This is a genomic window from Flavihumibacter fluminis (genome assembly GCF_021491375.1).
GTDB lineage: Bacteria > Bacteroidota > Bacteroidia > Chitinophagales > Chitinophagaceae > Flavihumibacter > Flavihumibacter fluminis.
Map to the genome: position 1 here is coordinate 230,686 of NZ_JAKEVY010000003.1, position 57,671 is coordinate 288,356.

48 protein-coding genes and 1 tRNA gene (2 of these 49 only partly in view) are annotated in these 57,671 nt (G+C 43.1%); 27 read left to right on the forward strand and 22 right to left on the reverse strand.

Annotated elements, in window-relative coordinates; all coding sequences use genetic code 11:
- The 3 genes from L0U88_RS12225 to L0U88_RS12235 all read right to left on the reverse strand — a co-directional run.
- On the reverse strand, positions 1-92 hold the beginning of the coding sequence (locus tag L0U88_RS12225) for a nucleotidyl transferase AbiEii/AbiGii toxin family protein (RefSeq protein WP_234866346.1). 865 nt of this gene lie to the left of the window's left edge; the window shows 92 of its 957 coding nt (coding positions 1-92); it begins with the start codon at positions 90-92; the stop codon falls past the left edge of the window.
- Positions 82-672 carry a hypothetical protein gene (locus tag L0U88_RS12230; protein ID WP_234866347.1) on the reverse strand — a complete coding sequence of 197 codons (591 nt, stop codon included), beginning with the start codon at positions 670-672 and terminating at the stop codon, positions 82-84. Before L0U88_RS12230 ends, L0U88_RS12225 begins: the two co-directional genes overlap by 11 nt.
- 125 nt (positions 673-797) lie before the next feature.
- A complete protein-coding gene (locus L0U88_RS12235; protein WP_234866348.1) occupies positions 798-1,607 on the reverse strand; it encodes a HEPN domain-containing protein in 810 nt (269 codons plus the stop codon).
- Between the two features lie 128 nt (positions 1,608-1,735).
- On the opposite strand from L0U88_RS12235, the gene L0U88_RS12240 reads away from it, so the two are divergent.
- From L0U88_RS12240 to L0U88_RS12250, 3 genes are all read left to right on the forward strand, one after another.
- Positions 1,736-1,987 carry a helix-turn-helix domain-containing protein gene (locus L0U88_RS12240; protein ID WP_234866349.1) on the forward strand — a complete coding sequence of 84 codons (252 nt, stop codon included), beginning with the start codon at positions 1,736-1,738 and terminating at the stop codon, positions 1,985-1,987.
- Between the two features lie 97 nt (positions 1,988-2,084).
- Positions 2,085-4,313, forward strand: coding sequence for a type I restriction-modification system subunit M (locus tag L0U88_RS12245; RefSeq protein WP_234866350.1), 2,229 nt, complete (start codon positions 2,085-2,087; stop codon positions 4,311-4,313).
- Positions 4,310-7,162, forward strand: a complete 2,853-nt coding sequence (locus tag L0U88_RS12250; RefSeq protein ID WP_234866351.1) for a type I restriction endonuclease subunit R — start codon at positions 4,310-4,312, stop codon at positions 7,160-7,162. The genes L0U88_RS12245 and L0U88_RS12250 overlap by 4 nt, the downstream gene beginning before the upstream one ends.
- Here the strand turns inward: L0U88_RS12250 and L0U88_RS12255 are convergent.
- The 7 genes from L0U88_RS12255 to L0U88_RS12285 all read right to left on the reverse strand — a co-directional run bounded on the left by L0U88_RS12255 (position 7,159) and on the right by L0U88_RS12285 (position 14,767).
- Positions 7,159-8,391 carry a site-specific integrase gene (locus L0U88_RS12255; protein ID WP_234866352.1) on the reverse strand — a complete coding sequence of 411 codons (1,233 nt, stop codon included), beginning with the start codon at positions 8,389-8,391 and terminating at the stop codon, positions 7,159-7,161. The two genes, L0U88_RS12250 and L0U88_RS12255, sit on opposite strands and share 4 nt — an antisense overlap.
- 242 nt (positions 8,392-8,633) lie before the next feature.
- On the reverse strand, positions 8,634-9,176 hold the full coding sequence (locus L0U88_RS12260; RefSeq protein WP_234866353.1) for a hypothetical protein: 543 nt from the start codon (positions 9,174-9,176) through the stop codon (positions 8,634-8,636).
- A gap of 8 nt (positions 9,177-9,184) precedes the next feature.
- Positions 9,185-9,817, reverse strand: a complete 633-nt coding sequence (locus L0U88_RS12265) for a hypothetical protein (RefSeq protein WP_234866354.1) — start codon at positions 9,815-9,817, stop codon at positions 9,185-9,187.
- A gap of 48 nt (positions 9,818-9,865) precedes the next feature.
- The gene (locus tag L0U88_RS12270; protein ID WP_234866355.1) at positions 9,866-11,929 is read right to left on the reverse strand and encodes a hypothetical protein; all 2,064 of its coding nucleotides are present in this window, start codon (positions 11,927-11,929) and stop codon (positions 9,866-9,868) included.
- Between the two features lie 394 nt (positions 11,930-12,323).
- Positions 12,324-13,145, reverse strand: coding sequence for a Fic family protein (locus L0U88_RS12275; protein WP_234866356.1), 822 nt, complete (start codon positions 13,143-13,145; stop codon positions 12,324-12,326).
- Positions 13,136-13,396: a DUF4172 domain-containing protein gene (locus L0U88_RS12280; protein ID WP_234866357.1), complete on the reverse strand. Its 261-nt coding sequence runs from the start codon at positions 13,394-13,396 to the stop codon at positions 13,136-13,138. Before L0U88_RS12280 ends, L0U88_RS12275 begins: the two co-directional genes overlap by 10 nt.
- A gap of 111 nt (positions 13,397-13,507) precedes the next feature.
- Complete coding sequence (locus tag L0U88_RS12285; protein WP_234866358.1) at positions 13,508-14,767, reverse strand: ATP-binding protein; 1,260 nt, start codon at positions 14,765-14,767, stop codon at positions 13,508-13,510.
- A 477-nt stretch (positions 14,768-15,244) separates the two neighbouring features.
- Between L0U88_RS12285 and L0U88_RS12290 the strand changes: the two genes are divergently transcribed.
- The 3 genes from L0U88_RS12290 to L0U88_RS12300 all read left to right on the forward strand — a co-directional run bounded on the left by L0U88_RS12290 (position 15,245) and on the right by L0U88_RS12300 (position 17,600).
- Positions 15,245-16,117, forward strand: a complete 873-nt coding sequence (locus L0U88_RS12290) for a fructosamine kinase family protein (protein ID WP_234866359.1) — start codon at positions 15,245-15,247, stop codon at positions 16,115-16,117.
- Between the two features lie 101 nt (positions 16,118-16,218).
- Positions 16,219-16,593: a hypothetical protein gene (locus tag L0U88_RS12295; RefSeq protein ID WP_234866360.1), complete on the forward strand. Its 375-nt coding sequence runs from the start codon at positions 16,219-16,221 to the stop codon at positions 16,591-16,593.
- Positions 16,590-17,600, forward strand: coding sequence for a type II toxin-antitoxin system antitoxin SocA domain-containing protein (locus L0U88_RS12300; RefSeq protein WP_234866361.1), 1,011 nt, complete (start codon positions 16,590-16,592; stop codon positions 17,598-17,600). Before L0U88_RS12295 ends, L0U88_RS12300 begins: the two co-directional genes overlap by 4 nt.
- 44 nt (positions 17,601-17,644) lie before the next feature.
- Here the strand turns inward: L0U88_RS12300 and L0U88_RS12305 are convergent, their stop codons facing one another.
- The 4 genes from L0U88_RS12305 to L0U88_RS12320 all read right to left on the reverse strand — a co-directional run bounded on the left by L0U88_RS12305 (position 17,645) and on the right by L0U88_RS12320 (position 19,757).
- Positions 17,645-18,742, reverse strand: coding sequence for a slipin family protein (locus L0U88_RS12305; protein ID WP_234866362.1), 1,098 nt, complete (start codon positions 18,740-18,742; stop codon positions 17,645-17,647).
- Positions 18,743-18,815: 73 nt separating this feature from the next.
- A complete protein-coding gene (locus L0U88_RS12310; protein WP_234866363.1) occupies positions 18,816-18,974 on the reverse strand; it encodes a hypothetical protein in 159 nt (52 codons plus the stop codon).
- Between the two features lie 77 nt (positions 18,975-19,051).
- A tRNA-OTHER gene (locus tag L0U88_RS12315) sits at positions 19,052-19,108 on the reverse strand.
- 169 nt (positions 19,109-19,277) lie between these two features.
- On the reverse strand, positions 19,278-19,757 hold the full coding sequence (locus tag L0U88_RS12320) for a ribonuclease H-like YkuK family protein (protein ID WP_234866364.1): 480 nt from the start codon (positions 19,755-19,757) through the stop codon (positions 19,278-19,280).
- 409 nt (positions 19,758-20,166) lie between these two features.
- Between L0U88_RS12320 and L0U88_RS12325 the strand changes: the two genes are divergently transcribed.
- From L0U88_RS12325 to L0U88_RS12355, 7 genes are all read left to right on the forward strand, one after another.
- Positions 20,167-20,910 carry a metallophosphoesterase family protein gene (locus L0U88_RS12325; RefSeq protein ID WP_234866365.1) on the forward strand — a complete coding sequence of 248 codons (744 nt, stop codon included), beginning with the start codon at positions 20,167-20,169 and terminating at the stop codon, positions 20,908-20,910.
- A 162-nt stretch (positions 20,911-21,072) separates the two neighbouring features.
- Positions 21,073-21,756, forward strand: coding sequence for a DUF2490 domain-containing protein (locus L0U88_RS12330; protein WP_234866366.1), 684 nt, complete (start codon positions 21,073-21,075; stop codon positions 21,754-21,756).
- A 29-nt stretch (positions 21,757-21,785) separates the two neighbouring features.
- On the forward strand, positions 21,786-22,829 hold the full coding sequence (locus L0U88_RS12335) for a P-loop NTPase family protein (RefSeq protein WP_234866367.1): 1,044 nt from the start codon (positions 21,786-21,788) through the stop codon (positions 22,827-22,829).
- Between the two features lie 12 nt (positions 22,830-22,841).
- Positions 22,842-23,828 (forward strand): ABC transporter transmembrane domain-containing protein, encoded by a 987-nt coding sequence (locus L0U88_RS12340; protein WP_234866368.1) that lies wholly within the window; start codon positions 22,842-22,844, stop codon positions 23,826-23,828.
- Positions 23,829-23,867: 39 nt separating this feature from the next.
- The gene (locus L0U88_RS12345; protein ID WP_234866369.1) at positions 23,868-26,303 is read left to right on the forward strand and encodes a TonB-dependent receptor; all 2,436 of its coding nucleotides are present in this window, start codon (positions 23,868-23,870) and stop codon (positions 26,301-26,303) included.
- 18 nt (positions 26,304-26,321) lie between these two features.
- Positions 26,322-27,284, forward strand: a complete 963-nt coding sequence (locus tag L0U88_RS12350; RefSeq protein WP_234866370.1) for an NAD(P)-dependent alcohol dehydrogenase — start codon at positions 26,322-26,324, stop codon at positions 27,282-27,284.
- A gap of 23 nt (positions 27,285-27,307) precedes the next feature.
- Positions 27,308-27,937, forward strand: a complete 630-nt coding sequence (locus tag L0U88_RS12355) for a Crp/Fnr family transcriptional regulator (protein ID WP_234866371.1) — start codon at positions 27,308-27,310, stop codon at positions 27,935-27,937.
- On the opposite strand, the gene L0U88_RS12360 is transcribed toward L0U88_RS12355, so the two are convergent.
- On the reverse strand, positions 27,934-30,093 hold the full coding sequence (locus L0U88_RS12360) for an outer membrane protein assembly factor BamB family protein (RefSeq protein ID WP_234866372.1): 2,160 nt from the start codon (positions 30,091-30,093) through the stop codon (positions 27,934-27,936). The two genes, L0U88_RS12355 and L0U88_RS12360, sit on opposite strands and share 4 nt — an antisense overlap.
- Positions 30,094-30,119: 26 nt before the next feature.
- Positions 30,120-32,420, reverse strand: a complete 2,301-nt coding sequence (gene recQ / locus L0U88_RS12365) for a DNA helicase RecQ (RefSeq protein WP_234866373.1) — start codon at positions 32,418-32,420, stop codon at positions 30,120-30,122.
- Positions 32,421-32,600: 180 nt separating this feature from the next.
- Between recQ and L0U88_RS12370 the strand changes: the two genes are divergently transcribed.
- The 12 genes from L0U88_RS12370 (at position 32,601) to L0U88_RS12425 (ending at position 46,752) form a co-directional block, all read left to right on the forward strand.
- Positions 32,601-33,569, forward strand: a complete 969-nt coding sequence (locus L0U88_RS12370) for a KpsF/GutQ family sugar-phosphate isomerase (RefSeq protein ID WP_234866374.1) — start codon at positions 32,601-32,603, stop codon at positions 33,567-33,569.
- A complete protein-coding gene (locus tag L0U88_RS12375; protein ID WP_234866375.1) occupies positions 33,569-34,651 on the forward strand; it encodes a mannose-1-phosphate guanylyltransferase in 1,083 nt (360 codons plus the stop codon). The genes L0U88_RS12370 and L0U88_RS12375 overlap by 1 nt, the downstream gene beginning before the upstream one ends.
- A gap of 108 nt (positions 34,652-34,759) precedes the next feature.
- The gene (locus tag L0U88_RS12380; RefSeq protein ID WP_234866376.1) at positions 34,760-35,146 is read left to right on the forward strand and encodes a RidA family protein; all 387 of its coding nucleotides are present in this window, start codon (positions 34,760-34,762) and stop codon (positions 35,144-35,146) included.
- A gap of 27 nt (positions 35,147-35,173) precedes the next feature.
- Positions 35,174-36,097: a helix-turn-helix domain-containing protein gene (locus tag L0U88_RS12385; protein WP_234866377.1), complete on the forward strand. Its 924-nt coding sequence runs from the start codon at positions 35,174-35,176 to the stop codon at positions 36,095-36,097.
- A gap of 173 nt (positions 36,098-36,270) precedes the next feature.
- Positions 36,271-37,389, forward strand: coding sequence for a methionine aminotransferase (locus L0U88_RS12390; RefSeq protein ID WP_234866378.1), 1,119 nt, complete (start codon positions 36,271-36,273; stop codon positions 37,387-37,389).
- A gap of 45 nt (positions 37,390-37,434) precedes the next feature.
- Positions 37,435-39,213, forward strand: a complete 1,779-nt coding sequence (locus L0U88_RS12395; RefSeq protein ID WP_234866379.1) for a chloride channel protein — start codon at positions 37,435-37,437, stop codon at positions 39,211-39,213.
- 81 nt (positions 39,214-39,294) lie between these two features.
- A complete protein-coding gene (locus L0U88_RS12400; protein WP_234866380.1) occupies positions 39,295-40,644 on the forward strand; it encodes a TIGR00341 family protein in 1,350 nt (449 codons plus the stop codon).
- Positions 40,645-40,737: 93 nt separating this feature from the next.
- Positions 40,738-41,427, forward strand: a complete 690-nt coding sequence (locus L0U88_RS12405; RefSeq protein WP_234866381.1) for a response regulator transcription factor — start codon at positions 40,738-40,740, stop codon at positions 41,425-41,427.
- Position 41,428: 1 nt separating this feature from the next.
- The gene (locus L0U88_RS12410) at positions 41,429-42,811 is read left to right on the forward strand and encodes a HAMP domain-containing sensor histidine kinase (RefSeq protein WP_234866382.1); all 1,383 of its coding nucleotides are present in this window, start codon (positions 41,429-41,431) and stop codon (positions 42,809-42,811) included.
- Positions 42,812-42,898: 87 nt separating this feature from the next.
- Positions 42,899-44,275 (forward strand): HAD-IB family phosphatase, encoded by a 1,377-nt coding sequence (locus L0U88_RS12415; protein WP_234866383.1) that lies wholly within the window; start codon positions 42,899-42,901, stop codon positions 44,273-44,275.
- A gap of 7 nt (positions 44,276-44,282) precedes the next feature.
- Positions 44,283-45,122 carry a universal stress protein gene (locus L0U88_RS12420; RefSeq protein WP_234866384.1) on the forward strand — a complete coding sequence of 280 codons (840 nt, stop codon included), beginning with the start codon at positions 44,283-44,285 and terminating at the stop codon, positions 45,120-45,122.
- 19 nt (positions 45,123-45,141) lie between these two features.
- On the forward strand, positions 45,142-46,752 hold the full coding sequence (locus tag L0U88_RS12425; protein ID WP_234866385.1) for a tetratricopeptide repeat protein: 1,611 nt from the start codon (positions 45,142-45,144) through the stop codon (positions 46,750-46,752).
- A gap of 74 nt (positions 46,753-46,826) precedes the next feature.
- Here L0U88_RS12425 and chrA read toward each other — a convergent pair whose 3' ends face one another.
- The 3 genes from chrA to L0U88_RS12440 are packed head-to-tail and all read right to left on the reverse strand — an operon-like array spanning position 46,827 to position 54,251.
- Positions 46,827-48,074: a chromate efflux transporter gene (chrA, locus tag L0U88_RS12430; protein ID WP_234866386.1), complete on the reverse strand. Its 1,248-nt coding sequence runs from the start codon at positions 48,072-48,074 to the stop codon at positions 46,827-46,829.
- Positions 48,075-48,088: 14 nt separating this feature from the next.
- Positions 48,089-50,995 carry a PD-(D/E)XK nuclease family protein gene (locus tag L0U88_RS12435; protein WP_234866387.1) on the reverse strand — a complete coding sequence of 969 codons (2,907 nt, stop codon included), beginning with the start codon at positions 50,993-50,995 and terminating at the stop codon, positions 48,089-48,091.
- A 16-nt stretch (positions 50,996-51,011) separates the two neighbouring features.
- Positions 51,012-54,251, reverse strand: coding sequence for a UvrD-helicase domain-containing protein (locus L0U88_RS12440; protein ID WP_234866388.1), 3,240 nt, complete (start codon positions 54,249-54,251; stop codon positions 51,012-51,014).
- 62 nt (positions 54,252-54,313) lie between these two features.
- Here L0U88_RS12440 and L0U88_RS12445 point away from each other — a divergent pair, with 62 nt between their 5' ends.
- Positions 54,314-55,681, forward strand: coding sequence for a deoxyguanosinetriphosphate triphosphohydrolase (locus tag L0U88_RS12445; protein ID WP_234866389.1), 1,368 nt, complete (start codon positions 54,314-54,316; stop codon positions 55,679-55,681).
- Between the two features lie 51 nt (positions 55,682-55,732).
- Here L0U88_RS12445 and L0U88_RS12450 read toward each other — a convergent pair whose 3' ends face one another.
- Genes L0U88_RS12450 through L0U88_RS12460 form a run of 3 tightly spaced genes read right to left on the reverse strand, consistent with a single transcriptional unit; the run spans position 55,733 to position 57,459 of the window.
- Positions 55,733-56,602, reverse strand: a complete 870-nt coding sequence (locus tag L0U88_RS12450; protein WP_234866390.1) for a serine hydrolase — start codon at positions 56,600-56,602, stop codon at positions 55,733-55,735.
- Positions 56,603-56,626: 24 nt separating this feature from the next.
- A complete protein-coding gene (nadD, locus tag L0U88_RS12455) occupies positions 56,627-57,196 on the reverse strand; it encodes a nicotinate (nicotinamide) nucleotide adenylyltransferase (protein WP_234866391.1) in 570 nt (189 codons plus the stop codon).
- Between the two features lie 8 nt (positions 57,197-57,204).
- A complete protein-coding gene (locus L0U88_RS12460) occupies positions 57,205-57,459 on the reverse strand; it encodes a FeoA family protein (RefSeq protein ID WP_234866392.1) in 255 nt (84 codons plus the stop codon).
- A gap of 25 nt (positions 57,460-57,484) precedes the next feature.
- Here L0U88_RS12460 and ybeY point away from each other — a divergent pair, with 25 nt between their 5' ends.
- A protein-coding gene (ybeY, locus tag L0U88_RS12465) for an rRNA maturation RNase YbeY (RefSeq protein ID WP_234866393.1) crosses the window boundary here: on the forward strand, positions 57,485-57,671 show its 5' end (the start). The gene runs 257 nt beyond the window's last position; the window shows 187 of its 444 coding nt (coding positions 1-187); it begins with the start codon at positions 57,485-57,487; the stop codon falls past the right edge of the window.

The window sequence follows — 57,671 nt, forward strand, 5'->3', positions numbered from 1 at the left end:
TCAATCAACCCGGCGACAATATTAGTTTCCCTTTCCAAGATGGACAGCAAATCGGGGAATTCGGGGATTTCATGGAGAAACTTAGGCGGCATGGCTGGCCTCTTTTAGGAGCGGTAAAAGTAGGCGTTTAGTGCCGACATTCCCGTAGCGGGTCACGGATTGCGCCAAGGTTTTCTTGGGTAACTCTTTCGCTTTAGCCAAAGCCTTGTTGAGTACCTGTTCTTTGTCCTCTGCAAGTTCATTCAGGTTGTTCAGCAGATCCACCAACAAAAACTCTGACGAGAGTTTATTGGGGAAGCGGTGCTTCGCATGGAAGAAAAACTCCTTGCCTCCCAGCTTGAATTGACCATGGCGTTTGTGGTTATACACCACCCGCTTGTTGTAAAGCTGCGTTGTCCCAACACCAAGGCTGTTGTACGCATTGGGGGAGGTTATCAGGAATTCATCGTCCTTCAAAAAGCTACGTACCAACTCCTGTTCATCCGGAGGGGCAGAACCAAAGACCGTTTTGCGGGGGACGTGATAAATGCCTTTAGAGAGCTTTTCCAATACGCCCTCTTTTACCAATTCCGCAACATGGCGATCCACTGCCGTCGACCATTGAACTAGGTCGGCACGACGGTAAACCCTACCGGGCTTTAAATGGTGCTTGAAGGTGCGTAGTGTTTTCATCTGCTTACAAATATACCACAATTCTTGTGTATTTGCAAGTGAAAAAATTGAAAATTCATGCAAAATAGTGATCTATATTATTGATTATAAATAATATAGTAATTTGTATAATTTAATCTATCGGCCTATATGGACGGGGTTTTAATCAACCGAATGGCCAAATCAAACAGCTTGCGCACTTCTGCCAAGAGGATCTGAAGAACCGGGTCGGCAATCTCATAATCCGGGTTGTATCGGGCATGGAGAAACGCCTTTTGAAGCTGTTGGCCAAGATGCGTTTGGGTGTCTTGAGAACAGCCGAGGATCTCCCCCATTTCAGGCGCGTACCAATAGCTGTATCGCTGCAGCCGGGTGATATCATCCGATATGAATTTAAGCCCCGTCGCTTTTAACAGGCAGGCCATGTAAAGCTGGGCAGCAGCTTGGTGAAGGTTGAAGGCGGCAATTTCATTCCACTTGCGGACAATATGCAGGTTACAAGCCGCCAGGAATTCCTCCGCATTGGCCATGGCGCGCATGTAATCCCGTTTCCCTGTGTAAGGATGGCTTTCGAGATCAATACTTCCGGCAGGTTCGAAGTCGATGTTTCCGGCATCATAAATCAGACAGTCTTGATCCAGCAGGGATTTGGGGAAAGGGTGGCCAAAGGCCAGTAGTTGGTTGAAACTATCCATTGGATAGACCAAGGCGGTTACTTTTCCAAGAATACTGGTTCGAGTTTCCACAAAAGCAGAAAGCGCCTCATAGTCCCGGTCGGCATTTGATAAAATCAGCACATCGTACCGGGCAACTCGTTTAGTCGTATTCTCAATTTGCTGGATGGGGTGAGAGAAGTTTTCTTCGCGTTCGAAATGGCTAATCAGGAAAATTTTCTCGGGCTTACAGTCTTCTACAATAGTCTCAATCAACCGATCGATTGTTTTGGTGGTATTCATATCTGAAGAATTGAAGAGTTGGGAAAAGAGAATAAAGATACATAAAAACGTCTTATATGACGTGAATCAATAAAGCGGTATTTTACAGAGCGTACTTCAATAAGGCGTTATCCCGTAAATTGCCCTACATGAAAGACAAGAAAGCAAAACCGCTGGATGCCGAAGTGGAAATTAAAAAGCTCGGAGCCCGTTTGCGCTATCTCAGAATCCAGGCGGGTTATACTAGTGCCGAAACCTTTGCCTACGAGAAAGGCATCTCCCGGGCACTCTATGGGAGGTACGAACGGGGCAAGGATCTCCGTTACTCTTCTCTGATCAGATTAGCCAATTGTTTCAATATGACGGTTGTTGAGTTTCTACAAGCAGAAGTACCTGGATAATAAGTTGATTATAGGGAAAACTGTTATTCTTAGGCCTCTTGTAAAACCCATTTAAGTAGTAGATAATTCGTCATAAAACCTTATAAAGAGATAAAAAATGTCTGAAGATCAGAAAAAATTACTTGAACAGCAGCTTTGGAACATTGCCAATACACTTCGTGGCAAAATGGATGCGGATGAATTCCGCGATTATATTCTTGGATTTATCTTTTACAAATATCTGGCAGAAAGAATGGAATTATACGCAAATACCATTCTTAAGCAGGACAAAATAAAATATCGTGAAATAAAAGAAAAGAGCAAAGAAGGCAAAGAATATATAGAAGCAATTAAAGAAGAGGCGTTAGAGAAATTGGGTTATTTCTTGAAGCCATCAGAGTTATTCAGTGAAATTGCTAAACGCGGTAATGGTAGTGGTGATAAAGAAAGCGGGTCGAAATTCATTCTAGAAGACTTACAGAAAATCTTGAATAACATTCAGCTAAGCACAATGGGTACTGCTAGCGAAGAAGATTTTGACCATCTTTTTGAAGATATTGATTTAAATAGTACAAAATTAGGCAAAAGTCCGGATGCTCGAAATGAAGTAATTGCTAAAGTTCTAGCTCACTTGGATAAGATTGATTTTAAACTGGAGCAAACAGAATTAGATGTTTTAGGCGATGCCTATGAATATCTGATTGGCCAATTTGCAAGTGGAGCAGGGAAGAAAGCAGGTGAATTCTATACCCCTCAAGAAGTAAGTAAGGTCTTGGCAAAAATCGTTACTACCGGAAAGACAAAACTTAAATCTGTTTATGACCCAACTTGTGGTTCAGGCTCTTTGCTACTACGTGTAGCAAAAGAAGTAAAAGACGTCGGCACATTCTACGGGCAGGAACTTAATCGTACTACTTATAACCTTGCCCGCATGAATATGATCATGCACGGGGTTCATTACCGGAAGTTTGACATTAAACAAGAAGATACACTTGAGCATCCGCAACATTTAGGAAAGCAATTCGAAGCAATTGTTGCAAATCCGCCTTTTTCAGCAAAATGGAGTGCAAATGCACTTTTTAGTACTGATGATCGATTTAGTCAGTATGGTAGGTTAGCACCAAGTAGTAAAGCTGACTTTGCTTTTGTTCAGCATATGATTCATCACTTGTCTGAAAACGGTACCATGGCAATAGTATTACCACATGGAGCACTTTTTCGAAGCGGCGCCGAACAACATATTCGCAAGTATATAATCGAGAACAAGAATTATTTAGACGCTGTCATAGGATTGCCAGCAAATATATTTTATGGAACCAACATACCCACTTGTATACTAGTTTTCAAAAAATGCCGAGAAGAACCGGGAGATGTTTTATTTATTGACGCAAGTAAAGGGTTTGAGAAAATTAAGACACAAAATGCACTTCGCGATATTGATATCAATAAAATAATTCACACGTATAAAAATAGAAGTGATGAAGAAAATTACAGCAGAAAAGTTAAGTTAGCTGAAATAGCTAATAATGATTATAATTTAAATATTCCACGATATATTGACAATTATGAATCTGATGACTCTCTCGATATAAATTTAGTTTGTGATATTATGATTAGGGCCAGGGACTCATTTAATAACAATGAGCAGGCCTTAAAATCGATCTGTAATGCGCTGAAAATTCCATTTCCTCCTTTCAACAATCTTTCATTACTAAGAGCATATAAAAAGAGTGTAAGTCAGAATATTTTTTCTCAAAAGGTTAGATTTTTAGATATAGAAAACAAACCGTATCCGGATTGGGAGTGGAAATTCGGCAATGAAATTTTTGAAAGCCTTTCAAATAAAAGCCATAATTCTGAGCTGCCTATTTTGGCAATTACACAAGAATACGGTGCAGTACCTAGAGATTTGATTGATTATCAAATCTCTGTTTCCGATAAAAGCGTAGAAGGATACAAAGTAGTTGAAAAGGGTGACTTCATTATTAGCTTAAGATCTTTTCAGGGTGGCATTGAATATTCAAATTACACCGGAATTTGCAGTCCCGCATACATTATTTTGCGACCAATAGTTCCAGTCGATAAGATATTTTTTAAGCACTTTTTTAAGTCGTCCTTTTACATTAGAGAATTAGGAAAAAAACTCGAAGGTATCCGGGATGGTAAGATGATAAGTTTTAAATATTTTTCTGAGATCAAATTACCCATTCCATGCATGGAAGAACAGCAGCAAATAGCCAAGTTATTTACCGCAATAGATAATAAAATTAGTTCAATATCAATTCAAATTGACAATATTAATGAGTGGGAAAGTGGCTTATTAGGGAATTTTATAACTAAGCAATGAGTAAGCAAACTGAACTAGTATTAGAGGAGCAATTAGTATCTCAGCTTGTAAAGTTGGGTTATGGGCTTATCCAAGTAAACGATGAAAATTCACTCATCGCAAATTTGAAAGACCAGATTGAAAAACACAACAAGATAGTTTTATCTTCTAAAGAATTTGAGAAAGTTCTCAATATTTTAAACAGGGGTGGCGTATTTGAGAAAGCTAAAACCCTTCGTGAGCGTCAACATATCATTAGAGATAATGGTGATAATTTATATTTTGAGTTTATTAATGTAGAACATTGGTGTCAGAATACTTTTCAAGTTACGCACCAGGTTTCTATGGAAGGTAAGTACAAGAATAGATTTGACGTCACCCTCCTAATTAATGGATTGCCAGTAGTTCAAATTGAACTTAAACGAAGAGGTCTCGAATTAAAAGAGGCGTTCAATCAAATAAATCGGTATCAAAAGCATTCTTTTGGCGCAAGTGCAGGCTTGTTTCAATACCTTCAGATTTTTGTCATTACAAATGGTGTAAACACTAAGTATTATGCGAACAACCGCCACCAGTCATTTAAACAAACATTCTACTGGACAGACCAAGAGAATAAACGACTGACCAATATTCTAAATGGTTTTACCTCAGAATTTTTGGAACCCTGCCACATCAGCAAGATGATTTGTAAGTACATCGTACTGAATGAAACGCATAAGGTACTAATGGTTCTTCGACCATATCAATACTATGCTGTAGAAGCGCTCATAGACAGGGTAAAGAATAGCGTCAAGAACGGTTACATCTGGCATACGACAGGTTCTGGAAAAACCTTGACCTCCTTTAAAGCAAGCCAAATCCTGATGGAGCTTCCACAAGTTAAAAAGGTTGTGTTTGTTGTTGATCGGAAGGATCTTGATTATCAAACTACTAAGGAATTTAATAGTTTCAGTAAAGGATCGATTGACGGTACTGAGGATACACAGCAACTGGTCAAGCAGCTTTCAGGCGATACTAAGCTAATTGTAACAACCATTCAGAAGCTCAACACAGCAATTAGTAAAAAGCAGTACCTGAGCAAGATGGAGAAACTAAAAGATGAACGCATCGTATTCATCTTCGATGAATGTCACCGAAGCCAGTTTGGTGATACACACAATCGCATAAAATCATTCTTTAATAATATCCAGCTTTTTGGGTTTACAGGAACGCCGATTTTTGCTGACAATGCAGTTAAAAATGAGCATGGGAAACGAACAACCAAAGAGTTGTTTGGCGACTGCTTGCATAAATACGTTATAACAGATGCAATCAAAGACGAAAATGTATTGCGCTTCTCAGTTGAGTATGTTGGTAAATATAAGAATAAACAGACTGCAACTGAAATTGACATTGAAGTTGAAGACATCGACACGAAAGAGTTGATGGAATCTCCGATACGATTAGAGAAAATTACCGACTATATTATCGCTAATCATTCCCGCAAAACTCATAATAAAGAATTCACGGGAATGTTTTGTGTGAGTAGTGTAGAAACGCTTATTAAGTATTACGATTTATTCCAACGTAAGAAAGAAGAGGGCAAGCATGATCTGAAGATTGCGACTATTTTCAGTTATGCTGCGAATGAAGCTGACGCCGATGCAAATGGATTTTTACCTGAAGAGCTGTCAGTTGTCGATGAACCAAAAGCGCTTTACGGTTTGGCTAAACACAGTCGTGAAAAGCTGGATGAATATATCATTCACTATAACAAAATGTTTGAAACCAAGTTTTCGACAAAGGATAGTGAGTCTTTCTATAATTATTACAACGATATTTCTAAGAAAGTAAAAGAACGAAAAATTGATCTATTGCTTGTGGTCAATATGTTCTTAACGGGATTTGATAGCCCCACCTTAAATACTTTGTACGTCGACAAGAATCTTAAATTCCATGGATTAATACAGGCGTATTCAAGAACGAATCGAATTTTGAATGAGCAAAAATCCCAAGGCAACATTGTCGTATTTAGAAACTTAAAAAATGCTACTGATCAGGCGATAACCTTATTTAGTAATAAGGAAGCAATTGAAGTCATTTTGATGAAGCCGTTTGAAGATTATGTTGAGAAGTTCAACAAAACTTTTGAACAACTTCAAAAGATCACGCCAACCGTAGATAGTGTAAATGATTTGGTTTCAGAAGATGATGAATTAGCCTTTATCAAAGCTTTCCGAGAATTAATCCGGGTCAAAAATATCTTGGCATCATTTTCGGATTTTAATTGGGAATCCGTTGAAATGGATGAACAGCTATTTGAAGATTACAAGAGTAAGTACCTTGATCTTCATGACAAAGTCAAGAGTGATCAGAATAAAGAAAAAGTATCCATTCTTGAAGATGTCGACTTTGAATTAGAGTTGATTCATAGAGACGACATAACAGTTGCGTATATTATTCAGCTATTGATTAAGTTGAAATCGAACACCAAGAAAGATACCTCGCAGACAGAAAAAGAGATCTTCAACTTACTCAATACAGAAGGACAGTTACGCAGTAAGCGTGAGCTAATTGAACGGTTCATTTTGGAGAACTTACCTAGTATTAAAGACACGGATGAAATTACAGCAGAGTTTGATAAATTTTGGACTGTCGAGCGCCAAAAAGCTTTTGAAAAATTGGTTGTAGAGGAAAGCCTATCACCAGATAAAACAGAATCCATCATTGAAAATTATCTATTTGCTGAACAAGAACCACTAAGGGATGATATCCTAGACCTTATTGAGGGTGATAAACCTTCCGTGTTAGCACGTAAAAAAGTCGGAGATAGGATTTTAAGCAAGATTCTTGATTTCGTAGAAACATTCATTAATGGAATGACGGCCTAGGGCTCGAATGCTAGCACGGTATCCAATGCATCATCCGCATCCTTGTGTATGAAGTTCCCCTGATAGCCGATGGTGGTGGTGATGGAGGAATGGCGATAGAGTTTTTGCAGCATTTGGATGGGTATGCGGTCGCCGGAGATGTTGCCGAAGGAATGCCGGGCAATGTGCATGGTTAGTTTCTTATCAATCTTAGCTGCCGGGGCAACATGATTACGGAGGCACTTGTCGAGGGCGCTGGTTTTGAAGGCAATGGTGCGTTGGGTTTTGAACTTGTCCGTAAAGTCACAGCCTTTGAGTTCCGGAAACACCATGTCGTCTTTGTTTTCTTTGAGGTGGGTGTATTGCTCCAGGATCTTTAGTGCTTTGTCGGGGATCTTCAAAGAGCCGCCTTTGTTGTTCTTGCCCATGGCATAGTGTAAGCGGTCGTTTTGAATATCCGACCACCGAAGGCGCAGGATATCAGAAACCCGCATGCCTGCGAAATAAAAAGAAAAGAGCCAGAGATTCCGGGCGTGGATGTGGGCAGGATCGGAGAGCTCGGCTTCTTCCAGTTGTTTGACCTCATCGACGGTCAGGCCGATTTTGATGCTATCCGGGAACTTGATCTTGATGCCGTTTTCGCCGAACGGGGATTGGTCTTTGGTTACCACCCCGTTTTTGCGGGCATGGGCATAGACAGACCGGATCGTAACCAGGTGGTTCACCACCGAGCGTTCGCCCATCGGCTTGTCCCTGTAGGTCTTCAGGGTGCGCAAGTAGGCCTTGAAGCGTTCCAGCAGTCCAGCACTGATATCGGAAAAGGCGATGTCTGAGCCGTTCAGAAAATCCCGGAAATGCTCGATCCGGGGTTTATCGGAAGTATATTGATTGTACTTACCGTGGGCTTTCAATTGCGCCAGGAAGTTGTCCGCCTGGGGGAAGAAGGTAGCACCGACCTGGGGCTTCAACTTGCTACGCACCGCTTTGGCACTAACGTGTTTGGTTTTCGTTTCCAGGTCTAAGGCTTCATCACTGGCCTCCGCCAGTTTCTTAAGTAGGAAGTTGTTCAACCGTTTGGCATTGGGATGAGACTTTTTGACCTGGTGGGTCGCGTCGTCCCATTGATCCGGCTGCAGGTAATGGCCAAGGTAGATAAAGCTGGTTTTGCGATCTTTGGTGATCCGCAAACAGATGGGCAATGCCCCGTCCTGACGGGGCTTTTGGCGCAGCACAAGTTTGATGGTAGCCATGTTGTACCTCCAGAATTGGTACAACATAGGTACAACATTTTATGGATTTACCCGGATTATTATGAATTCATTCAAAGCGATTAACATTGATTATCAATGATATAAGACCATATCAAACCATATGAAACCAGCTTTTTGCAGACTGAAAATCCTTGTGTCGCCGGTTCGATTCCGGCCCACACCACGAAAAATGAAGCAGTTACGGAGTAAAATCTGTAGCTGCTTTTTTTAAAAAAACAAATTTATCGCCCTGAATCAGCGTCGGTAAGTAAGAGCTTTAGGTTCGGCTGCATTAATTGTTCTCTTATCCAGGTTGTGTCATCTAAAGAAAAGTGACATTTATATAGGCTAAGGTTTTTTAAATTTTTCAATCTTTTTAAAATTGGAATCGCTTTCCTAACATTAAACCTTCGATTAAAAGTTAAGTTTATGCTGGTAATATTATTCAACATAGAAAAACAAACAGGCAACGATTCAATATCATTAAAAGATAGATCAACTACTTGCAGTTTTGATAAACTGCAGATGGCATCTGGAAGATGATGGATTTGATTAAAATTTCCAAACTCATCATTATATCCATATTGTCCAACTAGTACATATCCCTTTGGACCTAATAATAAATGTGTTGCTCTATCATTTTCAAATACAGAATCGGCTAAATAGGTAATTCCCAATTGTCGCAAATCAATTATTACCGATTCATTACTGGTGGATTTCTCTTTGTATAATCCGCAGGAATAGACAAATACAATCAGGACAGCCAGGAAAGAATATTTCTGCATAAGAAAGATTATAAACTATCAAGACGCATGTGGGCCGTAGTATAAATAGAAAAATGATCCCAGTCTTCGTATGCATCCGCATACGCATCTGTGAAAACATCTACCAGCTTTTCTGTGGGTAAGGATACATATGGCTCCAAAATATCCTTTTCTTCGCTAAATTGTATCAGCCACTTCCCTCCTCGGTTCTGGATAATAACCATACCGATATAACATATTATATATTTATACAAAAAATCATAATACGCTTGAAGAGATAGTTGTTGCCTTTTTATATTGGTGTCAATTATTTTCAAACTTTCAATAGATTCATTAAGCTCAGATTCGCTAATTTTAAGATATGCAGAAATTCTATTTTTTGCAGCAGAAAGGCATTCATAAAAATCTTCTTCGCTATTGAAAACACCAGCTAAGGGATGAGATTCATTATCAAAATTTACTTGATTTCTGAACCTCTTTAACTCCGATTCAGATTCAAATAAAACACCATAATCATTGCCCGAAAAGGTTAATAAAATCTCCTTGGAAAACAATTCATGATAATCCGCTGAATCACCATCATTCAATTTCAAATCATTTCGCTCAAAATTTATGTTCTTTAATAATTGAGAAAGTTCTTTTTTGGAAATTCTTCTGGACATAATATTTACATATAAAAACTAACATTGATAAAGATGCAAAGTATATTTTTATTTATACAATTCTTCAGGATCAAGATCGAAATTAGGGGTAACAGGTGTCAATAAATTTTTTGATACTTCCTTATTTATTATCTGCATCAAATAATTTAAAACTCCCCAAGGAACGGCTTTCCCTTTATAATTATTTGGATCTTTGCTATAAATAAATTTTGGCGTTTCAAAGGTAATTTTAGAAGTTGCAGGATCAAATTTCGCCTTTGATTGCCAAATATTAATACTCTTCCTTTTCGCTTCATCAATAATACTTTGACCTATTTCAGTATCAGAAGTTGTAATAAAAAATAAAACGGGACCATCTTTCATTTGATTTAATGGTCCCTTTATTGGATCAGGTGGTATTTGTTGGTAATAGGAGTTATTCATTACATCATCCGATGCCTTTTTTGCTAATTCCAATTCTCCTAATATTTGCCAGTTGTTTGAACTTAACTCCAAGACTCCAGAATATGCTTTGACTTCAGCAAGAAAAAATTTTTGCAATTGTTCTATATGTGCTGAACCGGAATTATTTCCGTACCATGTAAGTATGAAATTTTCAATTGCATCCGGTCTAACTTGAGTAGGTGGATTTGGTGAATTGCGTTGAGCTCGTTCCGGTGCGCTATAATTTAATCTATTCTCCTTCAATCCAAAATATACTAATGCAGTTTCTTCAAAAGCCTTACCAACTTTTCGATTGAATGTAATTGGATCAACACCATTAGCCCAGCCCCTATTTATACAAATATTTCTCAACTGATTTGTTGCAAAATTTTGTTTAGTAGCAAATACAGCATCAATCTCAGCCCAATAATCATCATTATTATATATGCTTAAAAGACCATGGTCCAAAACTTTTATATCAAATTTTCCATTATTCGACCATTCTTTTGTTATATCGAATATAATTTTTAAATCAAAAACATTTCCATTTTTAAATGTTTTATAAGCAATTGCTGCTGGAAGATGTTTTGTTACAATTTCATTGAAGTCAGGAGCCTGAGCGATCCCAGGAGGTAAATTAGTGATTAAGACATTTTTAAAAGTACCATCATATGGTCCTTGAATTCTATTATTTATAACTAAATCAATGATTACCCTAGAGGCGGCCCGAGCTTCATAACTAAAGTCATCTTCCATACACATTTCATATATCTTGTTAATGATATCAATTCGATCAGATAACCAGTTCGACTGGGTGGCATTTAAGTTTAAATAAGATTGAAGAGATTGAAATCGAAGTGAAAGTTCCGTAGGTATATAACCATTTTCTCCATCCTCACAAACCAAGCATTCATTACCGCCGCCTGTTCCACTTCCACCAGTACCTCCTCCTCCAGTATTACAACCTAAAACAGGATCACATGCCGAGCCAGAGCCGGAACCTCCGGCTGATCCTCCACCATCTGAAACCCAAACCAGATAAGTAGAACATGGACCTTGAATGGCAACTAGTTGATATCCTTGCTCTCCTGTTACCCACCCCCCTGGCACGTAGTGTACTTCACAAACTTCAATTTCGACAATACCACTTGCTAACTTTTTCTCGTTTTTTCTGATTGGTTCAAATGTCGCAACAATAGGTAAACTCGTATCTATTCCACGAATAGACATTTCATTTTTTATTTCAGTGAAAAGGCTTCTATCTAATACTTTGAAAGTTTCATGGCCAAAAACATTTTTTTCTAGTATCATAAACAATCTTACAACATCATCTTTGCTAGGAGCATTGAAGTGATTGTTACTTCTTAAATTTCGATACTCTCCTTTTTTAATCAATCGATATTTAAGACTATCGCTTTGGTGCTTAACTATCAAAATTGCATCAACGGACTTTTTCTTGAGTGAATCCTTTACTAGAGGTATAAATAATGTTTTTGAGCTACTTAATGATTGGTTTCTTATTGAAACAGATGAACTTACAATATTGTCTGAAGAAGCATACCTCATAACTTTGTTCCATACAGGATAGCCTTGGTGTTTTGCTATTTGTACAATGCTATTGTAAACTAAATTTTTTTTCCTGAGATCATTTTTTATTTGTAATAATAGTGGATCAGCAGAAGAATTCATTTTTAAAAATTTCTCAACAATTTGTTGATCATTTTGGTCTTCTATAAAGTCTTTCTTACTACAGTTGGTAAATAATAAACAAATAAAAAAAGTAAAACTGGAAATTTAATAGACAACTCAAGCCTTTCAGGTGTTGACATAAGCATAATGTAGGATTTATGGTGGCTAATATTTAATCAATAACCCAGTTATCATAATATGATATGCTACATAGATGAACCTACCTGAAGTCACCAGGAATTAAAAAAATTTTGACCTGCTGAAGCTTATATGTAAAATAAATATATTATTTCTGAAGTATCAAATTCACAAAATTTGAATGAATTTTCTTTTACTTGTATTGGTAGTTTACTTATGAAAAAACAGTTTTTTGGTTTTTATCATTAAATTTCATTTACTCCATCAAACAATAACTCGTACTTCTTCGTCCACCCACTTCCTTCTCCAATATCCCCTTAGCCACCAAACCCTGTATATCCCTTAATGCAGTATCCGATGATGTTTTTGTGATCTTCGCCCATTTGGAGGTGTTTAGTTTTCCTTCAAAACCATCCAGGAGCTTATTCAGCATCAGTCGCTGGCGTTGGTTTAAACTGGTGGTCGCATGTTTCTCCCAGAAGCTGGCTTTCTTCAATACACTGGCCAGGGTTTCACTACTGGCTTCCAGTGCGCGATCAAGGCATTGCAAAAACCAGTCAAGCCAGTTGGTAATGTTCATGGAACCCTTTTGCGTGCTTTCAAGTATTTCGTAGTACTCCTTTCTTTCCTTGCGAATCTGTGCACTCATACTGTAGAAGCGTTGGGCTGACTCATCAGCACGGGCTAATTGCATATCTGCAATGGCCCGGGCAATTCTGCCATTTCCATAGTCAAAAGGATGTACCGTAACAAACCGCAAATGAGCAATGGCAGCCTTTATTATCGGATCCATATAGGTATCCTCATTAAACCAACTGATGAACTGCCGCATCTCCTCTTCCAAACGATCGGTATCCGGGGCTTCAAAATGTATTTTTTCCTTGCCCATCGCACCCGAAACTACCTGCATGGGATCAGCTTTGCGCATGCCTCTTCTGCTTGAAGGAAAAAGTGCAGAGTGCCACCCAAATAATCGATCTGCAGCTAGTGGTTGCTGATAGTGTTGCGTAGCATCCAGCAACATTTCCACCACTCCATCAACATGACGGTCGCTAGGTACCAATCCAGCTATATCCATCCCCGCCGGCGGGCAATGGAGGATCGAACCTGGTCCTCATCCAGCAGCTCACCTTCAATTTCGCTCGACTTCAACACATCCAGGGTGAGAGTTTGGAGGTTGGCTTCCGCCTTCAATTGGAAACCCAGGGCTTCCATTCTGCCTAGCAGTCTTCCTTGCCGGCTTCTTATTCCAGCTACCAGGGGACTTATCATTTCCTGATCCCAGACAAATCTTGGCCAATGAGGTAGTTGATAAATGTAGATAGCCATTCGCCGCATGATTTGCGGTGAATATACCAACGAATCACCGCAATCTCCATTTTCGTGGGCATTGATGCGGTGATTAGCAGCCCCATCAACTGTTTTGCGATTAGCAATTATTTACTGCCATAAAACATGAAAGGGAACGGCCCACAGCTTTTCACCAAAGGGAACAACTTCCTTACCTGAATATAGTACTACGCCACCTATAAAGTCGTTCGGGTTCAGCTCCTGAAAAATTTTAATACCACTGAAATCTTTCAGGTTAACGGATTCAGTTTTCTTTACCTCAATGGCAAACAATGAACCATCAGGTTTTTCTAAAACGAAATCCACCTCTTTACCATCACTGGTCCGGAAATGACATAACCGCGCATTGATTTCTGAAAAGCTGAGCAGCTTCATTAACTCAGTCGCGACAAAGTTTTCCAGCAGATGGCCAAATAACTCCGGTCGTTTTACAGATAGCTCTTCCAGGTTCAGATCCAGCATATGACAGCTCATCAGGGTATCAATGAGAAATCCCTTGGGCGATTTAACCAGCCGCTTTCCTATATTTCTGTACCAGGGCTCAATGTCGAAATTTAAAAACATCATCTTCAAAATGTTGCGATAGGATTTGGTGGTAACCGGATTCAAACCCAGGTCCCGGGCGATATCTGCATCATTTATCAGATTGGCGGAACGAATTGCCAACAAACGCAATAGGTTCGGGAGCATTGCTATTTTATCAAGCTCTGCAATCATTCGCACATCCCGCTGCAGGATAGTAGTAATGTATCCATCAAACCAGATGCGACGTTCTTTAACATCTTTACCTGAAATTTCAGGGAAGGTGGCAATCTTCATAGCATCTAGTATGGATAGCCCCCTGTCGTTCATTGTTGAATAATCCATTTCAAACAATTTGCTTAATCCGGTTCCCTTTCCTTCTGAAGCTTCAGCAGCACAAAACGGATATAAGTTCAGCACAGTCATACGACCTACCAGCGCGTCTGATAATTTGGGCAAGGCCAGAATATTAGCTGAACCAGTCAGCAGGTACTTGCCATTTGCATGCTGCTTATCATTCAACCGGATTTCGTCTACAACAATTTTTAAGCTGCGGAACAATTCCGGGACAAGCTGAACCTCATCAATTACCATGGATCCTTTTTCAGATCGAAGGAATGATTCTGGTGCTGCTGCCGCTGCTGCCATTTGTGTGGGTTTATCAAATGACACATAGTTAGCCGGATACTCTTTTGTTCCGATCGCAGTCAAATTGTGTTGAACCAATGTACTCTTACCCGTCTGTCTTGCGCCATTCAGGAAGACGATCGGGCTAACCTGCAGCGCCTCCAGCAGCCTGGGAGTGATAAAACGGGGAACTGTGTTCATCTTATTTTCTTGCAAAAATAAAGTTAGTCTTTATAATTTATAAATTACAACTTTACTTTTGCAAGAATTTTTCTAACTCTAAGCACTTACCAGTCAGCGTTCATATCTCTGAAATTGGATCCGGGTTAAAGCTAAAGTCCGGACTTCTGAGCCGATTAATTGAGCTGATGAGCCGATTTTCGGAGGGTTTGAGCCGATTTTTTCCCTTACGCAGGCTGTTTATTTTAGTGGGCGAAGAAGCCACTTTTTCAATTTAATCTATTGATAATGAATTATATAATACCCATTTTAATACAGGAAGCTCTGAATTACAAGGAGTATAAAAACCTTAAATTTTGCCCCTTTTTACGTGTATCCTTCGTCCTTCCTACGTACATCCTTCGTATAAGATGCACTAATGCATAGATTATCAACCGAATACGAACCAATTGAATTGAATCAATTGAATCATAACCGATAGTTTTAAAATCAGTTCCTTTGTTGCCAGATCAGCCTGTCATTCCCATGCTCTCCTCTCTTCTCCAGCAACTCGGTTTGCACCCTACCCGGGTTAGCCCGGTTCATGGCGGTGATATCAACCAGGTATTCAAAGTGTTCAAGGGAGATCAGGCCTTTTTCATTAAAATCAATGAAGCTGCTGCCTTCCCCGGAATAATGGAGAAAGAAGCTCGCGGACTGGAAGCGTTAAGAATAGAGAGTCTGTTCAAAATTCCTGCCGTTGAAGCAGTTGGTGAGTGGCAGGGTTTGCAATGGCTCCTGCTGGAATGGCTGACACCAGCTCCCAGGCAGACTGATTTCTGGAAGCGGTTCGGAGAAGCATTAGCTCATCAGCATCTGCTGAAGCAATCGGCCTTCGGCTGGACAGAAGACAATTATATTGGTCGGCTGCCTCAATCCAATCGAACACATGCTAACTGGACTGATTTTTACATTCAGGAACGCATCCGGCCATTGGTACAAGTACTGGTTGATACAAAACAGTTTTCAACCGAAATGCTCAACCGGCTGGAGAAACTTCATGCCGTCATTGAAAATGAATTTCCAACCGAAGCGCCTGCCCTGCTTCATGGAGATCTCTGGTCCGGGAATTTCTCCTGTACCGGTGATGGTTACCCGACGATCTTTGATCCGGCTGTGTATGCCGGTCATCGCGAAATGGATATTGGTATGACCCAGCTTTTCGGAGGGTTTGATTCCAGCTTTATGGATGCCTATCAGTTTTATTATCCGCTTGAGAACAACTGGCGAAAGCGATTACCACTAACCCAGCTCTATCCGATCCTCGTTCATGCGGCCCTGATCGGAGGACATTATGTGAATGAAGCCAGATCGATTATTGCAGCATATTAAATACTTCAATCAGTCTAAATATTGAATTTTCCAGATATTGATTAAACTTTAAAGTTTATTTTTCAATATTTAATTTTAATTTTACAACTTCTTAGTTGTTTTTGAAAAACGCCTTTGTGACTACGAGAGATGATGTACAACGATTTTTAGACGACTTCTTCGCCAAATACAAGGTGTTCGGTATTCTATTTAGAGACTTAAGGCAAAAGAACAGTAAAGCTTTATTAGGACTTGAAATAACACCAAATAAAAGAAAAGAGATCATTGAAAATCTCAAAGTTGAGGATTACTCAGAGGGACCCCTAGATGATACCCTCTATGGTTTAGCAAGTATGTGGGTATTTGGCACAAAAGTCAAAGGCATCGAAGTATATATCAAAATATCACTTGGATCATTTGGTACACAAGTTATATGTATTTCATTTCATGATGCAGAACATGCAATGAGTTATCCTTTTAAAAATATACAACCATGAGAAGTCCGATTACAGGGAAAGAAATGAAGTTGGTTAAAGAAGTAACTACACTCCCATTTAGAAAAGAAGAGTTTGAGGTAGTATATCATTATTATCTGTGCGAAGACTCAAAAGAGCAGTTCACAGATGATGAATTGGATGCCATCAACATTACCCAGGTTCACAATCAATATAGGGAAAAGTATGGCATTCCTTTTCCAGAAGAAATAAAAAGCATTAGGGAGAAATACAATGTTTCTGCCAGTAAAATCGCAGAAATTCTTGGTTTTGGAACTAATAATTACAGATTGTATGAAACAGGTGAAATGCCGTCAGTTTCCAACGGGAGGTTAATTTTATCAATAAATCAACCTGAAGAATTTATTAGGCAGGTTGAGGCGAGTAGCCATATTCTTTCCCCCAAGGAAGTTTCCATTTTCATTGAAACTGCTAAGCAGCTAGAGGCAAAAGAAAAAAGCGGCGACTATTGGGAAAAGTTGTTTGAAAAGCAAATATTTCAATTTGACAAACCAAATGAATATTCCGGATATAAGAAACCAGATTTTCAAAAGATTAGTCAGGTAATTGCCTATTTTAATGGCAATATTGAAATGTTTAAAACCAAGCTCAATAAGTTGTTGTTTTATGCAGACTTTACCATGTATCAGCGCACAGGTCATTCAATAACAGGTATAAGATACAGAGCAATTCCTTTTGGACCCGTTCCTGCTGATTATGAAAAGCTTTATCTGAAATTACAAGACGATCAAAAAATTAATATAGTTGAAATTGGATTTGATAACGGTAACTATGGAGAACTTATAGAGTCTAACCAAAAATTAGAACAGGAAACCTTCTCAGAAAAAGAGAAAACTGTTTTAGATGATATAATTAACAAGTTTAAAGGACTTACAACAAAACAAGTGGTAGATATAAGCCATAAGGAATTAGCCTGGACCGCTAACATAGATGAAAGAAAAATCATCAGTTATCAGAAGTATGCATTTGCATTGCAAGGAATAAACTAACCAAATAGAAAAACCGGAACTGATCCTGCCTGTCCCGGTTTTGTTTATTTAGGCGTGAACAATACTTTCAACTGTTCCACCAGTTTACCATTGCCGTTCACAGAGATGGTGCTGATTTTTTCCGCAATCTTCTCCACGTATTCCATCTCTTTCAGTTTCCACAACATCGCGTTTTCTTCCATCAGCTTCGCTGTGTTCAACAAAGACCTGGTGCTCGCGGTTTCTTCCCGTCTCATGATGGTGTTGGCCTGTGCCCTCTTTTCGGCCACCAATACCTGGTTCATGATTTCTTTCATATCGCCAGGTAAGATGATGTCCCGGATCCCGAATCCAACAACTTCCACACCCAGTGCTTCCGCTTTGTCCTGAATCCGCTCCAGCATATAAGGCGCGATGGCTTCTTTTTTCTCCAGCAACTCATCGAAGCCGAAACCCGCCACATATTCCCGCAACACCAACTGGATGTTGATATACAGTTGTCTTTCGTATTCCTTGTTCTGCAACAAGGCTTTTTCGATATCCAGCACCTTGTATTGCGCCCAGGCGTTTAACCTCAGCGCAGCTTTATCCTTTGTCAGTATTTCTTGTCCGTTGATCTCCAACTGCAGTTGCCTGGTATCTACTTTTGCCACCTGGATTACCACAGGGTTCTTCCACCAATAATAGATCCCGCTTTCCAATAAGCCCTCGAACTTTCCATCCATAAACAAGACTCCTTTTTCATAGTTCTCGATGGTGTAGGTCCGCACATAAGGCGCCAGCAACGCATTGTTTAATACCATCCGGTCGAAACCAGGATCGATAGCCACTTTGCTGATATCCACTTTTACGAATGCATAGTTAACGGGACCTTTCCAATACGTATATCTTCCAGGTTTTAAAACCGCTTTCAACATACCGTTGACATATTGCAATACCAGCTCGGTGTCTTTTACTTCCACCAGTTCCAGCATCGCTGCCAATTGCTCATTGGCCAACAGAATATTTAATTCAACAGGCGCAACGAATTCCTTTGTGGTATCGTATACATATACCTGTTCTCCTTGCCAGAACCAGTAAGTACCTTGCTCAATAACTTTCTGCAAGGCTCCTTTCCGGAATACCAATCCTACTTCGTAGGCATTTACTTTTACTTGTTTCATTGTTTTAGTTTTTGTTTTGGTTATAAAAACCAGGCAACAGCCATCCGGCTAAGCGGAGTTGGTGTTTCCTTTCTTACATAAGAACAGTTCGCTTGCTGCTATCACCCGGCAGGTCGGATGCTTCGCGACAAGGGAAGTGAACTACTGCTGAAAGGAGTACCCACAACTGCTGGCCACACCGGATAGTTGTTTTAACAACCGCCGGCTGTTGTCCCGATTTTTGAATGGTCATCCTTTTTAGAGAAGGGATGGACTTCTTTTTCCAACATCCGAAGTGTTGTGTTCTACCACTGAACTATCACGATCTGATTCGTGAGCAGGATTCGAACCTGCGCTAAAGGGCTATTGCTCTGCCACTGAGCTACCTGGTTTAAGCAGGGAAGGATTCGAACCTTCGACACTTAGCGAAAAGGGAATGAACACCATTACAACAACAGCATACAGCGAGTTACTACTGCTGCACTGCGAGGCGCTTGTACACCCTCACCTGGTTTGTCTGTAACAGCTGATCCCCTCTTCCCTTTGGGAACCCTATTTATTGAACCACCTTGTTGGCACAACTTGAACTGGCGAACGCATGGGGCTTTGCACGGAATGCGAAGCCCATCCCCATGATATAACCCATCGCCTCTTTTAATGCATCGTTGCTTTTGAAGCCCGGATTGGTGTTGATGTCAGCATGCAACTCTAAATCCACATTGTACATCGTACAGATACCACATAATCGGTACGCCGCATCAATGCTTTTGGATACTTCCAGTAGCATTCTTTGTTTGATACTCATCTTCCATTCCGTGATTTCTGGCAGTATGTACATGAAGCCACCTTTGCCTTTGCGGATCACAACGATAACAGTAGCAAACTGTGTGTGTTTGCCTTTTACCTGGCTATCGGTGCCGATGCACAATTTCAATTCATGTCCGGCTGCCTGCTCGCGAAGAATCATCATTCTGATCTCGTCCTCAATCGGCTGGCAGATGCGTGTTCCGTCTAATTTTCTCCATAACTGTTCCATTTCGCTTTGGTTTAAAACATAATAAAAAACCCGGTCGTGTAACGCGACCGGGTTCTCAACTCCTGTATGAATGTTTTCTACTTCATTCAACAGTCCCTCCAATCACTAATCGCCTCTTGCCAGCGTTGTTCGCTGCTAAAATTTTTATGTTGTTTATTTCCTATCATTTTTTTCAATAAAAAAAGCCCCGCAATCCAGGCGGGGCTTCTATTTCAGTATTTTTATAAACTTGTTATAAGTGTACAGCAATACATGCCCCGGCAACGGTACGATACTCACTTGGAGTAAACCCGTTTAGTATTTCAATATGTTGTTTCCGTGATTGCATGTAATTTTATTTGCGATGCAAAGATGGTACAGTTTTTTTGATATTTCCAATAACGCAGTAAACTTTTTTTAAAAAAATTTTATGACTCGTATCAACAGGACATTTGTTATCGGCGATATTCATGGAGCTTACAAAGCATTGGTTCAACTCATTCATCGCATACAGCCAACCAAAAATGATACGCTGATTTTCCTCGGTGATTATGTGGATGGCTGGTCCGAATCTGCGGAAGTGGTAGATTATCTGATTCAACTCAAAGCAAACATCAACTGCATTTTTATTCGGGGCAATCATGATACCTGGTGCAGTGAATGGCTGAATGGAAATCTTTCCAAACAGGATTGGATTGATGGCGAAGGTGCGGCTACTGTTCAGAGTTATAAGAAGCTATCAAAGAATAAACTTTTACAACATCAGGCTTTTTACAACAGCACCATCATGTACTGGATTGATGAAGATAACCGGCTCTTCATTCATGCGGGTTTTGCTTCCATGCACGGACCAATTAAAGAAACCTATTCCAGTAATTATTCCTGGGATCGCACCTTATGGGAGTTATCGCTGGCACTGGATCCGCAGCTTCCCAAAAACTCTATCTTTTATCCCAAACGATTGAAGCTGTTCAGTGAAATTTATATCGGTCATACTCCCACTACCAATTACAATATCAGTACCCCGGTGAATAGAGCGAATCTCTGGAATGTGGATACTGGTGCAGGATTCAGGGGACCTTTATCTGCTGTTGAAGTGCATTCCAAACAGGTCTATCAGTCTGATCCGGCGTTTACTTTTTATCCGGATGAGAAGGGCAGGACCTATATATAATTTTTTTCTTACCTGGTTACATCCTGATCTGTTTTGGCAACCAATTCAAAACAGCATATGTCATACGGATCAAAACTCAGGAAATCTATACTGCTTCTATTAGCACTGCTTTTTTCTTTCGCATGGTTACAAACGAAAGCGCAGTGGCAAAATAGAAATGCCATGAGTGTAGCGGCTTCACTTACTGATAAAGTGGATCTGAAGGTCAGCCATCTCCGCGCCTATGATTTGAACAACAAATTCAATACTATCTTTTATCAATCTGGGTTGCAGGTTAAATACGAGTTAAATAGGCGGTGGGACCTGTACGGCAACCTTCAATTCCTCACAGGAGGCGCTTCAGGAGAAACCAGAACAAGAGCATTTATTCGCGCAGCACATACCTATCGGTTAACGAAAAAAATAAACTGGACCAATTCCATCCGACTGGAAACCAACTCTCAAAATGAAAGCCGGTTTCGTCACAGGATTGGTTTCTCCACGCGCCTTGGTCTCAGAAAGCGAATGGATTTTTTGAATCTTTCGCCTTCGGTAAACTATCAGTTGTTTTATAATATTGGAGGTAATCCCATCCGGTATTACAATGATTCAAAGCAGTTGATTGCGAGGCAAAGTCCGGATGGTTTACATCGCAGCAGGCTTATCTTAAACCTGAATTCAAAGCTTACCAAATTCCTGAATGTTAGCCTTTACTACATGCGGCAACAGGAGTTCAATTTTTTAACTGCAGATACCCGAAAGATGAATGTCTATGATCCGGTACGAAACCGTACACTGAGACCATTTGACAATTTCAACACCATCGGATTAAGTGCACAAATCAATTTAAATCCACTGTTCAACTAATAAAAATCTTCACCTTAAAAAGCCTCTATATGGAAAAGAGAATTAAAAAATCCTATATCTGTCGCGATGTAAACAAGTACCACATTGATCAGGACCTGGTTCATTTTCATATTCCCACCGTTGGCGACATTGCAGTATTTGAAGTAGTCAGTATTGGTAAACACAAAACCATCCAGGGATTTGACAAACGAAATGCGGCGATTTATCCGGGTGATCAAATCATGGCTGCTTTTGGTACACGATATGCAACCGGTCAGTTTGAGGGTTATGTAGAAATGAATCCCTTTCATGAGTACCAGATCCTGGGAGCAGGTGGCACCGTTGGGATCATCCATAGTATGCATCAAAGATTCACCAGCGTTGGACCTACACAACTGAAAATGATCGGTTATGCAGTAGATGCGCGCGGAGAAATTCTGAATACCAAAAAAGCCAGGCAGCCCGAAATGATGCCTTACACAGGTGCTGCGCAATCGCTGACTAAAATCATTCTTTCTATTGGTTCTTCCATGGACAGTGGTAAAACAACCACGGCTGCGCATATTGTGCGTGGCTTAAAGAAAAACGGATTCCGAACAGGATTTATCAAACTCACCGGCACTGTTTATACCAAGGATTGCGATCTCAACTATGATAATGGTGCGGATGTGGTAGCTGATTTCAGTGCGATGGGATTTCCATCTACCTACCTCTGTGAGCTGGAGGAATTACTGAACCTGCATGAAACCCTGCTCATGCAGATCAATGCAAAGGAACTGGATTATGTGGTAATCGAAATTGCAGACGGACTCTTTCAGCGCGAAACAGAAATGCTGTTAACGCAATCCAGGTTTATGAGTGGGATAGATGCTGTTGTATTCTCTGCCGGCGACAGTCTCTCTGCAGTACAGGGAGTGAAAACGCTTCAGGAAATGAATATACTTCCTGCCGCATTAAGCGGACTCTTTACTGCCAGTCCCCTGCTCATCAAGGAAGTAAAAAGCAAACTCAATCTTCCCATTTACACAATTGACCAGCTTGCTACAGGTGAACTCCTGCAGCTGATTAAAGAGCCTCTTGGCAGCATCGCGTAATCATCAACCAGTATGCAAACCAATCCAATTTGGTGGGCTTTTATAAAGCAACATAAAAAGGAAACCGTAGCGTTGCTACTATCCAGTCTGCTTGCCAGCTATTTCGCATTGATTGTTCCACTCAGTATCGGAAAATACATGGAAATCGTGTTTTCAGCAGGTGGAGGCAAAACAAAGGCGCTTGAGTTATTGGGGATAGACTTACCGGAAAACCTGGTTTCCTTTTTTATCTTCTTTTTTAGTCTGCTGCTGATCCGGTTTTTATTGAGCTGGTTGCATCAATACCAGTCCGCCTGCTTGGGAGAAGGATTCGTGCGGCAGCTCAGATCTCAACTCTTTGCGGTTCACCTGGAAGAACGCCAGCAAAGGCAGCAACCAACTGCTTCTTCCATCCTGGCTTATAGCAGTGAAGCTAAAAACATGCAGCACTGGCTGGTAAAAGGTGTCATTGGACTCACCAAAGACCTTTTGTTTTTAGCGATGGCGTTGTATGTTTTGTATTCACTGAATGCTGTTCTGACGGTAACTGTCCTGCTTTCTGTGATCGTTTTTTATTTGATCCAGCGGCAGTACAGTCAAACGCATAAAAACGTATGGGAGGAGAAAAGAAAACGCCAGGGTAGTTTATTAAATCATGTTTCCAAAACACTGTTTGAAGAGACCACTCAATCAACCGGGGATCCTGAAAAAAAGTATAGTGCAAAAGAAGCAAAACTGATGACCATCCTGCACTCCTATCATTTTCATAAGAGTTTTTTACGTGCACTGACCCCTTTTTTATTATATCTGATGCTGGCAATTGTTATGATTATATTGAGTTGGGATGCGGCAAAGAGCAACCTGTCGGCAGGTGATGTATTAGCCTATATGCTTGTATTGATGAACTTATTTCCCACCATGCGGAATATCATTAAGGTCGAACAGATCTGGTTGCAGGGAGAATTGGCGGCAAAAAAGTTTACAGGACTTACCTTAAGTCAAGAAATTTCTGCGGTTTAAGAAATTGTTTTGTGTCACAATTTCTTAAACCTTTTTTTAATGAAAAACATCTTAGCACTGTTGCTGCTATTACTGGTGGCAGGAACAAGCATCGCTCAAAACACCCAACAAACGATCCGTGGAACCATCCTTGATACAGATAGTAAATTACCGTTGCAGGGAGTTACTATACAGATTGAACAGAATAACAACCGGTTAAGCACCATCACAGATGCCCAGGGTAATTTCCGGTTTGAAGCACTGACCATTGGCCGTTATACCTTATCCGCCAGTTCCATTGGATACGACAAACTGGTGCTTCCCAACCTGGTGCTGACGGCAGGTAAAGAACTGGTGCTCTCCCTTTCTCTCCAGGAAGCAGCCACGGCTTTAAAAGAAGTATTTGTAACCAACGACAAAAACAAGGGACAGGCATTCAATGATATGTCGCTGGTCAGCAGCCGGTCTGTTTCACCCGAACAAACCAACCGGTATGCAGGTGGCTTCAATGATCCCTCCAAGATCCTTTCCAATTTTGCCGGTGTTGCGAATACGCAGGATGGTAGTAATGATATCATTGTGCGAGGCAATTCTCCCAAATACCTGCAATGGCGACTGGAGGGGGTACAAATCACCAATCCCAACCATTTTGCAGATCAGAGCGCTGTTGGTGGTTCGATCAGTACCCTCAATAATAACCTGCTCGCCACTTCAGATTTCTATACCGGTGCCTTCTCTGCTGAATTTGGAGATGCGCTCTCCGGTGTTTATGATGTAAAACTGCGGGCCGGAAACAATGAGAAATTTGAATCCATCGCCAGTATTGGTATTATAGGAACCGATCTGACATTCGAAGGGCCGTTTAAAAAAGGCTACAAAGGATCCTTCCTGGTAAACTATCGCTACTCTACTGTTTCGCTGCTGGACAACCTGGGACTCTTTAATGATATTGATGGGGTGCTGAATTTTCAGGATGCTGCTTTCAAAGTGGTGCTGCCCACCAATAAACTCGGTACGTTTTCAATTTATGGTCTGGGTGGTATCAGTAATTTTCGGTTTAATGATGTGACACCGGCACTTTGGCAAACTCCCGGTAACCGGTTTATCCGGAATAAAACAGGAGAAGATTTTAAAAAGAAATCGCACCTGCTCAATGTTGGAATCAATCACACGCTCACCCTTAACCGAAACAGTCATCTGTTCACGGCGCTCACCTATTCAAGCGAAGGAATTGACGACGCCGTTTATGAAAGCTTTCTGTTTAAGGTCTACGATGATAATGGAAACTATGTCAAAGATTCGATCCGAAACAACCAGCTTAATTTTGACGGCGGAATAAAAAAATCAACCTACCGTGCGGAGATGACCTATAACCACAAATTCAATGCCCGTCACAAAATTCAACTGGGAACCAAATACGGATTGCAGCAGTATGATTTCAACCAGTCGATGTTGAAAGACAGTAGTTCCATCCGTACCACGCTGGTTGATTTTACTGATAACTTATCCACGATCCGAAATTTCATCAACTGGAGGTTTAGAATCAATGAGGCATTCAGCACCGTTGCGGGTATTCATAACATGAATGTATTGCTGAATAAAAAATCAACGATTGAACCGCGCTTTGCTATGAACTATAAACCCAATCGTAGTTCCACCTGGAGCCTGGGTTATGGCAATCATAGTGCGATGGAAAGCATACATCACTATTTCACCCGTATTGAAAACCAAAGCGGCCAGACAACCGAACCCAATAAAGACCTCGACTTATTGAAGGCCAATCATTTTGTATTGGGATACGAAAGAAAGCTAAGCAAAAATCTGCTGATCAAAATGGAAGCTTATTACCAGCAATTATATAACCTGCCGGTTGCCAATTCCGATACCAATCTTTTCAGCACCATCAATGAAGGGCTCGATTTTCAATACGTTGATCTCATCAACAAAGGAAAAGGAAGCAACTACGGAATTGAACTTACACTGGAACGATTTTTTAACCGCAATTACTATTACCTGATCAATGCATCTGTTTATAATTCAACTTATAAAGCATTGGATGGTATAAAGCGTAATACACGTTTCAATGGAAATTACCTCGTCAATGCCTTGTTCGGAAAAGAATTCCCCAAACTTGGAAAGAAGCAGAATAAAACCTTCGCTATCAACAGCCGGTTATTCTTCGGTGGAGGCAAGAAACATATTCCACTGCTTCGCAACGCAACTGGTAATCTTGCTGTGGATCCAGCTAACAATAAATTTTTTGATTATTCCAGGGCTTATAAAAACGGGCTGGATGATTTGTACCACATGACCATATCGTTCAGTTATAAAATTGACATCCGCCGGACTACGCACGAAATTTTTCTAAATATTGATAATATCACGAATAACAGGGCCCGCTTAACTGAGTTTTATGATCCATCGGAATCCGGTTCTGTTGGCTATATGCGCCAGTCATCTGCCTTTCCGAATCTGCTCTATCGTATTTATTTTTAACTTGATGAATGCTAAATAATGAAAGCTGCTGTACGATATCATTATTGCTCGCCTGATGGACTGACCCTTCGTGAAGTCCCGATTCCTGCTATTCGATCGGATGAAGTGCTGGTGAAAGTGAAAGCCACCACCGTGAACCGATCTGATTGTGGTGTGCTCACCGGAAAGCCCTATGCGATTCGCCTGTTTGCGGGCTTGTTCAAACCCCGCAAACCCATCACAGGTACTGATTTCTCAGGAATTGTAGTGGCCTGTGGTGAGCAGGTGGACCAATTTCAGGTTGGTGATCTGGTCTATGGTTTTTTGGACATAGGTCTGGCTACGCATGCGGAATATGTTGCTGTACCGGTTTCGAAAGCCATCCTCAAAAAACCGGAGCATATCACTTTTGAGCAGGCGGCCGCCAGCCTGGAAGGAGCCCATTATGCTTATTATTTTCTCGATAAAATTCCTCTTCAAGCCGGAGATTCCGTGCTTATAAATGGAGGAACCGGCGCCATTGGTAATGCAGCGCTGCAGTTTCTGAAACACAAACAGGTAAGGGTGGTGGTTACCTGTGAAGCACCCTTTGTAGATTATCTCTATAAGCAGGGAGCAGATTATGTGATTGATTATACCAGGGAAGACTTCACCCAGTTCGATGAACAATTTGATGCAGTATTTGACGCGGTGGGCAAAAGCAGTTTCGGTAAATGCAAAAGGCTGCTCAAACCAATTGGTTTGTACGTTTCCTCTGAATTGGGCCCTTATTGGCAAAATCCTTTTTTAGCGCTGGCGGCTCCCCTGATGCCTGGAAAAAAAGTACGGTTTCCCTTGCCTTTTTCCATCAACAAAAGCATGGAATTCATCAACGAACTAATTGAAAAGAAGGCATTTACGCCATTGATTGACCGAAACTATCTGTTGGAAGATATTTCAGAAGCCTTTAATTATGTGATGAGCGGTCAGAAGAAAGGCAATGTTATCATTCGCTTTGAATAATTTTGCAGGATCAGTTATGACCCATGCAACCTGTAAACAATCCATCCAAATCAGCATCCGCTAACCAGGTAGATGAAGAATTGTGGGCGATTCAGCAATCCTTGCTGCAGTCACCCTACAACCTGCCCGAAGAGAAAGATTTTTTTGCTGAAAAGATTGAAATCCGGCGTGTTCCAAAAGGTGAATTCCTGATACGCCAGGGACAGCGTCTCTTTTGTTCCTATCATCTTTTCAAAGGCTGCGTACGCGAATATTATGTGAAGGACGGAGAAGAAAAAACCATCGGCTTTTACACTGCGGGTGATAGCTTGTACGATGGTGGTGATAAATATAACCAGGAGCCCAGCTCCGTGAATTGGGAAACAGCTTCAGAATGTATTGTTTCGGTATTTACATATGAAGTGGAAAAGGAAATGTATCGTCGTTTCCCAAGGTTGGAGTCCTTATGCCGGATGGAAACGGAAAAGCATTATTCCCAGTTCAAAAAATCATTGCATCATTACCTGGATTCAAGTCCGGAAGAACGCTATGAAAACCTGATTGAAACCAAACCTGAATTGTTTCAGCTGGTGCCGCTGTATCATATTGCCAGCTACCTGGGAGTTACACCTGAATCACTCAGCCGCATTCGTAGAAGGATGAAAGTGTCTTAGTTGCCGGGAAGTGCAAAAGCAACATACGAATCATTCCCCTTCTTGCCGAGTTTGCCTCCACCACAGGCGATGACCAGGTATTGTTTTCCATTTACCATGTAAACTGATGGAGTAGCAAAACCAGGTGCCGGCAAATCAGCTTCCCAGAGTACAGCACCGGTTCTTTTATTGTAGGCGCGAATCTTACTATCGCTACTGGCTGCAATGAATACGAGCCCGCCTGCTGTTACAACCGGACCTCCATAATTCTCTGTGCCCGTTTCAATGCCTTTTTCCTTTAACTCAGGATATACTCCTAATGGTTTCTTCCAGGCAATTTTTCCGGTGTTGAGATCAATGGCATTCAGGGTACCCCAGGGTGGTGAAACCGCGGGATAACCTTCCGGCGTCAGAAACTTATGATAACCGGTACCAACATAAGGCAGCTTATAATAGTCGTCGCCAGGTTGGGAGGGTACTTCAAATGCAGCCCTGCCCGCCTGCTTATCTCCCAATACATAAACCGCCACTGCTTTTTTCTCCGACTCACTGAGATGTGCAAACGAAGGCATCATACGCCGGCCGGAATGCAGGAGCGCAATCAAATCTGGTTCCTTGTATCGTGCTTCTATGCTAAGCAAGGGAGGATAATTTCCACCGCCTTTCCGGTCTGCACCATGACAGGCAATACAGGCACCATTGTAAATCCGGTTGCCCGCTTCCCAAAGGGTTTCCTTTTTAGCCGACTCCTGCTTTTTATCAATCAGTGTCAGGATCCAGGGCATTTCATTGGCATTCACATAGAGCAATCCGGATGTTGGATCATAGGCAGGTCCGCCCCATTCAGCACCACCATCAAAGCCAGGAAATATAATCGTTCCCTGTTTGGATGGCGGAGCATACATATGGTCATGACGGGTGGAAAGAAATCTTTTGCGGATACTATCCTGTGAGGAGGGAGGCACTATGCTATTCAGATCATTTTCGGTTATTCCTTGCCGTACGAAGGGTTCCGGGAAGACCGGCTTAGGCTGGGTAGGAGAGAGGACTTCTCCTTTTAAATCGGAATCCACCGGAACAGCGGCTTCCTCAATTGGATAAACCGGTTCACCGGTTACGCGATCTAACAGGAAGGTATAACCGGTTTTGGTGACTTGTGCCAGCGCATCAATTTGTCGCCCTTCTTTTTCAATGGTCAGCAATACTGGCGCTGTAGGTAAATCCCGGTCCCACACATCATGATGCACGGTCTGATAATGCCAGAGGCGTTTTCCGGTAGCTGCATCCAGGGCGATTATACTGTTGGCATAGAGGTTGTTTCCCAATCGTTTTCCTCCATAGAAATCATAAACAGCAGATCCGGTTGGAACATACACAATGCCTCTTTTTTCATCCATGCTGAAACCGGCCCAGGCATTGGCGCCCCCTACATACTTGTAAGCAAGGCTGTCTTCCCAGGTTTCAAATCCCGGTTCTCCTGGTTGTGGAATGGTATGAAAGATCCAGCGCCGTTCACCGGTGTGTACATCATAGGCGCGTATATGTCCGGGTGCCGCCTTTGATTCCTCAGCCACCCGCATCCCTACAATAATCAGGTCTTTGTATATAATACCCGGACTTGTTCCTGCAACATACAAATCTGCCGCATCGCGGTCCAGGCCATCGCGCAAATCAATTTTACCAGCGTTACCAAAACTGCGGACAGGCTTTCCCGTGAGGGCATCAATACAATACAATTTGGAATTAGCGGAATAGAACAGCAGTTGTTCATCGCCGTTGGTATACATGGCCAGTCCGCGTGCAATGTTGAAAGAAAAATAGCCTTCCCCTTTTATTTCTTCCCCTACACTATCTGTAACCGGATCATAGACCCAGCGTTGTTGGCCGGTGGACGCATCCAATGCAAAAAGTTTCAGCTTGGGACTGATACCATAGAGCACATCCTTCACCACGAGGGGGTTGACCTGGATCTGGGTGGAGGAATCTGCATCGCCGGTCTGGTATTCCCAAACCTGCTTTAGTAACTGCACATTGGAGGTATCAATCTGGGCGGCTGCCGAGTAGCGGTTATTCTCCTTCGACCCGCCATACACGGGCCAGTCGAGGTTGGAAGACTGTTGTGAACAGGCGCCTGCCAGGAATGCAATCAGGCTTAGGGCTTGAAGGGATTTCTTCATTCCCCTAATATACATCAGTCTCTCAATTACATCCCGTACTGCGCAAGGAACTTGATCCGCATAATCTTCAGCTGCTCCCAGGAGAAATTGCTATCAGACATTTCTTCCTGCGCTACCTGCAGAGAGGAGGTTTCACAGCTCTTGAAATAATCGAGGATCTCTTCCTGTTCGTATTCATCCAGCATTTCGTCGATGGCGTAATCCAGGTTCAGTTTGGTGCCGCTGGCCGCGATGGTTTCCATCTCTTCCAGCAAGGCATCGAGCCTCAGCTCTTTGTTCTTGGCGATGGTCTCCAGCGGAATGCGTTTATCTGTCTGTTGAATGATATAAACTTTCAGGCCGCTCTTGTTCACCACACTCTTCATCACAAACTCATCCGGCTTCTCGATATTATTATCCTCCACATATTTCGCGATCAGCTCCACAAAGGGTTTGCCATAACGGATAGCTTTTCCCTTACTCACGCCCTGGCATTTATCCAGCTCCGCCACTGTAGTGGGATAGAGGGTTGCCATATCCTGCAGCGAGGTTTCAAGAAAAATCACAAATGGAGGCAGGCCTTTTTTCTTGGCTTCCTTCTGACGCAATTCCTTCAACATCTCAAACAGCTTCTCATCCACAGCAGATACTGCACCACCAGTTTCTACTCCACCTTCTTCATCATCTTCATTCGCATCCTCATAGAGATTGTTCAACACGATCTTAAAGCTCTTCGGCTTTTTGATGAATGCTTCTCCCGCTTTGGAAAGTTTCAGCACACCATACTCTTCAATATCTTTAGTGAGGTATCCTCCCAACAAGAGCTGGCGAATTAACGTGCTCCAGTAATGATCGGGCTGATCCTTGCCTGCGCCAAATTCATCCAGGCCGTTGTGACGGTACATCTGAATCTGGGGTGTCATCCGGCCAATCATCACATTTACTGTATATTCAGTAGCAAAACTTTCATTGAGTTTCTTCACTAGCTTAAGCACTTTCACGGCATTGTCTTTTGCCTCCACCTGCTCTTTCGGATGTTTACAGTTATCACAACCGCCACAGTTTTCCTGCGTCCACTCTTCTCCGAAATAACTCAGCAGAATTTTTCTCCGGCATACGCCACTCTCTGCATAGGCAACCGTTTCGTTGATTAACTGTGCACCCACTTCCCGCTCACTCAGAGGCTTATCGCGCATGAGGTGCTCCAACTTGGCCACATCCTTATGCGAATAATAAAGGATACAATGACCTTCCAGTCCATCCCGGCCAGCACGACCGGTTTCCTGGTAATAGTTTTCAATACTCTTGGGAATATTATAGTGAATCACAAAGCGTACATCGGGCTTGTCGATACCCATGCCAAAGGCGATGGTGGCAACAATCACCTGCGTATCCTCATTGAGGAATTTATCCTGGCGCTCAGCCCGCAGTTTGGAATCCAATCCGGCATGATAGGCAACTGCCTTGATACCATTGGCCACCAGCACATCCGCCAGTTCTTCTGTGGTCTTGCGGTTCAGGGTGTAGATGATACCACTTTTGCCTTTATTCTGAACAATATATTTTACGATACTACGGATGGTCTGATCCTTTTTGATCTTGGGCTGGATCTCGTAGTAAAGATTATTCCGGTTAAAAGAAGAAATAAAGATCTCGGGATTCCGCAGTCCGAGGTTCTTCACAATATCACTCTGCACTTTTGGGGTAGCCGTTGCTGTTAGTGCGATGACCGGGATCTTGTCATTGATCACGTCCATCATTTCACGCAGCCTGCGGTATTCGGGTCTGAAATCATGTCCCCACTCCGAAATACAGTGAGCTTCATCCACCGCGAAAAAACTGATCTCCAGGTCGCGGAACAGTTCCAGGTTTTCGGCCTTGGTCAGGGTTTCCGGGGCTACGTATAACATCTTGGTATGACCCTGCTGCAGGTCCTCATGTACTTCGCGAATCTCCTTTTTAGTAAGGGTTGAATTCAGAAAATGCGCCACATCATCCTTGCTGCTATAGCCTCTTACCAGGTCTACCTGGTTTTTCATCAGGGCAATAAGGGGAGATACAATGATGGCCACTCCCGGCATCAGCATAGCGGGCAGCTGGTAGCAAAGACTTTTACCTCCGCCCGTGGGCATGATCACAAAAGTATCGCGACCAGACATCAGGTTTTCGATGATGGCTTCCTGTTGTCCTTTAAATCCATTGAATCCGAAATACTCCTGTAAAGAATCGGAAAGGGAGAGACCTCCATTATTATTAGTAGCAACCTTTTTTTTGGTGGCGGCTTTGGCCGGTTTTGCAGCATCTGCCTTGGCAGTGGTGGTTTTCCGGGATTTTGATGTTGTTGACATGTCTTAAAGTTTCAATCTCACTTGAAGCGGAACCCTCATAAGTTAACGAAAAACTAGCAGTGGATTTGGCCCTTTTTTTCAGGGGGATGCGAAATTACTGAAAATAAGGAGGGAAAAGCACCCGAAAATGTTAATAACGAACGCTCCTTAGCCAAATCTCCTATTTTTGTGCCGCCTGATATGAATACAGAACAAATACTGGCTGTTGGCCGTCGCACTGTTGAACTGGAAACCCGCTCTGTGGAAGGGTTACAGGCCTATCTGAACGAGGATTTCGCGCAGGCGGTTCAGGCAATCTTCCACTGCAAGGGCAGGCTGGTAGTAAGCGGAATTGGCAAAAGCGCGATTGTAGCCCAAAAGATTGTAGCCACCCTCAATTCAACCGGCACCCCGGCACTCTTTCTCCATGCGGCAGATGCCATCCATGGCGATCTGGGTATGGTCCAGGAAAATGATATCGTGCTGATTATCAGTAAAAGTGGTGAAAGTCCGGAGATCAAAGTGCTGGTCCCACTGATTAAAAACTTTGGTAATCAACTGATTGGCATGGTCGGACAAACACAATCCTTCCTGGCGCACCAGTCGGATTTTGTACTCAATACCACGGTTTCGAAAGAAGCTTGTCCCAATAACCTGGCTCCCACCAGCAGTACCACTGCACAAATGGTGATGGGCGATGCGCTGGCAGTTTGCCTGATGGAAATGAAAGGATTTAACGGGCAGGACTTTGCCAAATTCCACCCGGGAGGCAATCTTGGCAAGCGCCTGTACCTGCGGGTGAAAGACCTGTATGTGCAGAACCAGCGGCCGGCGATTGCACCGGATGCAGTGTTGAAAGAAATTATCATATCCATCTCGGGAAGCAGGCTGGGAGTAACGGTGGTAACGGATTCCACTCAAAAAGTGCTGGGCGTCATCACAGATGGTGACCTGCGCCGGATGCTGGAAAAGGAGTCTGAATTAACCAGTGTGCGCGCAGAAAAAATCATGACCCGCAACCCCAAACAGATCGGTCCGGATGCCATGGCCATTGAAGCCCTGGACCTGCTTCGCAAACATGATATCACGCAATTGGTTGTTGTTGACACCAATCAGGAGTATCTTGGCGTTTTACATTTACACGACCTAATAAAAGAAGGCCTTTTATAATGAACAAACATCACTACGTAGCCATTATGGCCGGAGGAATCGGAAGTCGATTCTGGCCCATGAGCCGTACCAACTACCCGAAACAGTTCCTGGATATCCTGAATACGGGTAAGACCCTTATCCAATGGACCTATGAGCGTTTTGCAGAATTCATTCCCAAAGAGAATATTTTCGTTGTTACCTCTGATGAATATGCGGAGATCGTGGCCACCCAGCTGCCTGATTTGCCGGTAGCCAATATCCTGGGTGAACCTTCCCGGAAGAATACGGCACCCTGTATTGCCTATATTTCTTTCAAGCTCCAGCAGATGGATCCCCAGGCCAGCCTGATTGTGGCGCCTTCTGATCACCTGATACTGGATACCATCGCCTTCCGCAAGGTTTGCCTGGAAGCATTGAGCTTTGTGAATAAACACAATGCATTCATCACCCTGGGAATCAAGCCAACGCATCCGAATACCGGGTATGGTTATATTCAGTTTGAACAACATGCCATAACTGACAATGTGTATAAGGTTAAAACCTTTACCGAGAAGCCCAACCTGGAGCTGGCGAAAACCTTTGTAGCCAGCGGGGAGTTTCTCTGGAATGCGGGCATCTTTATATGGCAGGTAAAAAATATCCTGCCTGCCTTTGAGAAATACCTTCCGGAAATGTATGAGGTATTTGCGGCTGAAAAGGAAAAATTCAATACCTCTGCGGAAACCGAAGCCCTGGAAGCCATTTATCCACAGTGTACCAATATCTCCATTGATTTTGGAATTATGGAAAAGGCTGATAATGTGTATGTTATACCATCATCTTTCGGTTGGAGCGACCTTGGTACCTGGAACAGTGCCTACGAGAATTTTGAAAAGGACTACCTGGAAAATGCAGTAGCGGGCAATAATGTGGTGGTGATTGATGCCACCAAGTGTATGGTGCATGTACCGGATGATAAACTGGTGCTGTTACAGGGACTGGATGATCATATTATAGTTGACACTAAGGACGTATTACTGATTTGTAAGAAAAATAAAGAGCAGGAAATCAAGGAATATGTGAATGAGGTAAAAAGAAAGAAGGGAGAAAAATTCCTGTAATCGATTTCGACCACTCATAAAAATTAACAAAATGCCATGACTGCTAAAGTCGTGGCATTTTTGTTTTACCAGTAACATTGCAGTTGGACTATCCATAAACCGCATCCAATGACAAGATTTAATTATGCCTCAGGCGCTCCCTGGGAAGACATTGTCGGGTATAGCCGTGCTGTGAAGGTCGGCAATATAATAGAGGTAACCGGAACGGTTGCCATCAATGAACACAATGAACTGGTGGGAGCAGATGACGCCTATGCGCAGACCAGTTTCATCATACAAAAGATTGCACGCATTCTTGAGCAGGCCGGAGCCGGACTGAAGGACGTAGTCCGCACCCGTTTGTATGTAACTGATATCAGTCGCTGGGAAGAATATGGAAGAGCTCATGGAGAGTATTTCGGAAGCATCAAGCCTTGTACCACGATGGTGGAAGTAAGTTCTTTGATCGCCCCTGAATACCTGATTGAAATTGAAGCCACAGCGATACTTGCCTAAAATTAGAACCAATAAACCTCAAGAGAGATGCAAAAGCAGGTTGCCTATTACGAAAACCTGGTAGATTCTTTTCGGGATACCAGCACACTGGAGCCGAATTCACCCTACTTTGATATTTTACGATTTGAAGAAATTCCCCTTCGGATGCAGGATAACACGGGAAATCCTTTCCGGCTGAATGCATTTGTAGTTGGGCTCGTTACCAGGGGAGATTTCAAACTGAGTATTTCCAATGAAGTCTATGAGATTACCGGCAGCCAGCTTTATTTTACCTCTCCCTGGCATATCCGGCAGTACATGAACATCAATAATTGGAACGGGTTTCTCTTATTCTTTACCCCGGATTTTATTTTTCAATACCCGCAGGGAGAATATATTTTCAGAGAGTTTCGCTATTTCCATACAGAGAACGGGATGTTATTTTCTCCGACACCCGAGCAGCTGGCCAAATTACATCGCCAGCTGGAAGCTATGTATGATTTGCTCCGTACCAATCATCCGGAAAGATTCAAGATGCTCTATCACTATCTGAATATCTTTCTGTACGAGTGTAAGGATGCCATGTCTGAGATGACCGTTCCCCGCAGCGGACCAAAGGATACCACCATCAATAACTTCCTGCAGGCACTCAATACCTATTTTATTGAGTTGAATAAAGGAAAGATGGACAAGCCGCTAACACTGAAATATGTGGCGAATGAATTGCACCTGCACCCCACGTATCTGAGCAACCTGCTGAAACAGCAAACCGGTAAAACGGCTGCCCAGCTGGTTCGGGAACGCCTGATCCTGGAAGCACAGTCCCTGTTGAAAAATACAGATATGACGGTAGCAGAAGTGGCTTATTATCTGCATTTCAAAGACAATTCCAATTTTGCAAAATTTTTCCGGCACCAGGTGGGAATCAGTCCCTCTGACTACCGTGAAAAAGCAAAAATGCCAAATGAATAAAAACTACCGCACAAACTCATACTACTACCCTACGCTGAAGAGGGAGGCATAGTATCTTCATAACGCAGTCTGTTAGCAGCGGATTGCAAAACCTCTTCTTCATGCAGGTTTTAGGGTGGTCCTTATAGAGTCCTTAACGGGACTCTATTTTTTTTGTCCCCTATCTTTGACGCATGCAGGGCACAACTATATTTACCACCATGAGCGCATTGGCGCAGGAACACAATGCCATTAATCTGGGGCAGGGCTTTCCGGATTTCCCTATGAGTCCGGTTTTAATGGAAGCTGTTAACCAGGCGATGCGATCTGGTTTTAATCAATATGCGCCGATGGCGGGATGGCTGCCCTTACGCGAAGTGCTTGCAGAAAAAATTGATTACCTGTATGGGCAGTCTGTACATCCGGATACTGAAATCACGATCACTCCGGGTGGAACCTATGCTATCTACACCGCGTTTACTTCCATACTCCGCCCGGGGGATGAAGTGCTGGTGCTGGAACCGGCTTACGACAGCTATGTGCCCAATATCCTGGCCAGCCATGCAAAGCCTGTATTGATTTCCCTGAATCAGCCTTATTTCTCCATTCCCTGGGAAGAGATCCAGGCAGCAGTGAATGAACGTACGCGGGCCATCATCATCAACACACCTCATAACCCGAGTGGAACGATCTGGTCTGCAGCAGATATGCAAAAGCTCCAGCAACTGGTAGTTAGCAATGAGCTGTATGTAATCAGTGATGAAGTGTATGAACACCTGGTTTATGATGGCGAAACCCATCAATCGGTATTACGGTATCCTGATTTGTTTCAGCGCAGTTTTGCCTGCTTCTCTTTTGGTAAAACCTTTCATTGCACGGGTTGGAAAATCGGGTACTGTGTTGCACCAAAGGAACTCATGCAGGGCTTTAGAAAGATCCACCAGTATAATTGTTTCAGTGTACATACACCTTCACAGGTGGGTATAGCGGAGTATTTAAAAGACCGTTCCTCGTACCTCGAGCTGGCTTCCTTTCTGCAGGAGAAAAGAGATTATTTCATAGAATTGATGAGATTAACGCGATTTAATTTGCTCCCTTCAAAAGGAAGTTATTTTTGTTGTGCAGGATATGAGGCCATTAGCGAATTGCCTGATCTTGATTTTGCACTGCACCTCACACGCGAACATGGAGTTGCTACTATACCAGTTTCTGCTTTCTACCAGGATGCACAACCGAGCCCCTATATCCGTTTTTGCTTTGCGAAGAAGAAAGAAACACTGGAAGCGGCGGTGGAAAAGCTGAGGAAGGTGTGAGACGTGAGACGTCAGATGTGAGACGTGAGATGTGAAAAATGAAGCATGAAAAAAATTGTACAACTATATAAATTTCTGTTGATTTATCTGCGGCAGCGGCTCAATCGATTACAGTACATGATGTTTGTGGCTGTGATCACCGGATTGATTGCAGGTCTTGCTGCTGTACTACTCAAAACCTTTGTACATTTTCTGCAGGAGTGGATCAACCGTCCGGTTAAAAACGACTATATATACCTGTTATTCCCGATCATTGGATTGCTGATTGTTGTACTCCTGAAAAAGCGTTTCTTTCATGGTTATATCGAGAAAGGGGTTGCCATGGTACTCAGAAGTATTGCAGGTAAAAGTTCCTTCATCCCACTTTCGGATACCTATAAACACATGGTCACCAGTGCTTTTACAGTTGGCCTTGGAGGTTCTGCGGGACTGGAAGCACCTATTGTTTCAACTGGTGCTGCCATCGGTTCCAATACAGGCCGCATTCATGGGATGGAATACAGGGAAAGAACCTTGCTGATTGCCTGTGGAGCAGCAGCAGGCATTGCGGCAGTTTTTAATGCGCCTATCGCAGGGGTAATTTTTGCGATTGAAATCCTGCTGACGGAAACCATTGTCAGCTATTTCATACCCCTGATGATTGCTGCTGTTACCGGGGCGCTTTGTTCCCGCATCATTTTACAGGAATCGATTCTATTCAATTTTCGGCTGCGGGAAGCTTTTGATTACTATAATGTTCCCTTTTACATTCTGTTGGGATTCGCATCCGGTTTTGTTTCTCTTTATTACGCCAGGGTATTTAAAAGCACGGAGAAAAAAGTAGTTGGTATAACCCAGCGCCCTTACCAGCGTGCCATTGTTGCCGGCATTTTTCTGGTGTTGCTTATGGCAGTATTTCCTCCACTCTTTGGTGAAGGGTATAACACCATCAGCTTGTTGGCCAATGGTAACCCGCAGGGTGTGGTGGAAAAGTTTATCGGTCGCGAGTATATCAATGAATGGGGGCTGCTTCTGTTTGCAGGCGCTATCTTTTTACTCAAGCCTATTGCTGCTGGAATTACCATCGGAGGCGGAGGTAATGGAGGAAATTTCGCTCCCTCACTGTTTGTGGGAGCCTACCTGGGGTTTTTTGTTTCGCGCCTGGCGAATAATACCAAATGGCTAACACTGCCCGAGGCAAATTTCAGCCTGGTTGGTATGGCAGGTGTGCTGAGTGGAGTGATGTATTGTCCACTTACTGCCATCTTTCTTATTGCAGAGATCACCAATGGATATGAACTTTTTATACCGCTGATGCTGGTATCTGCGATTTCCTTCTTTATTGTAAAACATTTTGAACCCTACTCCATGGAAACCAAACAACTGGCCATGGAAGGATCCATATTTACGCACCGCAAGGAAGATAATATCCTTAGCCAGCTCCGGGTAGCTGATTTCAGACTGGAACAATATGCTACCATACGCAATGATCAAAGCCTGGCTGACCTGGTCAACCTGATTAACAATGTCAATAAAAACCTGTTTGCAGTAACGGATAAGGACAACCGATTTGTGGGAATCGTGGAGTTAAATGATCTGAAGGGCCGGTTATTTGATCCAAGTGGGTTGGCACAGGCAAAAATCCAAACCTATGTAAAGAAAGCGCCGGCAGTAATCACGCCGGAGGAACCCATGAAAAAAGTAATGGAAAAAATGGATATTACACAGAGCTGGTACCTGCCTGTGGTGAACAGTGAAAAAGAGTTTATCGGCTTTTTATCCAAGGCGATCATATTTGAGAAGTACAGGGAGGCGTTGGCGAATCAGGCGGATTTGTATACGTGAGACGTCAGATGTGAGACGTCAGACGTGAGACGTGAGAAGATGAAATCCTAAGGTCGAACATCCTAATAAAATTCTGGCGACATGAATAAGGCGACAAGGTTTGTAAAATGGTTTCTGTGGGATCGGTTCAATCTTCATGGAGATGCAGCGAGCCCGGATGAAAGCATTGAATCCTTCAAACGGAATGTTGATTTCAAGGGGACCAATCTCTGGATCCTCATCTTCGCTATTTTCATTGCCTCGATCGGACTGAATGTAAATTCAACTGCAGTAATCATTGGAGCGATGTTGATATCGCCCCTTATGGGCCCCATTATGGGTTTTGGCCTGGGTATCAGCATCAATGATTTTCAACTGGTAAAGCGAGCACTGCGCAATTTAGCAGTGGCGGTTTTTATCAGTATCTGCACTTCAACACTTTATTTCTGGTTGAGTCCCCTTAGTGATGCCCAATCTGAATTACTGGCCAGAACCTCACCCAACCTCTATGATGTACTGATTGCTTTCTTTGGCGGACTGGCTGGGGTAGTAGCAGGTACGCGCAAAGAAAAGAGCAATGTCATTCCAGGGGTTGCCATCGCCACGGCGCTGATGCCACCGCTTTGTACAGCAGGTTATGGTATTGCATCCGGACAATGGAGCTATTTCCTGGGGGCATTTTACCTGTTTATCATCAACAGTGTTTTTATCAGTCTGTCGGTTCTCCTGATTGTCCGCTTCCTGAAATTTCCAAGGGTTAGCTATATCAATGACAAAGAAAGAATCCGCGTCCGGAATTATATCTGGATTGTGACCATGCTGACACTGCTGCCCAGCATTTATTTTGCCTATCGCCAGGTTCAGAAAAATATCTACCAGAAAAATGCACAACGTTTTATAGACACGGAAATGCAGTTCAATGAGGCAACCCTGCTTCGTCAGAAAATTGATCCCAACCAGCGAACACTCGAATTAGTGTATGTGGGCATCATCGTTCCGGATAGTTTGATTGAAGTACGCAAACTAAACCTGCCCAAATATGAGCTGGTAGGAACCAATATCCGCATCCGACAGATTGGAATTACAGACAGCGGCCGGATTGCACAGCTAAAAGCCAGTTTGACCAAAGAAGAACAGGGTACTGAACTCACTAAGGCCAACGCGGAACGTATCCAGGAACTGGAAAACCAGGTGAAGCTTTACCAGGAAACCGAGCTCGATCGGAGGAATATGTTTTTGGAGGCGCAGGCCATCCAACCCAAAATCACCAGCCTGGCACTCGAAAACACCATCTTTGAAAGAGCCGAAAACAAATCAGACACCCTGCAACTCGTTTACCTGGAATTTTCCCGCAAACTATCTGCTCCTGAAGCCAAACAACTTCAAACCTGGGTGGAAGCAAGATTGAAAACCAATAAATTTAAACTGATCACTGAACCGGACCTGCCCTGAAATCCGCCTTTTTAATCAATTTATAATTAGGCTCCGCCGGTCGCGGGACCTGTTTCTGCGTAATTTTACAGGTGAATAAGTTCCGCCTGGATTATGCATGACATCAGTATTCTGTTGGTTGAAGATGAAAAGAAAATAGCCGAAACCCTGAAAAAGGGTCTAGAGGAGCAACAATATGAGGTTGAAATCGCCTCTGATGGAGATACCGGGAGGCTGTTTTTCGATAATAAAACCTACGACCTGGTCATCCTGGATGTTAATCTTCCCGGCATGAATGGATACGAATTGCTGCAACATATCCGGGGCGTCAATCAGCAGGTGCCCGTCCTGATGTTAACCGCGCTCAGCAGCACAGAGGATAAAATTGAAGGATTTGATAGCGGGGCGGATGATTATCTCGTGAAGCCCTTTGATTTTGCAGAACTGGTAGTCCGCATCCGGGCATTGATCAAGCGGGCGCAACAGGCAGCTCCGGTTGGTAAAAGTCTGCGTGTGAACGACCTGGTGATCAATCTCGACAGTAAAGAAGTTTCGCGTGCCGGAAAGCCCATCCAGCTAACTGCCAAGGAATTCCAGTTACTGGAATACATGATCCGAAATAAGAACCGGGTGGTATCCAGGGCAGATATCGCACTCAATGTGTGGGATATTGATTTTGATACCGGCACCAATGTTATAGATGTTTATGTAAATTTCCTTCGCAAAAAGATTGACCGCGACTATGAACAGAAACTCATTCACACCCAGGTGGGTATGGGCTATGTGCTAAAAGAAAATTCCTGATTTGACCATTCGCACCAAAATAACCCTGCTGTTTTCGATCCTGGTAACAGTATTGTTATTGGCAACCTCCTTTTCTGTTTATTATTTTTCGGCATTGGAGCGTTCTTCTGTTTTCAAACAACGATTATCCGGAAGAGCACACAATGCATCTCAACTCTTTTCCATTTTAGGTGATACCAGCCAGGCACTCCTGAAAAAAATTGATGCAAGTAATGCACGTTTTTTTTCCCGCAAATCCATCCGGATCTTTTCGGTTGATAAAAAACCGCTTTATGTTTTTAATACAAATCCGGAGGATGAATTTACTGTTGGTAACGATGTCATAAATACGATCATCAGCAAGAATGAACTCTCTTTTAAAATCGGCGACCGGGATGCATTCGGGCAATATGTAAAATCGGTCAGGCAACCTATTGTAATCATTGTAACCGCTTATGATGCGGACGGACATAAGTGGTTATCTGATCTGAAAAAAATTCTGGCGCTTACCATGGTGGCGGGTATCCTCTTCAGCATACTGATCGGATCTGTTTTCTCCAAACAACTTGTCAAACCTATTTCCAATATCATAGAAGAAGTAGATAATATTTCTACCCATAACCTCTCTCAACGCATTGATGCGGGAAGCGGACAGGATGAGCTCTTTCAACTCGCGCGTACCTTCAATGAATTGCTGGATAGAATGCAGGAATCCTTCACGATTCAGCGGAGATTTATTTCGAATGCATCTCATGAATTATCAACACCACTTACCTCTATCTCTTCTCAGTTGGAAGTGGCCCTGCAAAAGCCGCGATCTGATGAAGAGTACAGGAAAGTGATGTTATCTATTCAGGAAGATGTGCAGCAAATGCGGCACCTCACCAAAAGTTTGCTGGAGATTGCCAAAACAGGACATAAAGGAAGTATTGAGTTAGATGAAATCCGCCTGGATGAAGTAGTACTGAAAGTGACTGGTTCAGTACAGAAACTTTCATCTGTTTACCAGGTTCAATTGAACTTTGAAGAGTTTCCGGATGATGAAAGTAAATGTATGGTGTTCGGGAATGCAGACCTGTTGTTCAGTGCCTTGAAAAATATTGTTGAAAACGGATGTAAATATTCACCCGACCATACCAGTCATGTACAACTGAAGTTTACCGACAAAGAATTGATCACTGAAATATCCAACCGGGGTGATATCATAGCGCAGGAAGAAATTGAACATATTTTTCTTCCCTTTTATCGCTCTCCGCACAGTGCCCACCAGAAGGGATTCGGGCTTGGGCTGGCACTCGCAAAACGTATTATCAGTTTGCATAAAGGGCAACTGGAAGTAAACAGCAATGAAAAAGACGGCACCATTTTCCGGGTAATCCTGCCCGCAGCAGCTCAGTTTCGCTGAGAAACTGCCTTTTAATTTCCTTTTAATCTGTGTTTAATCGGGTCTTAATACCCACTGTCCATATTTGAAGACTAGAATTGTGTGAATATGGTAACAGTTATTATCCCTGCTTTAAACGAAGCACAAACAATCGGCCAGGTAGTAGCCTATTGTCTCTCCCAGCCGGTTGTGTCCCAGGTGATCGTGGTAGACGATCAGTCTGTGGATGATACGGTTGCCATTGCGAAAGAGGCTGGCGCAGAAATCATCATCAGTGCTGCACGGGGAAAAGGAATCTCCATGAAAGAAGGCATTCAGGCGGCCCGAAATGAAAGCCTGATATTTCTCGATGGAGATATAGAGTACCCGGAAGACACCATCACGCTGCTTGCGCAACCCTTACTGGAAAATGAAGCTGATTTTGTAAAAGCTACTTTTTCAAGAAACGCAGGCAGGGTAACGGAACTGGTTGCAAAACCTCTGCTCAGTATTTTTTATCCGGGATTGGCGCATTTCAGTCAGCCGCTGAGTGGGATGATCGCCGGGCGCAAACAATTCTTTTCGAGAATTGAATTTTTTCAGGATTACGGAGTGGATATAGGTATCCTGATCGATATGTTCCTGATGCGGGCCCGGATCAGTGAAGTTGCCATCGGGCATATCGAGAACAAAAGTAAACCCTGGCATGCCCTTGGTAAAATGAGCAGGGAAGTGACCAGGGCAATCATAATGAAAGCCATGCGCCAGAAGAATGAATTGGTGAATCTGAATGAACTGGAACTGGTCAACCTCATTTCGTCAGAAATGAAATCCGTAATGGAAGACCAGGTGAATCAGATGAAAAAAATGGTGGTCTTTGATATGGACCATACCATTTTAAAAGGAAGTTTTATAGAAACCTGTGCAGAAAAATACGGGTTCAGAAAAGAATATGATCAGATTCGTCTGCATGAAAAAGATGCTTCCGCTTTTACCAAGCGGGTATCCTTATTGTTGAAAGGTATCAGCATGGACGATTTATTGCATACAGCTGCAGAAATTCCGATGATTGATGATATTCAGTCGGTAGTAGCCATGCTGAAACAAAGAGGTTACCTGGTAGGTATTGTCAGTGAAAGTTATCACCTGATTACAGAGTATGTAAAAAACAGAATTGGTGCAGATTTTCATCTCTCCAATCAACTGGAATATTTTGAAGGGAAAGCTACCGGGGAGGTACGTATTCCTTCTTATTTCTATCACAACGAAGAAAGCAGTTGCTCGCATCCTATTTGCAAAACCAATGCGCTGAGACATCTTTCCAATCGCTATGATATCCCCCTGGATAATTCCGTGGTTGTTGCGGATGGGGAAAATGATCTCTGCATCATTGAACAGGCAGGTGTTGGTATCGCTTTCTGCACTACGAATGAATTGGTACGCTTTGTGGCAGATGGTGAGATCACTGAGCCTGCCTTCTCTAAAGTGCTGCAATTTGCCAACTAAGCAGACTATGGAAAAATTATTAAAACAGATACTGGTAGTAGTCGACTTTTCAGAAAAAAGTCGCCAGGTGCTGGATAGCATCCTGCCAATGGCGAATGAACTGAAATGCGATATCCACCTGCTATATATTGTACAGCCATCTGTTTTGCCAATTACCATTAATGCGAGTCAGATCATTGCAGTGAAAGCTGATCAGACAGCACTTGCTACGAGTCGCATGATGGCTATGCAGGGTGAATATATTCCCCAGATGGAGAAAGGCCGGTTTATCTATAGCCATGTGATGGAAGGCGGCATTGAGCGCAGCATCCGCAATTTCACTATGCGGCATGAAATTGACCTTGTTATCATTACACACCGGCGCCGGTTTGCCTGGAGCAAGTTTTTAAGCAGGATCAATATCAACCGGCTTGCGCGTAAAATTCAATGCCCGGTATTAAACATTCCGGAATCGGCGCATATTCATCAGATCAGAAATATTGTATTGCCGGTAACCAATGTGCTGCCATTACGAAAAATCATGTTCGCCAGTTACCTGGCACAATACCATGATGCGCGGATTCACCTGGTTGCTCTGAAAGAAGATGCTGAAGGGGAAACAGAAAAGGATAATTCCTATCTCTATAAATCGTATCAGCTGTTGAGAGATAATACAGATCTGGCTATTGAATGTCATCCTGTAATGGGTGAAAATATTGCAGATACAACACTGCAATACGCTGAAAAAGTGAATGCCGATCTGATCGTGGTACAACCTGGTAAGGAAGCTGAATTACCGGGAGTTTTAAACAATATTTTTTCACGCTTTTTATTCTCAGCCTCCCGGATTCCGGTGATGGCTGTATAAAATACAAAACAAAGTAACAATGAGAACTATTTTGATCGCTGGATTGACGGTTATGGCCTGCTCTGCCATGGGTCAGTCGATTGAAGAGGCAAAACAACATCTGTATCATGATCGGCTGCAAAGTGCAGAACAGGTTTTACAACAGGTATTGACACAGGAAAAAGAAGCCTATTACTGGCTCACTGAAGTGTACCTGGAAGACAACAAAGTTGATAAAGCAAAATCCCTGCTGAATTCAAGCTCGGATATATTAAGTGCGCATCCGTTGAATAAGGTTGCTTATGGAAATGTGCTATTGGCTGAAAACAAACCTGCCGAAGCAAAAGCACAGTTTGACCAGGCTCTAAAAGATGCCAACCGCAAAACTGAAGTAGATGTGATCAAGGCCATTGCCCGCGCACAGGTAGAGAATAAAGCAGGTGATGCCAACATAGCGCTTAGCTTGATCAGTGAAATCAAGGAAAAGAGCCTGGATGCAGAAGCCATCACCTTGCGTGGAGATGCTTACCGCAAACTCAACCAGGGCAGTGAAGCTGCCAAAGCTTATATGGAAGCGCTGTTGAAAGATGAGAAATATGCACAGGCTGCCTACAACCTGGGAAAAATTTACATGACCCAGCAGAACAGCGATATGTTCCTGAAATATTTCAAACAGGCAATTGAAGCGGATCCCAAATTTGCAGCTGCTTATTATGAGCTGTACTACTACTATTACTTCCGTGATGTGAACAAGGCAAAGGAATACCTGGAACTTTATATTGCAAATACAGATCCCAGCATGGAGCATCAGTACATGAAAATGGATCTCATGTATGCTTCTGCTAAATACGATGAGGCTATTTCAGGAGCCAATGCCATCCTCGAAAAAGAAGGTGAGCAAGCAAAACCCCGTCTGTATAAATTACTGGCTTACAGCTATGATGCCAAAGGTGATTCAACCAAAGCATTTGAATTGCTGAATACGTATTTCGCCCGTGAAGTTGACAGCAACCTGGTAGCAAAAGATTTTGATCTGCAGGCGAAACTGTACAAGAAAATGGACCAGGATTCGATGGCTGCAATCGCCTGGGAAAAAGCAGTTGCCATGGATACGGTTGAAAATTACAAACTGGAATACATGCAGCAAATGGCCCAGATGTTCAAAGAAAACAATGATCGCAGCAAGGAAGCAAAATGGCTGGGTAAAATTTTCGAAACTAAAAAAGATCCCAATAACCTGGATCTCTATAACTGGGGATTGGCGCACTATGCTGCATCTGAATTCAGCCAGGCTGATTCCGTGTTTGGTAAGTACACAGAGAAATATCCCGACCAGGTATATGGTTACTATTGGAAAGCAAAGAGCCTGGCCCAGATTGATACCACTATGGAGCTTGGTTTAGCAGTGAATGATTATAAAAAAGTGGCGGAAATCGCAGCAACTGATAAGGAAAAGAATAAGAGTCTGCTCATCCAGGCTTATGGTTACCTGGGTGCCTATGAAGCAAATGTTTCCAAGGATTACCAGGCTGCTTTAGGCTGGTTCGAGAAAATTCTCGAAGTACAACCAGATAACAGCGATGCGCAGAAGTTTGCAGACATCCTTAAAAAATGGATTGAAGAAGGTAAAGGTCAAACAAAGACTGAATAATAATAACAACTGTTTTCTCAAACCGCAAGGTTGGTTTTTTGGGTGTGGCCCCTCTTTTCAAAGAGGGGCATTTTTTATACCAGGATCCCAAGCAGCAGGCAGGCTACTACAAGCACGGGAGAAGGAATCCTTGAATAATGCAGCGCGAGCCAGGTAGCAACGATGACGGCCAGGTTCATCCAGCCATGATCAGCCCATTCCGGCATAGGAATATCTTTCAGCATGTACAGTGTGGAAGCGATCAGAAACCCAACAACCGATGCATTGATACCTTCCAGCGCTCGAAACACGATGGCGTATTTTTTCAGGTTGTTCCAGATGGGAAAGAAAAACAGCACCAGTAACAAACTTGGCAAGAAAATAGCAACAGTTCCGATTATACAACCCAGGACCTGCCAGCCCGTACCCCGGTCGCTCATGGCAATTCCTCCCATAAAACTGGAAATGCTGAATACGGGTCCCGGCATGGCACGAACAATACCTGCACCTGTATAAAAATCATCTCTTGTAATGCGTACTACATTGGGATTTCGCTGCATCACTTTTTCCGACTCCGGGCGAACCACAAACTGTTCATACATCAAGGCCACCAGTACCTGTCCGCCTCCAAATACAATGCTCCCAAAACGATAGGTGTTTTCAAACAGGTTGATGGGCCTACGATTTTGCCAGTCGTTTTTTCGTGCTGTTTCAGATAGAAATCCCGCTACCAGGAATATCAGTGCAAACAACCAGATATTGGCCCAGTTGATTTTCTTTCGGTTTTCCTCAGCCTGGGGGTAACGGCGATCGCTGAGATTGGTAACAAATCCACCTACCACAATGAGTAGTGGAATCATCCAGGGAATTTTGAAAAAGGCAAAACTCAGGGTGGCACTGGCTGATACGATGACCCGGGTGATTGTATTGTGAATAGCCAACCTGAACGCTACCGTGGATGCATACGCGAGAAAGCCGATGGTCATGGGTGCCACATACTTGAATACATCGTGCTGCAGTTCCTTGTTATGAAAATAACGCAAAAGAAAGGAGAGTGCCCCCATCAATAAACTTGCCGGCAGGATCCAGACTAATAAGGTTAGAATAGCCAGGGAAACTCCACCTCGTTTATATCCAACCAGTGTCAATACCTGTGTGGAGGACGCGCCCGGTAGCATCTGGCAGAAAGCATTGTAATCCATTAATTCTTCATGCGAGATGTCCTTCCGGTCATGCACAAAGGTTTTCAGCATCATCCCGAAATGGCCCTGCGGCCCGCCAAAAGCCGTAAGGCTGTGCAGTAAAACTGCTTTCAGAAAAGGGATATGCCTAACCAGTGCCATTCAGTTAATTGATTTTATCGGCCACAGATTTTTTGATAAGGACAATATTCGCATTTTTCCCGACGCTCTGTTTGATCAAATGGCTGATCCCTGGTAAAAATTTCACTTAATACCCACTGGAGGGAATCCATGAGTTCAGTACCGATCTCCTTAATCCGGTGATCATCCAGTTTGGTTTTGGCAGCGCTCTCTGATAGTCGCCAGTCGAACTCAGGTCCTTCGCTTCGCATTTGGCGAACATTATAGAGTCCGGCCTGTACCCTGGCGGTACCAACATGTGACTGCATCCAGTCAGGAGCAGCTCCCGATTTTGGCTGTTGTTCCAGCTGCTTACCCAGTAATTCCGCATACAAAAGGGTTTGCAAAGCTGCCTTGTTTCGGTCTGTACGGTCCCGAGTAAACAAATCCTGCACAGACCGAAATTCTTTTTTATCGTTTCCGGTTTTATAATCAATGATCCGGTAGACACCATCCTTTCTGTCGAGCCGGTCAATAAATCCACCCAAGCGAATGGTAATACGTCTGCCTTCCACGTCCAGTTGAACCGGGTGAGCAATTTTCCATTCCTGGTCTACCATCTCAAAAGGAGCCCAGCGTTTATCCTGTTTCAATACCTCTTCAATATAAATCTTCACCACTTCTTCAACGATGCGAAGGGTACCGGTATAATCCACCACATGGTTGCGGTCTTTTGCCAGTTCCAGGCCCAGTGCTTGCTTGAGATAGTTATCAATCTGGCTATTGAGCCATTCAAAATCTCCGGGCTCCACCCACTTATTTCCTTTTTTTTCTTCCAGTCCTTTGTAAAGAAACTCCATTGCGCGATGCAGAAAATTACCGAGTACGCGTGGCGAAATTTCTTCTTCTCTTTCCTCCGGCTCGCGAATGCCCTGCAGGTTTTGAAAGTAAAAGCGCAGGCGGCAATCGATATAGGTGTTCAATGCAGACGGACTCAAAATCACCTCTTCTCCGGTGTACTTATTCAACGTGCGCATTACCGCATCATCCTTTTCAATTACGATGGGCTCTTTCGCTTTGGGGTTAATATCCATCTTAACCGATTTCCGAAGGATCGGGATGCCGGTTTCATATTCAATCTGTGTCAGAAAACGACTCTGTTCAGCCATACCTTTTTCATCCACAGCTGTATTATACAGGCAGGAAACCGATTGGCTTCTTTGCAGGAGGCGATAAAAAACATAGGCAAAAATCGCATCCTGGTTTTCAAGCACACTTAATCCATAGGCTCTTCGAATGCTATCAGGAATCAGGGTAGGAGCAACTGCTTTCTTTGGAAGTATCCCTTCGTTTACATTCAACAGGATGATGTGTTTGAAATCGAGCGCGCGACTCTCCAGTAGTCCCATGATCTGTAAGCCGCGGAGTGGTTCGCCTTCCAGCGGTACGGATTGGGATCGCATTACCTGTAGTATCAGCTCGGAAATAAAGGAAAGGCTTAGCTCTTCTTTTCTTTCGATGAGTAAATCTTCCAGCCGGTTTAATTGTGCATGTGCTGCATGAATCAATTGTGATTGCAGGTCGGTAGCTTCACCCTCCACAAAAGTTGCCAGGTGATCTTCCAGTATATCGCGGATCAGGGAAATAATTTCTATCGGGTGCTGTATGAGCGTCAGGCATTTTTTTAGCCTGGGTTCTTCCAGCTTTTCCCAGCTTGCAGCAGGAATACTTACCAGGGCTTTCTGCAAAACAGTTGCTGCAATTTCAGCTGCTTCCGGAAGCTGGTACAGATAGGGATGTTGTACCAACTGCAAAAGCGGTTGGTAATAAACAGATCGCCCTTTGTTTTGCCAGAGTGATTCCTGTATCCGGATGATGGTTTGCATCAGTGAATACAGGGGCGATTGCACCAGGCCATACCCCATGGTTATATTTACCTTGTCTGTCCAATCAGGCAGCGCGTGCAAAACCGGTAATAACTGGTTTTCATCTGCCAGCAAAATCGCGGTTTGTTCGGGTTCTTCTTTTATACCGGGAACATTCTCCAGCAATGCAGGCAACATTCTAACCTGCGCGGCATTTCCTTCTGCGGCAATCAATTGAATCGAACGATCTGTTCTTCGTATGTTGTTCCCCGTTGATAACTGGTTGGTGAAAAGGGAAAGATTTCTTCTTAAGAATCGACCAGCTTCCTGCAGTTCATCATCTATATAATGTGTATCGGTATCAAAGTAAAACAATGCGATCCCCTGTTCTTCCCATTTTTTTAATGCCTGCAACTCGGATCGGTTCAATGCATTAAAGCCAACAAATACGAGGTGTTTCCATCTGGTTGGAAAATCTTTTCGGTCGTATGCTTCAGTAACAAGGCTCCGGTAGATCATACCGGTTGTAATCAATCCCCTTTGCTCCAGTTCGGTTCGGAATAATTCAAATATTGCGGGCAGGTGTTTCCACAATTGCAGAAAACGTTCCTTTTGTTTACTCAGACGTTCAACTGAAAAGTTTTTCCAGAAGCGTTGTAAATACTCCAATTGCTCTTCCGTTAAATAATCAAGTCCCTGGTCAATGGCTGCCAACTCTGCCAGGTTGCTGTAAATATCTTTTATTGATACAGCATTTGATTCGAGTTCCGTAAAATCATTCAGTAAGATTTCACCCAGCGGATAAAAGCGTTCATAGCTAACCGGTAGTAACTGCTGATCTGACCAAACTTTGGAATACGCTTCATACAATAAAAAGGAACAAAGCAGTCGGTCTGCCGGTAAGCGGTTGGTAGATTCCTGGATAAATTCATGAATGGTAAATAAATCCGGGCTCCAAATGGGGCGGTCTACCAACTGGCCAAGCTGTTGTCTGAAATAAATAGCCGGACGTTTATTCGGAAAGATGATTGCACAATCTGCAATATTATTTCCAAATCGTTCATATAAATGGGCTGCAACTGTCTTTAGAAAACTCATACTGATTCATTAACCATTAACCGAATAATTTTCCCTGTTGGTGAGGCAGGGCATGTAGAGGTACCAGGGATTTGTTATAACCATAATAAACAAAAGCCTGTACTGCAGGAAAGCCCATCTGTTCCAGCAACTCCCTGTATTCCTTTAACTGTCTCGCATGTGATGGGTTGGATTCCTGAGTGAATTTAAAATCGAGCAGGATGGTTTCCTGTTCCCCCGCCAGGATTTTATCGGGTCTTCTCACTGCACCTCCGGGCAACAGGATGGATTTTTCATTCAGTACTTTATATGTTCCGCTTAACCATTTCCCCAGCTGATCCTGTTCAAATACTTCCTCTACATAGGCTTTCACCTGTTCTAGTTGTGCTGAATTGATACTGCCTTCCATCTGCATTCGGTGCAGGCAGGGAGTCAATTCTTTTGCTGCTGAAATTCTGGACAATACCAGGTGAGCCAGTTGTCCGATTTTCTGTTGCTCGGTAGGATGCAACCTTAACAGCTGTTCTTCCCTGGCTGGTTCTCTCAATAAAGCAACCTGCCTGAGGGAGCCTGGAGTCTTTGGAAGCACCAGGTCATTTTCCATAGCAGGCACTGTATCATCCCGTTCGAGATCTCCTTCAATAACAAAGGGGTTTGTTTGATTGATTCCTTCATAGATCAGTTCAGCAATTGTAGTCATGCTTTGATCTTTTTTTGATGCAGCAGGAACTGGTGCCATCATATAAATTCCCTGGCGTGCGCGTGTCAATGCCACATAGAGCAGGTTAAGTGCATCCATCCTGCTCATCAGCATTTCTTCAAAATACTCATAGGCAAACGCAGTTTCTGCTAAGGAGGATTGAATGTCAACAGGCAAAACTTCCAGCTCTGATGAATCATCTTTCCAATCACACCATAATAAGCCCTTATCCGATTTCAATTTCCAATCTGTATACGGTAACAACACTACATCAAAAGCAAGTCCCTTTGATTTATGAATGGTCAGTATCTGTATGGCGTTGGAAGCAGATGAAAGCGGTAAGGCTCTTTTTTCTCCATCTTCTTTCCACCAGAGTATGAAATCACGTATAGAGGGTTTGCCTTTGGTGCTGAACGTATTTACCAGGTCGCGGAATGCAAGAATATAGGGTTGTTCATTTTCCCATGCATCCAGTTCAAACAGCGCGATCAGGATTTCTGTTGCTTCGTATAGGGATGACTGTGCAATCCGGTTCTTTTCCCCGATAAATGCTGCAGGCAGTAGGGAGAGCTGGTGATTGATATCTCTTCGATACAATGTTTTTTCGGTTATGGATACTTGTTGCCGTATCGCATTCGCTTGTACAAGCTCCACTCTTGCGATATCATCTTTTTCATTCAGGAGATAGCGGAAAGCAGCCAGTAATAATTGAATAGCAGGGGAGGCGCTGATCAGCAGGGCGTCAGAGGACACCAGTTTATAATCGTGTACACTGCCTGATTTTTGTTTGTGTTCCAGCAATACATTGATGATTCTGCGTGCATCCGCATTGTTGCGGGTAAGTATTGCCAGTTGTTCAGGCTTCAATTTTTTCTGTAGCAGCAGTTCATCAATCAGTTCACAGAGTCGGGCTTCCGCTGCCGGTTTCCAGGAACTGGGTGCTTGTGAATTTTCTTTTTCAAAGAATTGTATTTCCACCCTGCCGCCCTGTTGGCAGTTTGCCGGCTTTTCCTGCATCACATCTTTATATGCTTCTTCGATGATCGTGAAATAGGAATTGCTGTGAAGGCGCTCCTGGATGGAGGAATCCTGCACCTGGCTCATTTCATTCGAGAAGTCCTGTTGAAGTAAAGCAGGAATGCGGCTGAACAAGGTATTATTAAAATCAATAATAGAACCCCGACTCCTATAATTTTCCTGCAGACTGGCTTCCTGCACCAGTCGGGTACCGATATCCTGTTTCACCTGTGATTGAAGTAATCGCCAGTCGCCATTTCTCCACCGGTAAATGGATTGTTTCACATCACCTACCACGAGGTTATAGGCACCAACAGCAACAGACTGTTCCAGTAAGGGTTTGAAATTATCCCATTGAAAGCGGCTAGTATCCTGGAATTCATCCAGCAGAAAATGCTGATAGCGGTTTCCGATTTTTTCATAAATGAAGGGAACCTCATTGTCTTTCACCAGTTCTCTTAATAGTTGCTGGGTATCAGATATCAGGAGCACATTATTATCGCGGCGGTAATCACCCAGCTGATCCGCGAGTATGCGCAATAAGCTGAGGTTATTCAGTTTGCGAAGAATGGCTTTGGCTGTCTGATAGGAGAAGGCCTTCGCTTCGTAATAATCAAGTGCCAGGGCCAGGCAGGTATTAAGAGCAGGGTAGATGTTGGCAACTGCTTCTTTAATTTCCGGAGCTGCTTTGGCCGTAGTCCATTTGTCGGGGTTGTCACGAGCATCCTGCACAGTAACGGTGGCTTTGTAATCTTTCTTTTGAATTTTAGTGAAATAGGCAATAAAACCCTTATTACCTCTGGAAAAGAAAGAAGCATCGATCCCTGCATTTTGTATGATGTCGTTTCCCTGCTGGCCGAAATTCCGCATGGTTTCCTCCACCTTTTTCACAAGATCCTGCATGGATTTTTTAAGCATATCGAAAGCGGCAGTCGGGTTTTCCAGGTTACGCATATTCTGCTCAAAGCGATAAAAGCGTTCCTGGAAAATTTCACTGGCCAGTGATAGCAGCTCCGATCTGAAATCCCAGTTTTGTCCCGCATCAATTCTATCTATGGCGATGGATCGGATCCAGTCTAATAATTCCTGGCTGGATTCCAACAATTCAAAAAGGCGATTTGCTAATTCTTCTTTTACAATATCCTGGTTTAATTGTAATTCAAAACCGGCATCCAGGCCAATTTCAAAAGCAAAGGACCGGATAACCTGCTGAACAAAACTATCAATAGTTGATACAGAGAACTTCGCATAGTCGTGCAGGATAGTTCTGTAAATACGGTCTGCGGCAGCCTGTAAAGCAGCAGTATCCTCTAAGTCCGGAAATCTTTGCTGGATGATACGACTATATGGAGTTGAAGTTCCGGTGGCGATTTTTTTTAACTCGCCCAGGATCCTTTCTTTCATTTCTTCCGTCGCCTTATTGGTAAACGTAACAGCCAGGATCTCCCGGTATTTATACGGATTCTCAAATAAGAGGCAGAGGTATTCAGAAGCGAGTAAAAATGTTTTTCCTGATCCTGCTGAAGCTCTGTAAATATGAAGGGGGGCGCTGTTTAACATGAAGCGGAGTTAAGCTGCCCAAACTTATCAATAATTGCTAAAAGGGACCCTACATTTGCAGCATGATGAATTGGAATACCTGTTTTACAAATGCACGATTTGGTCAGGAATATCGGTCAGACCAGGCCAGAACTGCCTATGAGCGTGATTTTGATCGCCTGATCTTTTCTGCTGCGTTCCGTCGGTTGCAGGATAAAACGCAGGTATTTCCATTACCCGGACCTGTACTTGTTCATAACCGGTTGACGCATTCGCTGGAAGTGGCGAGTGTGGGGCGTTCACTTGGAAAGTTGGTGGGACAGGAACTGGCTGATCTGGCAGCTCCGGCTGCGCGGGAATTTTACCAGGCTGATTTGTCGAGCGTGATAGCTGCTGCCTGCCTGGCCCATGATATCGGGAACCCTGCATTCGGGCATTCCGGTGAGTCTGCCATATCAGCTTATTTTACTGATGCGGCAGCAGAAACGTTAAATGGGATTTCTCTTCGTGAACATTTCAATGAAGCGGAATGGCAGGATCTGACTCATTTTGAGGGTAATGCCAATTCCTTCCGGATTCTCACGCATCATTATGCGAATCGCCAGCAGGGTGGTTATCAGTTAACCTATAGCACATTGGCGGCGATTGCCAAATATCCTTGTGCTTCGCTTGCAGCAGATGGGTCAGCAGTGCACCGGAAGAAATATGGATTTTTTCAGTCGGAGCAGGAGAGTTTCAGAAAAGTGGCGGAAACCCTTGGTATGGTGGCAGAACAGGAAGATCCACTGGTCTTCAGAAGACATCCCTTTGTGTACCTGGTGGAGGCTGCGGATGATATCTGTTATCGGGTGATTGATTGGGAAGATGCACATCGGTTAGGCATACTCGATAGCAAAACTGCTGTGGAAGCATTGGTGAATCTGCTGGAAACAGGAAGAAAGGAACGCATGGATCGAATTCATGTGACGCTGGATAAATTGAAAGGCGATTCCCGTGAACAACTGGCCTTTCTCAGGGCTATGTCGATCAACCTGCTGGTGGAAACAGCGGTTCAGAATTTCATGAAAAATGAATCTGTTTTACTAACAGGTATGTATAACCGATCTCTACTGGATGATATGGAACCCGCTATGGGAGCGGCTCTGAAAGAAATCAACAGTATAACTATGAAGCGCATTTACAATCATGAAACGGTGGTAAAAATTGAACTGGCAGGATATGAAGTGATGCATTCCCTCCTGAGTCATTTTATTCCGGCTGTATTGAACCAGCGGCCGAGTCACAGGGAGAAGAAAGTATTGCAGTTATTACCGGATCAATACCGGGAAGAAGGAGCGGGCAATTATGTAAAGGCATTAAATGTGGTTGATTTTATTGCTGGCATGACTGATTCCTATGCGATGGAATTGTACAAAAACCTGCACGGCATCAGTTTACCCCGCCACACGTAATTCCTCGTCTCAATTCTCACTTCTAAAATCTCACTTCTTACTTCTGTTGTCTCACTTTCCATATTTCTCCCAAAGCAGTGCAGCCACTTTTCTGGCCAGCACCCAGCCTTCGTTTTCGGGTTCCCAGCTTTGATCCTGCTGGTTTTTGGTAATAATGGAGAAGATATAAGGACCTTTTGGCGCCATCACCAGCAGCGTTTCACTCCTGGATGCATTCACCGCACCATTTTTGGAGGCAATGAAAACAGTGGGCGGGTGAACAGAAATTGCTTCTTCATCCCAGAAATTTCTTCCCATGATGCGAAGCATCTGATCCGAAGCGGCTTTATCAATCACTTGTCCGCGATAAATCATTTCCATCAGGGTCACCATTTCGCGAGGTGTTGTTTGTCCCCATCCATAGATCTGCTGATTATCTTTTCTACCAGGTGTTCTTGAATTCACGCGGGTATGTTCTAAGCCGAGTTGCGCCATGAGCTCATTAATTCTGCTTCCGGTACCAGCCAAAGATTGCAGCCATAAACTGGCAGTATTATCACTGGTGGTCATCATCAGCATCATGATCTTCGCCAGTTGAATGGTTTCACCGTCCTTGAACGAGCCCAGTATATCTTCTCCTTCATAAAGGAGGGAATCTTTGTAGATCAGGGGTTGGTGGTAGGACAGCTCCTTTTTGTTGAGCTTGTCCATGATGCCAATCAAAATGGGAATCTTGACCATACTGGCGGTTGGGAAAATGCTATCCGCCTGAATGGCCACCGTTTTGCCTGTTGTAAGCTGCTTTATATAAATGCCAACATCTCCTTTGAAATCCGCCGTAAGTTGGCGGAGTTTGTCCTCCAGTTTCCTGTCTGTTTTCTGTGCAACGGAACTGATTGAAATACAAATAATTAGGAGAGCATAGCAAAATCTGTTAAACATAGTAAAGGTTTATTTATCCTGGGTTTAGCGATAATAACCATTTTTCTCAATTTCTTCCCGTACCGGTTCAGGAACCAGGTAGTGAATATCATTTCCTGCTTTGATCTGATCACGGATAAATGTGGCAGAGATATCCAGTAGGGGAGCGTTTACGGCTGTTATGTTTGCTTTGAGGGAAGTACTAAGCGGGAATCCTGGCCTGGGGTAAACATAAAAATCGGTCCGCTGAACCAGGGTTTCCGCATTTTTCCATTTATGCAGGTTTTGTAAACCGTCGCTTCCCATCACGACACTGAATTCGTGCTGGGGAAATTTCTCTTCGAGATAAATCAGGGTATCAATGGTGTAGGAAGGCCTGGGCAAATGAAATTCAATATCTGTAGCTCGTAACCGGTCAATACCCTGGATAGCTAGCTTTGCCAGATGCAGGCGGTGATATTCATTTAAAAGACCATTGGAAGGTTTGAAAGGGTTCTGAGGTGAAACTACCAGCCAAACCTGTTGAAGATCAGTCTGATAGGCCATTTGATGGGCTACGATACAGTGGCCTGTATGAATGGGATTGAAGGAACCGAAATACAAACCGATTTTCATGAGCTGTACTATAGTTCTTCTACAAAAATATTACGCGCCTCATCCAGGCGGAGGCTCAGATTGTATCCCGACACAGTAATGGCTATCGGGTCACCCAGCGGAGCAATCTGTTCCACGCGAATCTTTTCTCCGGGCACACATCCCATTTCCATGAGTTTGAGGAATATTTCATTGTTCTCAAAACTCTTGATCACGACCGTACGGCCGATTCCTATTTCTGATAATCGTTTCATATTTCCTTCTCCAAAACTACGATCGGCCATTAAATTTGTTTTACGAATTATGGAAATGATGCACAAAGCTACCGATAATATCTCCTTTCACTACCAGGCCTCCGGATTTAAGTTCCCAAACCGAACACAGCTAAAAAGTTTCCTGGCCACCCTCTTCCAACGGGAGAAAAAAGCACTGGGGGAACTCAACTATATATTCTGTACCGATGAGTACTTATTGGAGATCAACCGGAGTTTCCTGC

What these genes read in the sequence shown, in the direction of transcription:
- L0U88_RS12235 (WP_234866348.1), bottom strand. Translation starts at nt 1,607, where the DNA reads ATGAATACCACCAAAACAATCGATCGGTTGATTGAGACTATTGTAGAA.
- L0U88_RS12240 (WP_234866349.1), top strand. Translation starts at nt 1,736, where the DNA reads ATGAAAGACAAGAAAGCAAAACCGCTGGATGCCGAAGTGGAAATTAAA.
- L0U88_RS12270 (WP_234866355.1), bottom strand. Translation starts at nt 11,929, where the DNA reads ATGAATTCTTCTGCTGATCCACTATTATTACAAATAAAAAATGATCTC.
- L0U88_RS12300 (WP_234866361.1), top strand. Translation starts at nt 16,590, where the DNA reads ATGAGAAGTCCGATTACAGGGAAAGAAATGAAGTTGGTTAAAGAAGTA.
- L0U88_RS12280 (WP_234866357.1), bottom strand. Translation starts at nt 13,396, where the DNA reads ATGGCTATCTACATTTATCAACTACCTCATTGGCCAAGATTTGTCTGG.
- L0U88_RS12265 (WP_234866354.1), bottom strand. Translation starts at nt 9,817, where the DNA reads ATGTCCAGAAGAATTTCCAAAAAAGAACTTTCTCAATTATTAAAGAAC.
- L0U88_RS12350 (WP_234866370.1), top strand. Translation starts at nt 26,322, where the DNA reads ATGAAAGCTGCTGTACGATATCATTATTGCTCGCCTGATGGACTGACC.
- L0U88_RS12420 (WP_234866384.1), top strand. Translation starts at nt 44,283, where the DNA reads ATGGAAAAATTATTAAAACAGATACTGGTAGTAGTCGACTTTTCAGAA.
- L0U88_RS12345 (WP_234866369.1), top strand. Translation starts at nt 23,868, where the DNA reads ATGAAAAACATCTTAGCACTGTTGCTGCTATTACTGGTGGCAGGAACA.
- L0U88_RS12355 (WP_234866371.1), top strand. Translation starts at nt 27,308, where the DNA reads ATGCAACCTGTAAACAATCCATCCAAATCAGCATCCGCTAACCAGGTA.
- L0U88_RS12335 (WP_234866367.1), top strand. Translation starts at nt 21,786, where the DNA reads ATGGAAAAGAGAATTAAAAAATCCTATATCTGTCGCGATGTAAACAAG.
- L0U88_RS12285 (WP_234866358.1), bottom strand. Translation starts at nt 14,767, where the DNA reads ATGAACACAGTTCCCCGTTTTATCACTCCCAGGCTGCTGGAGGCGCTG.
- L0U88_RS12260 (WP_234866353.1), bottom strand. Translation starts at nt 9,176, where the DNA reads ATGCAGAAATATTCTTTCCTGGCTGTCCTGATTGTATTTGTCTATTCC.
- L0U88_RS12390 (WP_234866378.1), top strand. Translation starts at nt 36,271, where the DNA reads ATGCAGGGCACAACTATATTTACCACCATGAGCGCATTGGCGCAGGAA.
- L0U88_RS12400 (WP_234866380.1), top strand. Translation starts at nt 39,295, where the DNA reads ATGAATAAGGCGACAAGGTTTGTAAAATGGTTTCTGTGGGATCGGTTC.
- L0U88_RS12330 (WP_234866366.1), top strand. Translation starts at nt 21,073, where the DNA reads ATGAGTGTAGCGGCTTCACTTACTGATAAAGTGGATCTGAAGGTCAGC.
- L0U88_RS12450 (WP_234866390.1), bottom strand. Translation starts at nt 56,602, where the DNA reads ATGTTTAACAGATTTTGCTATGCTCTCCTAATTATTTGTATTTCAATC.
- L0U88_RS12250 (WP_234866351.1), top strand. Translation starts at nt 4,310, where the DNA reads ATGAGTAAGCAAACTGAACTAGTATTAGAGGAGCAATTAGTATCTCAG.
- L0U88_RS12425 (WP_234866385.1), top strand. Translation starts at nt 45,142, where the DNA reads ATGAGAACTATTTTGATCGCTGGATTGACGGTTATGGCCTGCTCTGCC.
- L0U88_RS12370 (WP_234866374.1), top strand. Translation starts at nt 32,601, where the DNA reads ATGAATACAGAACAAATACTGGCTGTTGGCCGTCGCACTGTTGAACTG.
- L0U88_RS12375 (WP_234866375.1), top strand. Translation starts at nt 33,569, where the DNA reads ATGAACAAACATCACTACGTAGCCATTATGGCCGGAGGAATCGGAAGT.
- L0U88_RS12340 (WP_234866368.1), top strand. Translation starts at nt 22,842, where the DNA reads ATGCAAACCAATCCAATTTGGTGGGCTTTTATAAAGCAACATAAAAAG.
- L0U88_RS12360 (WP_234866372.1), bottom strand. Translation starts at nt 30,093, where the DNA reads ATGAAGAAATCCCTTCAAGCCCTAAGCCTGATTGCATTCCTGGCAGGC.
- L0U88_RS12385 (WP_234866377.1), top strand. Translation starts at nt 35,174, where the DNA reads ATGCAAAAGCAGGTTGCCTATTACGAAAACCTGGTAGATTCTTTTCGG.
- recQ (WP_234866373.1), bottom strand. Translation starts at nt 32,420, where the DNA reads ATGTCAACAACATCAAAATCCCGGAAAACCACCACTGCCAAGGCAGAT.
- L0U88_RS12405 (WP_234866381.1), top strand. Translation starts at nt 40,738, where the DNA reads ATGCATGACATCAGTATTCTGTTGGTTGAAGATGAAAAGAAAATAGCC.
- L0U88_RS12415 (WP_234866383.1), top strand. Translation starts at nt 42,899, where the DNA reads ATGGTAACAGTTATTATCCCTGCTTTAAACGAAGCACAAACAATCGGC.
- L0U88_RS12440 (WP_234866388.1), bottom strand. Translation starts at nt 54,251, where the DNA reads ATGTTAAACAGCGCCCCCCTTCATATTTACAGAGCTTCAGCAGGATCA.
- L0U88_RS12310 (WP_234866363.1), bottom strand. Translation starts at nt 18,974, where the DNA reads ATGACCATTCAAAAATCGGGACAACAGCCGGCGGTTGTTAAAACAACT.
- L0U88_RS12245 (WP_234866350.1), top strand. Translation starts at nt 2,085, where the DNA reads ATGTCTGAAGATCAGAAAAAATTACTTGAACAGCAGCTTTGGAACATT.
- L0U88_RS12275 (WP_234866356.1), bottom strand. Translation starts at nt 13,145, where the DNA reads ATGGATATAGCTGGATTGGTACCTAGCGACCGTCATGTTGATGGAGTG.
- L0U88_RS12325 (WP_234866365.1), top strand. Translation starts at nt 20,167, where the DNA reads ATGACTCGTATCAACAGGACATTTGTTATCGGCGATATTCATGGAGCT.
- chrA (WP_234866386.1), bottom strand. Translation starts at nt 48,074, where the DNA reads ATGGCACTGGTTAGGCATATCCCTTTTCTGAAAGCAGTTTTACTGCAC.
- L0U88_RS12230 (WP_234866347.1), bottom strand. Translation starts at nt 672, where the DNA reads ATGAAAACACTACGCACCTTCAAGCACCATTTAAAGCCCGGTAGGGTT.
- L0U88_RS12305 (WP_234866362.1), bottom strand. Translation starts at nt 18,742, where the DNA reads ATGAAACAAGTAAAAGTAAATGCCTACGAAGTAGGATTGGTATTCCGG.
- L0U88_RS12320 (WP_234866364.1), bottom strand. Translation starts at nt 19,757, where the DNA reads ATGGAACAGTTATGGAGAAAATTAGACGGAACACGCATCTGCCAGCCG.
- L0U88_RS12460 (WP_234866392.1), bottom strand. Translation starts at nt 57,459, where the DNA reads ATGGCCGATCGTAGTTTTGGAGAAGGAAATATGAAACGATTATCAGAA.
- nadD (WP_234866391.1), bottom strand. Translation starts at nt 57,196, where the DNA reads ATGAAAATCGGTTTGTATTTCGGTTCCTTCAATCCCATTCATACAGGC.
- L0U88_RS12395 (WP_234866379.1), top strand. Translation starts at nt 37,435, where the DNA reads ATGAAAAAAATTGTACAACTATATAAATTTCTGTTGATTTATCTGCGG.
- L0U88_RS12445 (WP_234866389.1), top strand. Translation starts at nt 54,314, where the DNA reads ATGATGAATTGGAATACCTGTTTTACAAATGCACGATTTGGTCAGGAA.
- L0U88_RS12255 (WP_234866352.1), bottom strand. Translation starts at nt 8,391, where the DNA reads ATGGCTACCATCAAACTTGTGCTGCGCCAAAAGCCCCGTCAGGACGGG.
- L0U88_RS12435 (WP_234866387.1), bottom strand. Translation starts at nt 50,995, where the DNA reads ATGAGTTTTCTAAAGACAGTTGCAGCCCATTTATATGAACGATTTGGA.
- L0U88_RS12380 (WP_234866376.1), top strand. Translation starts at nt 34,760, where the DNA reads ATGACAAGATTTAATTATGCCTCAGGCGCTCCCTGGGAAGACATTGTC.